The sequence below is a fragment of the uncultured Kluyvera sp. genome, assembly GCF_902485085.1.
GTDB classification, from domain to species: Bacteria; Pseudomonadota; Gammaproteobacteria; order Enterobacterales; family Enterobacteriaceae; genus Kluyvera; species Kluyvera ascorbata.
This window is the reverse complement of record NZ_CABTJS010000091.1, coordinates 1-57,671: the sequence shown is the minus strand read 5'-3', so window position 1 is coordinate 57,671 and position 57,671 is coordinate 1. Positions and strand designations below refer to the sequence as shown.

General features: G+C 52.8%; 54 protein-coding genes, 1 pseudogene and 1 other annotated feature (1 of these 56 running past the window's edge). Of the genes and pseudogenes, 31 read left to right on the top strand and 24 right to left on the bottom strand.

Features of this window, described 5'->3' with window-relative positions:
• The 5 genes from osmY to RDN66_RS10735 form a co-directional block, all read left to right on the top strand.
• Positions 1 to 58: the 3' end of a molecular chaperone OsmY gene (gene osmY / locus RDN66_RS10755; RefSeq protein WP_202216556.1), read on the top strand. The gene continues 539 nt to the left of window position 1, outside the view; only the last 58 of its 597 coding nucleotides appear in the window; its start codon lies beyond the left edge, outside the window; its stop codon occupies positions 56 to 58.
• 128 nt (positions 59 to 186) lie between these two features.
• Positions 187 to 348, top strand: coding sequence for a DUF1328 domain-containing protein (locus tag RDN66_RS10750; protein WP_064547200.1), 162 nt, complete (start codon positions 187 to 189; stop codon positions 346 to 348).
• Between the two features lie 121 nt (positions 349 to 469).
• Complete coding sequence (locus tag RDN66_RS10745; protein ID WP_035894556.1) at positions 470 to 1,528, top strand: patatin family protein; 1,059 nt, start codon at positions 470 to 472, stop codon at positions 1,526 to 1,528.
• The gene (locus RDN66_RS10740) at positions 1,525 to 2,304 is read left to right on the top strand and encodes a metal-dependent hydrolase (protein ID WP_202216555.1); all 780 of its coding nucleotides are present in this window, start codon (positions 1,525 to 1,527) and stop codon (positions 2,302 to 2,304) included. Before RDN66_RS10745 ends, RDN66_RS10740 begins: the two co-directional genes overlap by 4 nt.
• A gap of 147 nt (positions 2,305 to 2,451) precedes the next feature.
• On the top strand, positions 2,452 to 3,729 hold the full coding sequence (locus RDN66_RS10735) for a NupC/NupG family nucleoside CNT transporter (protein WP_202216554.1): 1,278 nt from the start codon (positions 2,452 to 2,454) through the stop codon (positions 3,727 to 3,729).
• Here RDN66_RS10735 and RDN66_RS10730 read toward each other — a convergent pair.
• Both RDN66_RS10730 and RDN66_RS10725 read right to left on the bottom strand, forming a co-directional pair.
• Positions 3,724 to 4,587 (bottom strand): YjjW family glycine radical enzyme activase, encoded by an 864-nt coding sequence (locus RDN66_RS10730; protein WP_202216553.1) that lies wholly within the window; start codon positions 4,585 to 4,587, stop codon positions 3,724 to 3,726. The genes RDN66_RS10735 and RDN66_RS10730 overlap by 6 nt on opposite strands.
• Positions 4,559 to 6,109 carry a YjjI family glycine radical enzyme gene (locus RDN66_RS10725; RefSeq protein WP_308537842.1) on the bottom strand — a complete coding sequence of 517 codons (1,551 nt, stop codon included), beginning with the start codon at positions 6,107 to 6,109 and terminating at the stop codon, positions 4,559 to 4,561. Before RDN66_RS10725 ends, RDN66_RS10730 begins: the two co-directional genes overlap by 29 nt.
• 258 nt (positions 6,110 to 6,367) lie before the next feature.
• Here RDN66_RS10725 and deoC point away from each other — a divergent pair, with 258 nt between their 5' ends.
• The 4 genes from deoC (at position 6,368) to deoD (ending at position 10,660) form a co-directional block, all read left to right on the top strand.
• Positions 6,368 to 7,147, top strand: coding sequence for a deoxyribose-phosphate aldolase (gene deoC, locus RDN66_RS10720; RefSeq protein ID WP_035894562.1), 780 nt, complete (start codon positions 6,368 to 6,370; stop codon positions 7,145 to 7,147).
• A gap of 137 nt (positions 7,148 to 7,284) precedes the next feature.
• Positions 7,285 to 8,607 (top strand): thymidine phosphorylase, encoded by a 1,323-nt coding sequence (gene deoA, locus RDN66_RS10715; RefSeq protein ID WP_202216550.1) that lies wholly within the window; start codon positions 7,285 to 7,287, stop codon positions 8,605 to 8,607.
• Between the two features lie 52 nt (positions 8,608 to 8,659).
• The gene (gene deoB / locus RDN66_RS10710; protein ID WP_035894564.1) at positions 8,660 to 9,883 is read left to right on the top strand and encodes a phosphopentomutase; all 1,224 of its coding nucleotides are present in this window, start codon (positions 8,660 to 8,662) and stop codon (positions 9,881 to 9,883) included.
• Positions 9,884 to 9,940: 57 nt separating this feature from the next.
• Positions 9,941 to 10,660, top strand: a complete 720-nt coding sequence (gene deoD / locus RDN66_RS10705) for a purine-nucleoside phosphorylase (protein ID WP_202216549.1) — start codon at positions 9,941 to 9,943, stop codon at positions 10,658 to 10,660.
• A gap of 40 nt (positions 10,661 to 10,700) precedes the next feature.
• Here deoD and RDN66_RS10700 read toward each other — a convergent pair whose 3' ends face one another.
• From RDN66_RS10700 to RDN66_RS10670, 7 genes are all read right to left on the bottom strand, one after another.
• The gene (locus RDN66_RS10700) at positions 10,701 to 11,270 is read right to left on the bottom strand and encodes a hypothetical protein (RefSeq protein WP_202216548.1); all 570 of its coding nucleotides are present in this window, start codon (positions 11,268 to 11,270) and stop codon (positions 10,701 to 10,703) included.
• Positions 11,267 to 13,693, bottom strand: a complete 2,427-nt coding sequence (locus RDN66_RS10695) for a fimbrial biogenesis usher protein (RefSeq protein WP_202216547.1) — start codon at positions 13,691 to 13,693, stop codon at positions 11,267 to 11,269. The genes RDN66_RS10700 and RDN66_RS10695 overlap by 4 nt, the downstream gene beginning before the upstream one ends.
• 23 nt (positions 13,694 to 13,716) lie before the next feature.
• The gene (locus tag RDN66_RS10690; RefSeq protein WP_202216546.1) at positions 13,717 to 14,424 is read right to left on the bottom strand and encodes a fimbria/pilus chaperone family protein; all 708 of its coding nucleotides are present in this window, start codon (positions 14,422 to 14,424) and stop codon (positions 13,717 to 13,719) included.
• A 76-nt stretch (positions 14,425 to 14,500) separates the two neighbouring features.
• Positions 14,501 to 15,181 (bottom strand): DUF1120 domain-containing protein, encoded by a 681-nt coding sequence (locus RDN66_RS10685; protein WP_202216545.1) that lies wholly within the window; start codon positions 15,179 to 15,181, stop codon positions 14,501 to 14,503.
• A 69-nt stretch (positions 15,182 to 15,250) separates the two neighbouring features.
• Positions 15,251 to 15,946: a DUF1120 domain-containing protein gene (locus RDN66_RS10680; RefSeq protein ID WP_202216544.1), complete on the bottom strand. Its 696-nt coding sequence runs from the start codon at positions 15,944 to 15,946 to the stop codon at positions 15,251 to 15,253.
• A gap of 328 nt (positions 15,947 to 16,274) precedes the next feature.
• A complete protein-coding gene (gene lplA / locus RDN66_RS10675; RefSeq protein WP_308537841.1) occupies positions 16,275 to 17,291 on the bottom strand; it encodes a lipoate--protein ligase LplA in 1,017 nt (338 codons plus the stop codon).
• 18 nt (positions 17,292 to 17,309) lie between these two features.
• A complete protein-coding gene (locus RDN66_RS10670; RefSeq protein WP_035894567.1) occupies positions 17,310 to 17,942 on the bottom strand; it encodes a YtjB family periplasmic protein in 633 nt (210 codons plus the stop codon).
• Between the two features lie 106 nt (positions 17,943 to 18,048).
• Here RDN66_RS10670 and serB point away from each other — a divergent pair, with 106 nt between their 5' ends.
• From serB to RDN66_RS10635, 7 genes are all read left to right on the top strand, one after another.
• Complete coding sequence (gene serB, locus RDN66_RS10665) at positions 18,049 to 19,020, top strand: phosphoserine phosphatase (protein ID WP_035894569.1); 972 nt, start codon at positions 18,049 to 18,051, stop codon at positions 19,018 to 19,020.
• A 10-nt stretch (positions 19,021 to 19,030) separates the two neighbouring features.
• Positions 19,031 to 20,413: a DNA repair protein RadA gene (gene radA / locus RDN66_RS10660; protein ID WP_035894570.1), complete on the top strand. Its 1,383-nt coding sequence runs from the start codon at positions 19,031 to 19,033 to the stop codon at positions 20,411 to 20,413.
• 119 nt (positions 20,414 to 20,532) lie between these two features.
• A complete protein-coding gene (gene nadR / locus RDN66_RS10655) occupies positions 20,533 to 21,759 on the top strand; it encodes a multifunctional transcriptional regulator/nicotinamide-nucleotide adenylyltransferase/ribosylnicotinamide kinase NadR (protein ID WP_202216542.1) in 1,227 nt (408 codons plus the stop codon).
• Between the two features lie 481 nt (positions 21,760 to 22,240).
• Positions 22,241 to 23,017, top strand: a complete 777-nt coding sequence (locus RDN66_RS10650) for an ABC transporter permease (protein WP_202218168.1) — start codon at positions 22,241 to 22,243, stop codon at positions 23,015 to 23,017.
• Complete coding sequence (locus RDN66_RS10645) at positions 23,014 to 23,679, top strand: ABC transporter ATP-binding protein (RefSeq protein WP_202216541.1); 666 nt, start codon at positions 23,014 to 23,016, stop codon at positions 23,677 to 23,679. Before RDN66_RS10650 ends, RDN66_RS10645 begins: the two co-directional genes overlap by 4 nt.
• Positions 23,680 to 23,682: 3 nt before the next feature.
• Positions 23,683 to 24,702 carry a galactosyltransferase-related protein gene (locus RDN66_RS10640; protein WP_202216540.1) on the top strand — a complete coding sequence of 340 codons (1,020 nt, stop codon included), beginning with the start codon at positions 23,683 to 23,685 and terminating at the stop codon, positions 24,700 to 24,702.
• Positions 24,695 to 26,209: a stealth conserved region 3 domain-containing protein gene (locus RDN66_RS10635; protein ID WP_202216539.1), complete on the top strand. Its 1,515-nt coding sequence runs from the start codon at positions 24,695 to 24,697 to the stop codon at positions 26,207 to 26,209. Before RDN66_RS10640 ends, RDN66_RS10635 begins: the two co-directional genes overlap by 8 nt.
• Here the strand turns inward: RDN66_RS10635 and RDN66_RS10630 are convergent.
• The 5 genes from RDN66_RS10630 to ettA all read right to left on the bottom strand — a co-directional run bounded on the left by RDN66_RS10630 (position 26,206) and on the right by ettA (position 34,484).
• Positions 26,206 to 27,471 (bottom strand): capsule biosynthesis protein, encoded by a 1,266-nt coding sequence (locus RDN66_RS10630; protein ID WP_202216538.1) that lies wholly within the window; start codon positions 27,469 to 27,471, stop codon positions 26,206 to 26,208. The genes RDN66_RS10635 and RDN66_RS10630 overlap by 4 nt on opposite strands.
• A 15-nt stretch (positions 27,472 to 27,486) precedes the next feature.
• Positions 27,487 to 29,508 (bottom strand): capsular polysaccharide biosynthesis protein, encoded by a 2,022-nt coding sequence (locus tag RDN66_RS10625; RefSeq protein WP_202216537.1) that lies wholly within the window; start codon positions 29,506 to 29,508, stop codon positions 27,487 to 27,489.
• Positions 29,509 to 29,575: 67 nt separating this feature from the next.
• The gene (locus RDN66_RS10620) at positions 29,576 to 31,249 is read right to left on the bottom strand and encodes a polysaccharide biosynthesis/export family protein (RefSeq protein ID WP_202216536.1); all 1,674 of its coding nucleotides are present in this window, start codon (positions 31,247 to 31,249) and stop codon (positions 29,576 to 29,578) included.
• A gap of 24 nt (positions 31,250 to 31,273) precedes the next feature.
• Positions 31,274 to 32,329, bottom strand: coding sequence for a capsule biosynthesis protein (locus tag RDN66_RS10615; protein WP_202218167.1), 1,056 nt, complete (start codon positions 32,327 to 32,329; stop codon positions 31,274 to 31,276).
• Positions 32,330 to 32,816: 487 nt separating this feature from the next.
• Positions 32,817 to 34,484 (bottom strand): energy-dependent translational throttle protein EttA, encoded by a 1,668-nt coding sequence (ettA, locus tag RDN66_RS10610; protein ID WP_035894572.1) that lies wholly within the window; start codon positions 34,482 to 34,484, stop codon positions 32,817 to 32,819.
• A 220-nt stretch (positions 34,485 to 34,704) separates the two neighbouring features.
• Between ettA and sltY the strand changes: the two genes are divergently transcribed.
• Positions 34,705 to 36,642: a murein transglycosylase gene (gene sltY, locus RDN66_RS10605; protein WP_308537840.1), complete on the top strand. Its 1,938-nt coding sequence runs from the start codon at positions 34,705 to 34,707 to the stop codon at positions 36,640 to 36,642.
• A gap of 63 nt (positions 36,643 to 36,705) precedes the next feature.
• On the top strand, positions 36,706 to 37,029 hold the full coding sequence (trpR, locus tag RDN66_RS10600) for a trp operon repressor (RefSeq protein WP_308537839.1): 324 nt from the start codon (positions 36,706 to 36,708) through the stop codon (positions 37,027 to 37,029).
• A 25-nt stretch (positions 37,030 to 37,054) separates the two neighbouring features.
• Here the strand turns inward: trpR and yjjX are convergent, their stop codons facing one another.
• On the bottom strand, positions 37,055 to 37,573 hold the full coding sequence (gene yjjX, locus RDN66_RS10595; protein ID WP_035894575.1) for an inosine/xanthosine triphosphatase: 519 nt from the start codon (positions 37,571 to 37,573) through the stop codon (positions 37,055 to 37,057).
• A gap of 53 nt (positions 37,574 to 37,626) precedes the next feature.
• Here yjjX and gpmB point away from each other — a divergent pair, with 53 nt between their 5' ends.
• Positions 37,627 to 38,274, top strand: a complete 648-nt coding sequence (gene gpmB, locus RDN66_RS10590; RefSeq protein ID WP_035894576.1) for a 2,3-diphosphoglycerate-dependent phosphoglycerate mutase GpmB — start codon at positions 37,627 to 37,629, stop codon at positions 38,272 to 38,274.
• Here the strand turns inward: gpmB and robA are convergent.
• Entirely contained in the window at positions 38,271 to 39,140 is an 870-nt protein-coding gene (robA, locus tag RDN66_RS10585) for an MDR efflux pump AcrAB transcriptional activator RobA (protein ID WP_035894577.1), read from the bottom strand. The two genes, gpmB and robA, sit on opposite strands and share 4 nt — an antisense overlap.
• Positions 39,141 to 39,351: 211 nt before the next feature.
• On the opposite strand from robA, the gene creA reads away from it, so the two are divergent.
• Entirely contained in the window at positions 39,352 to 39,843 is a 492-nt protein-coding gene (gene creA / locus RDN66_RS10580) for a protein CreA (protein WP_035894578.1), read from the top strand.
• A gap of 39 nt (positions 39,844 to 39,882) precedes the next feature.
• Here creA and arcA read toward each other — a convergent pair whose 3' ends face one another.
• Positions 39,883 to 40,599 (bottom strand): two-component system response regulator ArcA, encoded by a 717-nt coding sequence (gene arcA, locus RDN66_RS10575; protein ID WP_015966004.1) that lies wholly within the window; start codon positions 40,597 to 40,599, stop codon positions 39,883 to 39,885.
• 96 nt (positions 40,600 to 40,695) lie between these two features.
• On the opposite strand from arcA, the pseudogene yjjY reads away from it, so the two are divergent.
• The 7 genes and pseudogenes from yjjY to RDN66_RS10545 all read left to right on the top strand — a co-directional run bounded on the left by yjjY (position 40,696) and on the right by RDN66_RS10545 (position 47,514).
• Positions 40,696 to 40,837, top strand: a pseudogene (gene yjjY / locus RDN66_RS10570) (protein YjjY).
• 400 nt (positions 40,838 to 41,237) lie between these two features.
• Positions 41,238 to 41,924: a tRNA/rRNA methyltransferase gene (locus tag RDN66_RS10565; RefSeq protein WP_202216533.1), complete on the top strand. Its 687-nt coding sequence runs from the start codon at positions 41,238 to 41,240 to the stop codon at positions 41,922 to 41,924.
• 142 nt (positions 41,925 to 42,066) lie between these two features.
• The gene (gene thrL / locus RDN66_RS24290; RefSeq protein ID WP_072011395.1) at positions 42,067 to 42,198 is read left to right on the top strand and encodes a thr operon leader peptide; all 132 of its coding nucleotides are present in this window, start codon (positions 42,067 to 42,069) and stop codon (positions 42,196 to 42,198) included.
• Positions 42,137 to 42,254, top strand: a sequence feature (Thr leader region). (Overlaps the previous gene by 62 nt.)
• Positions 42,255 to 42,278: 24 nt before the next feature.
• Positions 42,279 to 44,741 carry a bifunctional aspartate kinase/homoserine dehydrogenase I gene (gene thrA / locus RDN66_RS10560; RefSeq protein ID WP_308537838.1) on the top strand — a complete coding sequence of 821 codons (2,463 nt, stop codon included), beginning with the start codon at positions 42,279 to 42,281 and terminating at the stop codon, positions 44,739 to 44,741.
• A gap of 1 nt (position 44,742) precedes the next feature.
• On the top strand, positions 44,743 to 45,672 hold the full coding sequence (gene thrB, locus RDN66_RS10555) for a homoserine kinase (protein WP_035896205.1): 930 nt from the start codon (positions 44,743 to 44,745) through the stop codon (positions 45,670 to 45,672).
• A gap of 3 nt (positions 45,673 to 45,675) precedes the next feature.
• On the top strand, positions 45,676 to 46,962 hold the full coding sequence (gene thrC, locus RDN66_RS10550) for a threonine synthase (RefSeq protein WP_202216531.1): 1,287 nt from the start codon (positions 45,676 to 45,678) through the stop codon (positions 46,960 to 46,962).
• Between the two features lie 195 nt (positions 46,963 to 47,157).
• Positions 47,158 to 47,514, top strand: coding sequence for a DUF2502 domain-containing protein (locus RDN66_RS10545; protein WP_035896208.1), 357 nt, complete (start codon positions 47,158 to 47,160; stop codon positions 47,512 to 47,514).
• Positions 47,515 to 47,601: 87 nt separating this feature from the next.
• Here the strand turns inward: RDN66_RS10545 and yaaA are convergent, their stop codons facing one another.
• Together yaaA and RDN66_RS10535 are read right to left on the bottom strand one after the other, a co-directional pair.
• On the bottom strand, positions 47,602 to 48,375 hold the full coding sequence (gene yaaA, locus RDN66_RS10540; protein WP_202216530.1) for a peroxide stress protein YaaA: 774 nt from the start codon (positions 48,373 to 48,375) through the stop codon (positions 47,602 to 47,604).
• A gap of 66 nt (positions 48,376 to 48,441) precedes the next feature.
• Entirely contained in the window at positions 48,442 to 49,872 is a 1,431-nt protein-coding gene (locus RDN66_RS10535; RefSeq protein WP_202216529.1) for a sodium:alanine symporter family protein, read from the bottom strand.
• 252 nt (positions 49,873 to 50,124) lie between these two features.
• Between RDN66_RS10535 and tal the strand changes: the two genes are divergently transcribed.
• Entirely contained in the window at positions 50,125 to 51,078 is a 954-nt protein-coding gene (gene tal / locus RDN66_RS10530; RefSeq protein ID WP_035896212.1) for a transaldolase, read from the top strand.
• 58 nt (positions 51,079 to 51,136) lie between these two features.
• Here tal and RDN66_RS10525 read toward each other — a convergent pair whose 3' ends face one another.
• Positions 51,137 to 51,529, bottom strand: coding sequence for an Rpn family recombination-promoting nuclease/putative transposase (locus RDN66_RS10525; protein ID WP_202218166.1), 393 nt, complete (start codon positions 51,527 to 51,529; stop codon positions 51,137 to 51,139).
• Between the two features lie 78 nt (positions 51,530 to 51,607).
• Here RDN66_RS10525 and mog point away from each other — a divergent pair, with 78 nt between their 5' ends.
• Positions 51,608 to 52,195, top strand: a complete 588-nt coding sequence (gene mog, locus RDN66_RS10520) for a molybdopterin adenylyltransferase (RefSeq protein ID WP_035896213.1) — start codon at positions 51,608 to 51,610, stop codon at positions 52,193 to 52,195.
• 125 nt (positions 52,196 to 52,320) lie between these two features.
• On the top strand, positions 52,321 to 53,616 hold the full coding sequence (locus RDN66_RS10515; RefSeq protein WP_123651512.1) for an MFS transporter: 1,296 nt from the start codon (positions 52,321 to 52,323) through the stop codon (positions 53,614 to 53,616).
• Positions 53,617 to 53,660: 44 nt separating this feature from the next.
• On the opposite strand, the gene RDN66_RS10510 is transcribed toward RDN66_RS10515, so the two are convergent.
• The 4 genes from RDN66_RS10510 to RDN66_RS10495 all read right to left on the bottom strand — a co-directional run bounded on the left by RDN66_RS10510 (position 53,661) and on the right by RDN66_RS10495 (position 57,084).
• Positions 53,661 to 55,097, bottom strand: coding sequence for a hypothetical protein (locus RDN66_RS10510; RefSeq protein WP_202216528.1), 1,437 nt, complete (start codon positions 55,095 to 55,097; stop codon positions 53,661 to 53,663).
• Positions 55,098 to 55,228: 131 nt separating this feature from the next.
• Positions 55,229 to 55,795, bottom strand: a complete 567-nt coding sequence (satP, locus tag RDN66_RS10505) for an acetate uptake transporter (RefSeq protein ID WP_202216527.1) — start codon at positions 55,793 to 55,795, stop codon at positions 55,229 to 55,231.
• 132 nt (positions 55,796 to 55,927) lie between these two features.
• Positions 55,928 to 56,653, bottom strand: a complete 726-nt coding sequence (msyB, locus tag RDN66_RS10500) for an acidic protein MsyB (protein ID WP_035896218.1) — start codon at positions 56,651 to 56,653, stop codon at positions 55,928 to 55,930.
• Positions 56,654 to 56,679: 26 nt separating this feature from the next.
• Entirely contained in the window at positions 56,680 to 57,084 is a 405-nt protein-coding gene (locus RDN66_RS10495) for a DUF2541 family protein (RefSeq protein ID WP_035896219.1), read from the bottom strand.
• Between the two features lie 369 nt (positions 57,085 to 57,453).
• On the opposite strand from RDN66_RS10495, the gene RDN66_RS10490 reads away from it, so the two are divergent.
• On the top strand, positions 57,454 to 57,671 hold a 218-nt coding region (locus tag RDN66_RS10490; RefSeq protein WP_227516617.1), incomplete at its 3' end, for an Hsp70 family protein.

The window sequence follows — 57,671 nt, the reverse complement described above, 5'->3', positions numbered from 1 at the left end:
CATTGCCAAAGCCGTTGAAGGCGTGAAAAGCGTCAAAAATGATCTGAAAACGCAGTAATAAGTGGTGATTTTGTCTGCTGACATTTGGCAGCAGACAAAATGTGCACCACACTAAAAATAGTGCATATGAGTGGCACGAGCCCTCATAGCAAGCGGTCGACATTAACTATGGTAAAGGAGAAGCTTATGTTTCGTTGGGGCATTATATTTCTGGTTATCGCGTTAATTGCCGCCGCATTAGGATTTGGTGGACTGGCAGGTACGGCTGCGTGGGCAGCAAAAATCGTGTTCGTTGTGGGGATTATCATCTTCCTGGTGAGTCTGTTTACCGGGCGTAAACGCCCCTAGAACGTTACGCGTCAACTAGCATGACATCAAAGCCAGTCCAGCGGACTGGCTTTATTAGTTTTAGCCGACCTGAAATTAGGCTACTTTGTAAGTCTGGTGAATAAAAAACAGGTAGGCAGAGGTGGGGCAGCGTATACCCGTCACGCTTGGCAATATTGCACCATTATCGCTGAGTCGTTTCAAACCCGGCCGTACGGCACTGGTTTGTGAAGGGGGAGGACAGCGGGGAATTTTCACCGCTGGAGTGCTTGATGAGTTTATGCGGGCACAGTTCAATCCCTTCGATCTCTATTATGGCACCTCTGCGGGCGCACAAAATCTTTCCGCCTATCTGTGTAACCAACCGGGGTACGGGCGCAAAGTCATCATGCGCTACACCACTCGGCGGGAGTTTTTCGACCCGGTACGTTTTGTCCGCGGCGGCAACCTTATCGATCTTGACTGGCTGGTCGGGTCGACCGCTGGGCAGATGCCGCTCGCCATGGAAACCGCCGAACGCCTGTTTGAGTCGGGAAAATCCTTTTATATCTGCGCCTGTCGAAGCGATGACTATACCCCCAGCTACTTTTCGCCCACCAGGCAGAACTGGCTCGATATTATTCGGGCGTCCAGCGCGATTCCTGGTTTCTATCGCCCCGGCGTTGCGCTGGATGGCGTCAGCTACCTTGATGGCGGCGTGAGCGATGCAATTCCGGTGCGCGAGGCGGCAAAACAGGGGGCCAAAACGCTGGTTGTGATTCGTACTGTTCCATCGCAAATGTATTACACACCGCAGTGGTTTAAACGTATGGAGCGCTGGCTGGGTGAAAGTAGCCTACAGCCGCTGGTGAACCTGGTGCAGCACCATGAAACGACCTACAGTGAAACCCAACAGTTTATTGAGAACCCGCCGGGTAAGCTGCGTATTATTGAAATCTACCCGCCGAAACCGTTGCTGAGTATGGCGCTAGGCAGCCGCATCCCGGCACTGCGTCAGGACTACAAAACAGGGCGTTTATGCGGACGTTACTTTCTGGCGACCATTGGTAAACTGTTAGCGGAGAAACCACCGCTAGTGCGCCACCTCAAACAAGGCCGTGCTATTCCTCCGGTTCCCGTGGTGGAGGATATGCCCGACGTTGCGATGAACGACGTGCCGCCAGTAAACGATACACTCTTTGATGATAAGGATCTGGCGTGAACGGCCGTTTTATTGATACCCATTGCCACTTCGATTTCCCTCCCTTTACCGGTGACGAAGAGGCGAGTATTCAGCGTGCGGCTGCCGTTGGCGTGAACAAGATAATTATTCCCGCTACCGAAGCCGACAACTTCCCTCGCGTGCTGGCGCTGGCCGAACGGTTTCCTCCGCTGTATGCCGCCGTTGGGCTGCATCCGATTGTGGTAGAACGGCACAGCGATGAGAGTCTGGCGCAGCTGGAAGCCGCTATCGCCCTGAAGCCAGCAAAATTGGTGGCGGTGGGGGAAATTGGTCTCGATCTCTACCGGGAGAACCCACAGTTTGAACGTCAGCAGTCCCTGCTGGACGAGCAGCTGCGCTTGGCGAAGCGTTACGATTTGCCGGTTATCCTGCATTCGCGGCGCACCCATGACAAGCTGGCGCTGCACCTGAAGCGACATAATCTGCCGCGAACCGGCGTGGTACACGGCTTTGCCGGTAGTTTCCAGCAGGCGGAACGCTTCGTCCAGTTAGGCTATAAAATCGGTGTGGGGGGAACTATCTCCTATCCTCGCGCCAGTAAAACCCGCGATGTGATGGCGCAACTGCCGCTGTCCTCGCTGGTTCTTGAAACCGATGCGCCGGATATGCCGCTCAATGGCTATCAGGGGCAGCCCAACCGCCCGGAGCGGGTTGCTGAGGTATTTACTCATCTCTGCTCGCTACGACATGAATCTCCTGAGGAAATTGTCACAGCGCTGCTGGAAAATACCCATGCACTCTTTGGATTGTCATGAAGTGACGTAGATCTCATTAATCATCATTCAGTCGTTACTGTTGCGTAAAACCTGTGACATTTAGCAAAAAAGATAATTACGGAACGTTATAATCGCCGCGATTGGTTTGCCGTAATTATTATATTTTTCAATACACAGGGAATCTGTATGCAAATCCTCATGGGACTCATCGGCATGGTGGTGTTGCTCGCCATTGCCTTACTTCTCTCCAGTAATCGTAAAGCGATTAACCTCCGAACCGTACTGGGTGCCTGGTTGTTACAGGTGGGCATCGGTGCATTAATCCTCTATGTTCCTGCCGGGCGCAAAGTCCTGCTGGCGATGTCCGAAGGCGTGGCCAACGTGATTGCCTACGGTAACGAAGGTATCGGCTTCCTGTTTGGCGGGCTGGTCTCTGACAAGATGTTTGAAGTCTTCGGCGGTGGCGGCTTCGTATTTGCGCTGCGGGTGCTGCCGGTTATCGTCTTCTTCTCCTCGCTGATTGCGGTGCTGTACTACATCGGCATCATGCAGTTTGTGATTCGTATTCTGGGCGGAGCGCTGCGTAAGGTGCTGAAAACCTCACGTACCGAATCACTTTCTGCCACGGCAAATATCTTTGTCGGCCAGACCGAAGCGCCGCTGGTGGTGCGTCCGTATATCGCTACCATGACCCGTTCTGAACTGTTTGCGGTAATGTGTGGCGGCCTGGCTTCGGTGGCGGGTTCTGTACTGGCGGGCTACGCGCAGATGGGCGTGCCGCTGGAGTACCTGATTGCGGCCTCGTTTATGGCGGCGCCGGGCGGCCTGCTGTTTGCCAAAATCATCATTCCGGAAACGGAAACTCCGCATGACTCACCAACGCTTGAGAAAGATGCGAAAAACCCGGATGCGCCTGCGAACGTGCTGGATGCCGCGGCATCAGGTGCAGCATCCGGTATGCAGCTAGCGCTGAACGTGGGGGCCATGCTGCTGGCGTTTATTGCGCTGATTGCGCTGCTGAACGGTATGCTTTCTGGTATCGGCGGCTGGTTTGATTATCCGGAACTGTCGCTGCAGTTGATTCTCGGCTGGATCTTCTCACCGCTGGCATGGGTGATAGGCGTGCCGTGGAGCGAAGCGACGGTGGCGGGTTCCTTTATCGGCCAGAAGCTGGTTATCAACGAATTCGTGGCCTATATGAACTTCGGTGAATACCTGAAGGCGGACGCTGAAGTGGCAGCGGCTGGTCTGCAGGTTATCTCCAGCCACACCAAAGCGATTATCTCCTTCGCCTTGTGCGGCTTTGCGAACCTCTCCTCAATTGCGATTCTGATTGGTGGCCTGGGCAGCATGGCGCCAAATCGTCGACAAGAAATCGCGCAGCTCGGCCTGAAAGCGGTTGCCGCCGGGACGCTCTCCAACCTGATGAGCGCCACCATCGCGGGCCTGTTCCTCGCCCTATAAGTACAGCGCCGGAGGGATAAGCCTCGTTATTCCTCTGGCCTGTAGCGCCTGGCTGACGGCCTCAACGTCCGTTGGCCCGGCGCTACCCCACAATTTTGCCTCACCGTAAACGCCGTGCGCGTGAAAGGCGTTCAGGCGAATGGGCACATCTCCGAGTTCGGTAATAAAGGCACTCAGCGACTCCGCCTCCTCCAGATAATCACTGTGCTCAGGGATGACCAGCAGCCGTAGCTCCGACAGCATGCCGTGCTGAGCCAGCCACTGAATGCTCTGCTTAATTCGCGCGTTGCCGCGCCCGGTCAGCGCCTGGTGGCGGTCGCTATCCCAGGATTTTAAATCGACCATCACCCCGTCGCACACGGGCTGTAGCTTCTCCCAACCGCTTATCGGTAGCTCACCGTTGCTGTCGACCAGACAGGTCAGGTGCGAAAGGGCAGGCGTGGATTTCAGCGCCTGGAAGAGGGCGATGACGAACGGTAACTGCGTGGTCGCTTCGCCACCGCTGACGGTTATTCCCTCAATAAACGGTGCGACCTGCGTGACCTGCTGAAGCACCTGCTCAACGTTCATGGTCTGCGCCATTGGCGTGGCCTGCTGCGGGCAGATATGCAGACAGGTATCGCACTGCTGGCACGCGTCCGCGCGCCAGATGACTTTCCCGCCATTCACGCTTAATGCCTGGTGCGGGCACTGCGCCACGCACTCACCGCAGTCGTTGCAGCGCCCTATCGTCCACGGGTTATGGCAGTTCTTGCAGCGCAGATTGCACCCTTGCAGGAACAGGGCCAGGCGGCTGCCGGGCCCATCGACGCAGGAGAACGGGATGATTTTACTGACTAAAGCGCATCTGCTGTTCATGACTCACGACACGAGGTTGACGTTCCAGGATACGCGTGTTGCGGGCCGCTTCTTCGCCCAGCCACGTGGTGTTGGTGCGGGAGCCTTCATCACGGTATTTTTGCAGGTCGGACAGGCGCACCATGTAGCCGGTGACGCGCACCAGATCGTTGCCGCTGACGTTGGCGCTGAATTCTCGCATTCCCACTTTGAACGCGCCGAGGCAGAGTTGCATTACCGCCTGCGGGTTACGTTTCACGGTTTCATCCAGGGTCAGAATATCGCTGATCCCCGCGGTGTAGTGGGCGTGATGCGGCGCGACGGCCAATAAATGACTAATCGGATCTGGCTCATCGCCATAAGGCAGACGAGCGCCCGGCGTGGTGCCAATATCTGAGCTGATACCTGACTGAGCGTGCAGCAGTGCGCGCTGCTGCCAGCCGTACTGTACTGGCGTACGGGCGACGAAGTTGGCAAGCTCGGCGCTAATGCGGTAGGCCAACTGATTGGCCTGCTCATCCTTGCCGTAGCGTCCGGCAATCCCCTCGCGTTCGCACAGCAGGTTAACCGCCTCGGCGAGCGAGTAGATACCAAACATGGGTACAAAACGATCCGGGTCGATCAACCCTTCGCTCACCAGGAAGCTATTCTCAAAGAAGTGCGACTGTTCGTAGAGGAAGCGACAGCGGGCATCGATGATATCGATTTGCAGCTGGCAGTAGCGCGGCAGCACGTTCGTGAAGAAGTCATCGACTGATTCACTGCGCTGTGCCACCTGCTGGAGGTTCAGGCGTACCAGCGTGCTGCCGCCGCCGGCAAGCGGCAGCGAGTTGTAACAGCTTACGATGCCATATTGACTGTTTGTGAATATTTTATCATTTACCGGTCCGTTGGCGATGTGTGGCTTACTGCACTCACAGATATTTTGTGCTACCTGTAACAGTAAATCATCCGGCGTAATTTCCGGGCCGTAGATAAAGGTCAGATTTGGCGCAACCTGCTTTAGCTCTGCATCCGCGCGTAAAATTGCGCGCGTGATAGGCGTATCGTGTGGGCCGATGTTCACGTGGGTGAAGGCATCTGGCAGCGTGCGGTCGAGATAGCGCCAGAAACGTTTTATTCGAATATCAATTTCATCTTGTGTTAGAATTCTAACATAAGGCGATAGCAGCGCATCAAGATGACCGAGGTAAACCGGCATCGCCGTCACCGAAGGGACGTGATGGTAGAGAATGGTCAGCAGTGAAAGGGCATCGTCCAGATCTTCGGCGCCCTCAAGCTCCAGCCATTCGGAACCGTTAGCCAGAAAACGCGCGTAGTCCGGTAGCACGTAACGCGGTTTATACGGCGCATGCCCTTCATACATATCGCAAATAACGCCGTCGGCCATCGCCGCCCGCGCTTCCTCAGAGAGCTCTGGGTACGGCAGGGCGTTTTCGGCCTCCAGGGCCAGAAAATGACGTTTCTGTTCCGGGGTTAACACGGAGCTTGTCACAATTTGCTGGCAGTGTTGCAGCAGCGATGAATCATTCGATGTTGGCATGTTCGGTTCCTCAGACGAGTGATAGGCGGAGTGTATGAAAAACGATGAGGCCGTCTTTTGATCCCAGCGGTTGAAGTGGCGTTTTAGCTTCCATTTCTGGTGTAAAAATTTGATGCGTGTCTCGTTATTGTTATGCAATTTTGTACGAAGTTTTCACTAAGTGTGATGGAAGTCGAAGTGTGAACGCGGGGCGGTGTTACAATAGTCACAGACCCGCAAGGTAACGATTTACACGGCAATACGCCGTCGGAGAGAAAAATGACTGATTTAAAGGCAAGCAGCCTGCGTGCGCTGCAGTTGATGGACTTAACTACCCTGAATGAAGACGATACTGACGCGAAAGTGATCGCGCTGTGTCATCAGGCGAAAACGCCGGTGGGCAACACCGCCGCTGTCTGCATCTATCCGCGTTTCATTCCGATTGCGCGTAAAACGCTGAAAGAGCAGGGAACCCCGGATATCCGCATCGCCACCGTCACCAACTTCCCGCACGGTAACGACGACATTGAGATTGCGCTGGCGGAAACCCGCGCAGCCATCGCTTACGGCGCTGACGAAGTTGACGTGGTCTTCCCATACCGCGCGCTGATCGCCGGTAACGAGCAGGTTGGTTTTGATCTGGTGAAAGCCTGTAAAGACGCTTGTGCCGCGGCAAACGTGCTGCTGAAAGTGATCATCGAAACCGGTGAACTGAAAGAAGAAGCCCTGATTCGTAAGGCCTCTGAAATCTCCATCAAAGCCGGCGCTGATTTCATCAAAACCTCTACCGGTAAAGTGCCGGTGAACGCGACCCCAGAAAGCGCGCGCATCATGATGGAAGTTATCCGTGATATGGGCGTACAGAAAACCGTGGGCTTCAAGCCAGCGGGCGGCGTTCGTACTGCAGAAGACGCACAACTGTTCCTGTCTATCGCTGACGAACTGTTCGGTGCGGACTGGGCTGACTCCCGTCACTACCGCTTCGGCGCTTCCTCTCTGCTGGCTAGCCTGCTGAAGGCGCTGGGCCACGGCGACGGTAAGAGCGCTAGCAGCTATTAATGCATTATCGTAGCCCGGACGAGGCGCATGCGCGCCGACTCCGGGATCTCCCCGGCGGCGCTACGCTTGGCCGGGCTACAGGAACGTAGCGCGGGCGCAAGCTCGCTGCATTTAACCTGATTAATCAGGAGGGTACCTTGTTTCTCGCTCAAGAAATTATTCGCAAAAAACGTGATGGCCACGCGCTGAGTGATGAAGAAATTCGTTTCTTTATCAACGGGATTCGTGACAACACCATCTCTGAAGGGCAGATTGCCGCGCTGGCGATGACCATTTTCTTCCATGATATGAGCATGCCGGAGCGTGTCTCGCTGACCATGGCGATGCGAGATTCAGGCACCGTCCTGGACTGGAAGAGCCTCAACCTCAACGGCCCGATTGTCGACAAGCACTCTACCGGCGGCGTAGGTGACGTCACTTCGCTGATGCTTGGCCCAATGGTCGCAGCCTGCGGTGGCTATATTCCGATGATCTCCGGTCGCGGTCTCGGCCATACCGGCGGTACGCTCGACAAGCTCGAAGCCATTCCGGGCTTCGACATCTTCCCGGACGACAACCGTTTCCGTGAAATTATTAAAGACGTGGGTGTGGCGATTATTGGGCAGACCAGCTCGCTCGCACCGGCGGACAAACGTTTTTACGCCACCCGCGACATTACCGCGACGGTGGACTCCATCCCGCTTATCACCGCCTCCATTCTCGCCAAAAAGCTGGCAGAAGGTCTCGATGCGCTGGTGATGGACGTGAAAGTCGGCAGCGGCGCGTTTATGCCAACCTACGAACTCTCTGCTGCACTGGCGGAAGCGATCGTGGGCGTATCCAACGGTGCAGGTGTGAAAACGACGGCGCTGCTCACCGACATGAACCAGGTGCTGGCCTCCAGCGCAGGTAACGCTGTAGAAGTACGCGAAGCCGTGCAGTTCCTGACAGGCGAATACCGTAATCCGCGTCTGTTCGACGTTACCATGGCGCTGTGCGTTGAGATGCTGATCTCCGGCAGGCTCGCCAAAGACGACGCCGAAGCGCGCGCCAAACTGCAGGCCGTGCTCGACAACGGCAAAGCCGCGGAGATCTTTGGTCGCATGGTGGCAGCACAGAAAGGTCCAACCGATTTCGTTGAAAACTACGCGAAATATCTGCCAACAGCGATGCTGAGCAAAGCCGTCTATGCTGATACCGAAGGTTTTGTCAGCGCGATGGACACCCGCGCGCTGGGCATGGCGGTGGTTTCTATGGGCGGCGGTCGTCGCCAGGCTTCTGACAACATTGATTACAGCGTTGGCTTCACCGACATGGCTCGTCTGGGCGACAGCGTTGACGGACAACGTCCGCTGGCGGTGATCCACGCGAAAGATGAAACAAGCTGGCAGGACGCGGCGAAGGCTGTGAAAGCGGCAATTAAACTGGACGATAAAGCGCCTGAAATTACGCCAACTGTCTATCGTCGCATCACCGAATAGTTATATACTGATCTGATCGCTTTTTTGCAGCGCAAGATGTATGGAGAACAAGATGAAACGTGCATTTATTATGGTGCTGGACTCCTTTGGGATTGGTGCAACGGAAGATGCTGACCGCTTTGGCGATGTTGGCGCAGATACCATGGGTCACATTGCAGAAGCCTGTGCCAAAGGCGAAGCTGACAATGGCCGTAAGGGCCCGCTGAATTTGCCTAACCTGACCCGTCTGGGTCTGGTGAAAGCGCATGAAGGTTCCACCGGCAAAATTGCTGCCGGTATGGACGGTAACGCGGAAGTGGTGGGCGCATACGCCTGGGCGCATGAGCTCTCTTCCGGTAAAGATACGCCGTCGGGTCACTGGGAAATCGCGGGTGTGCCTGTACTGTTCGACTGGGGCTACTTCAGCGACCACGAAAACAGCTTCCCGCAGGAACTGCTGGATAAACTGGTTAAGCGTGCCAACCTGCCGGGCTACCTCGGCAACTGCCACTCTTCCGGTACTGTGATCCTCGATCAACTGGGCGAAGAGCATATGAAAACCGGTAAGCCGATTTTCTATACCTCTGCCGACTCAGTGTTCCAGATTGCCTGCCACGAAGAGACCTATGGTCTGGATAAACTCTACGAGCTGTGCGAAATCGCGCGCGAAGAGCTGACCGAAGGCGGCTATAACATTGGCCGCGTTATCGCGCGTCCGTTTGTCGGCGACAAAGCGGGTAATTTCCAGCGTACCGGTAACCGTCACGACCTGGCCGTTGAGCCACCGGCCGCGACCGTTCTGCAGAAACTGGTTGATGAAAAACACGGTCACGTGGTTTCCGTCGGTAAGATTGCGGACATCTACGCCAACTGCGGTATCACTAAAAAAGTGAAAGCGACCGGTCTGGATGCACTGTTCGACGCCACCATCAAAGAGATGAAGGAAGCGGGTGATGAGACTATCGTCTTCACCAACTTCGTTGACTTCGACTCTTCATGGGGTCACCGTCGCGATATCGCTGGCTACGCGGCTGGTCTGGAACTGTTCGACCGCCGTCTGCCGGAGCTGATGGAGCTGGTGGGTGAAGATGACATTCTGATCCTCACCGCTGACCACGGCTGCGACCCAAGCTGGACCGGTACTGACCACACCCGTGAGCACATTCCGGTGCTGATCTACGGCCCGAAAGTCAAACCGGGTTCGCTGGGTCACCGTGAAACCTTCGCGGATATCGGCCAGACGCTGGCGACCTACTTCGGTACGTCCCCAATGGAATATGGCAAAAATATGCTGTGATTATTTGGGCGGGAGGATTCCCGCCCTTCGTCTATTTGAAAAATAAAGGAAATTACGATGGCTACCCCACATATTAACGCTGAAATGGGCGATTTCGCTGATGTTGTGCTGATGCCGGGCGACCCGCTGCGTGCGAAGCACATTGCTGAGACTTTCCTCGAAGATGTCCGTGAAGTGAACAACGTTCGCGGCATGTTAGGTTTCACCGGGACTTACAAAGGCCGTAAGATCTCCGTTATGGGTCACGGTATGGGCATCCCATCCTGCTCCATCTACACCAAAGAGCTGATCACCGACTTCGGCGTGAAGAAAATCATTCGCGTGGGCTCCTGCGGCGCGGTTCGTGCTGATGTGAAACTGCGTGACGTGGTTATCGGCATGGGTGCGTGCACCGACTCTAAAGTGAACCGTCTGCGCTTCAAAGACCACGACTTTGCGGCTATCGCTGACTTCGGCATGGTGCGTGACGCGGTTGATGCGGCCAAAGCGCTGGGCGTTGACGCTCGTGTGGGTAACATCTTCTCCGCTGACCTGTTCTACACCCCAGATCCAACCATGTTCGACGTGATGGAAAAATACGGCATCCTGGGCGTGGAAATGGAAGCGGCGGGCATCTACGGCGTAGCCGCAGAATTCGGTGCGAAAGCGCTGACCATCTGCACCGTGTCCGACCATATCCGTACTCACGAGCAGACTACTGCCGCTGAACGTCAGACGACCTTCAACGACATGATTAAAATCGCACTGGAATCTGTTCTGCTGGGCGATAAAGAGTAAGTGTTTTAAAAGGGGCAATATCAGCCCCTTTTTCTTTTTCCTACTGCGTTAACAATTCCCACATCAGATTGCTTTCCATCGTGGTGATGTCCGTCGCGCGCGAAAATTGCCTATCATTCATTACCGGCGTGAGCTTCAGGGTAAAACTCAATTGTTTACCGTTCACGGGTAACTGATTATCCACCGCGACGATGCCCTCGTTGTTGTGCAATAACAGGCTTTCCTGGCCTTGCCCGTCCGGGGTAAAGCGGGTGCGGTCATTCGTTTTGGCGATGTTGTACTTTTTACCGTCCACAATCATCTGGCTGGCACGAACGGCCAGCGCGCTGCTGTCGCCAAAATAGAAGCGGCCTTTTTCTCCGGCTTGCCCCTGCACAAACAGGGCCATCGTCTGGCCTTCCGGGCAATAGACGCTGACGTTTACCTCTCTTGACGGCATCTGATGCCAGCTGTTTTTCGACCCCACAATATCGTCCTGCCTGAAGGCGCCGAAATCGACGTTGTTGTTGGCGAAATTGAGCTGACACTCATCTGCCGCTTGCGCCAGGGGAACGCTAAGGGGAGATAACGCGGCGGCGGCAATCAGCAGATATTTTGCGTGCAAGGTCATTGGCAGACTCCTTTTGCCGTTTCGTAAAATGCCTCTTTATCCTGGCTGTCGCTCAGGGTGTAGTGAATGCGGCACAGGCGACGCATATTGTCATCCACGCCGTACAGCGCCGGGCTGTCTGCCATGTCGGTGACAAACACGCGTCCACTGTCAACGGCGCTGACCAGATAGTTATTTTTCTCGTCAACGATGCTGGTGCCTTTTGCCAGCCAGCTACCGTCGGCGTTTTTGACTTCCAGCATCACGCGACGGGTGTTAAGCACTTTAAAATCCAGTTCTTTAAACGCGGCATGGGCGGCGGCAACATTTTTAATCCCGTTGGCCAGGTCCATGCTTTTCGGTAAGGTATTGGCGTTGATTTCGATACGGGAACGCCCCCATTCCGTCATGCCAGGTACCACCGCCTGACCCCAGCGATCGGTCCAGACTCGACCCTGCGGCGTGGAAATCTCAATGCCGCTTTGCGGCTCGCTCAGGCGGGCAATCGCAAAGGTGTCTTTCACTTCGTATGGTGAGAAGGTGACGCCATGCTCGTGGAAGGCAACGCCCCCGCTCAGGGTGCCGTTATAGTTGCGCTGGTTATTGCTACCGCTGCCCGCGCCGAGGCTGAGCTGGGTATAATGCAAATTGGTATTGATATTACCGTTGAAGGTATTTTCCTGGCTTTCGTTGTCGCGATCCGCCGAGATGTAATAATTGGTGTTTTCGCCTATCGAACCGTTGTTCTGTAAACCATAGGTCGTCTTCTCGCCCTGGTTACGCATGTACGCGCCCACGCGCTGCGATCCAAACGGGATGCTGACGTTGACGTAGAACATGTCGTCGTCATTGCTATTCTGGTAATTGCTGCCATCGTCACTCTGCTGGTTAAGCGCGTGCTGCCAGTTGGCCGAGATATTAAAGTATTTGAATGAACGCCCCCAGGAGACCATCAGGCTGCGGCTGTCATCATTATTGTCGTTGGCTTCATAGGCATAATAGCCCAGCGAAAAAGCCCCCAGAATGTCATTATTCCAGGAGAGGTTTGCGCTGTAGCTATTTTGATAGCCGTCAAAATCGTCATTCAGGGATTCGATGAGTTCGCGATAGCCTGGGCTGTATTTGGCCGCGCTGAGATCAACGTTAAAATCACCGGGCAGCGCGATGCTGGCGCGAATTTCACCTTTGCCGCCATCATTGGCGTCGCCAAAGGATTCTTTACTGCCCAGGAGCGAGCCGGACAGCATAAAACGGCCTGGCGGTAACCACTGCACCATGGCGCCGCTGGCCTGATAGTCCTGTGTCAGCACGCCGGAGGCGGTGGCCAGCCAGTCGCGATTTAACCGCCAACCGTTGGAGAGGTTATATACCCACGGCAGGTCGTAGTCGGTTTCGATATCGCGCACGCGGCCTACCGACATCGCCAGCCCTACCGGGCGGGTGGTCTGGAAGTTGAATGAAGAGGCCGGTACCAGAAAGCGGCTGACAGAACCGTCGGTCTCTACCACGCTCACGTCGAGGTTAGCATTGGCGCGCATCACCGGAACGTTTTCGAGGCTAAACGGCCCGGCGTTGACCACCGTGGTGTAGATCAATTGCCCCGACTGGCGTACTTCGACGCGTGCCTGGTGCCCACGGGCGATCCCGCTGACGGTCACACCGGGGGTATCCGGCGCGAGGCCGTTTTCCGGGACAAACTGCACGCCGTTAATCGGCGCGCCGGCAAACAGCGGCGAGCTGACGTTAATCTGCCCGACCTGGGCGCGAACCTTATATGATTCATACACATGCTCGGCATAAGTGTAGAGGCTGTCGGTACTATAGCTGCCGTTGTCGTCCGTTATCATATAACGGCTGCGTAAGGTCCATTCGGCGATATTGAGCCCGGCTTCGAGGTTGGCTTGTGTATATCTGCGTGCCTGTGCGCCGTCGACCTCATTACGGCTGGTAAAGAGATTGTAATTGAATAACCCTGCCGTCCCGCCTTTGACAAAGTTGTGTGGTTTCATAAAGCCGCTGTCCAGCGCCTCGCCGGGAACAAACAGCACCAGCGATTCGTTGCCCGGTACCGGGTTAATCACGGCTGAAGGGTAGTCGCTGAGCAGATCGTGGCAGGGTTCATCCTTGCCGATGCGCAGCGGCAACAGACCCGCGGCACTGAGGAAATCCTCGTCTACGCAGAGCTGTCCATTGCTATCAAACAACACGGCCATTGGCCCTTTATCAACACCGTTAATGGTGACGGAAACGGTATGTCTGCCGGGCAGATAACGCGGGGCTTCAGCAAAGTAATCCGCCAGGTTTTTACTGATACCTCGGGAGGCCAGAATCTCGGTATCAAACGTCACTTCCCTGGCCTGCACAAGAACGCCTGGGAGAACCGAAGCCATTAACGAGCAATAGAGTGCAGCCCGGATGCAGGAGGGGAGATTTAGAACAGTCACTCTCATCGCTCTCATCAATTTAATTATTGTGCCAGAGGAGCGGTAAAGCTCGGGACTTCAATGCCGTAGCGGCTGGCGGGATAAAACAGCACTGACTTGTCCCCGGAAACGGCGGATTTCACCTCGACGTTCATGGTTTCACCCGGCAGGATGTAGGTTTTCTTTAAGATGCCTGTTGTGCCGGAAGGCTGGAAAGTCACCTTCTGTCCCAGACGAACCACGTAGGCAGAAGGGTTTTTCACCTGCAGGTTTTTTCCGCTGCCGGACCAGGTCAGCAGTTTCCACGCATCGGTGACCACCGGCAGGTTTTTAGGGCGGATGAGCACCGGAATATCCTGGCGAAGGTTAAAGTTTACTTTCACATTCTTGCTGGTGTTTTTCGGTGGAATGCCTTCAAAGGTGACGCGTTTATAATGCTCGACCGTCAGCGGCTGTGGGCTTTCCATAATAAAACGCAATTGCTGTTGCTGACCCGGCTCAACGCGAACGACGGGCTGCGTTACGTTTAGTTTTACCCCGGTATCATCTGGCAGATCGACAATCGCGGTATACAGCAGCGCAGGAGCGTTATCGGTATTTTTTACGTTCATCACCCCGCTATGGGTGGATTCTTCAATAACCAGCAGAGTACTTTCCGGCACCATGCCGGCAGCGTAGGCCTGGTTAAACAGTACCGGGAATAATAGCGGTGCGGTCAGGGCGAATTTGTAGAGTGAAGATTTAGGTGTCATCGAGATTAATCCTTTAACCTGATAAAAACTCTCCCCGTAGGGGAGAGTCGGGGTGATTAAATATCGCTGGAAATAATCAGAGATATTTGATGGTGATGGTCGCCTGGCCGTCGAGTTTTGTATCGTCGGTAATATTCAGGGTTGTTGTGTCCTGAACGGCCAAAACGGTCTTAAGCGGGAATACTGCGGTGGTGTAAGCCAGTGGTGCAGTCGTGCCGGAGCTCGCTACGGTCATCATCTCCATTTCGCCGTTTTTGATGATCCCGGTGGTAGATTTAACCCATGTTGGATTACTGGTCGTGCCTGAAATGGCGTCCACTTTTGTACCGTCAGCGGTGACGTTAGCGATATCGGCATAAATCGTGAAAGAGCCAATCTTCACGCCACCTGTGGTTTCACCCACTCCGTAAGTCATAGTGGTATCGCTTACGGCATTTTTGGCCGCATCAGCCTCGCTGATATTCAGTGCTGCATTGCTGTTAGCACGATCGTCGGTAATCGCCCACGCGGCTTTGGTGGGTTCCGGGCAGGTGATGGTCAGTGAGGCGTCTTTCTCACCTAACGCATTCAGGCTAGTAGCAGAAAGGTTACCTAAACTGATACGACCATAATCTACTGTGCCTCCACCGCTCACAGCAGGATTACAGGCGGCTACAGTGAGCTTCCCGGAGACTTTCAGTTGGGCTGTCATCGCTGCATTAGCGCCGGTTGCGGCCATTGCCATTGCGATGGCGGAAGCAGCTAAAATCTTTTTCATCGTTGTTCCTTAACGTTCTAATTTTGCATCAACGTCAATGACGTGAGAGTCATATCGGTAATATCGCTATTACAGATAGAACATAGTAATAGTGGCATCACCGTCGATAGGCGTATCTTCAGTGATGGCGAGGATGTCAGTGCTATCTACAGCCAGTGAAATACGTAGCGGGAAGGTGGCGGTAGTAAAGGCCTCTGGGGTGAAGCTATCGTCGCTAATGGTATAAGCACTGGTTCCGTTCGAATATAAAAGATCCAAGTTAGTGCTGTTAAATTTTGACCAGTCGTAATTTGGTGCTTCGGAAGTTAAAGCGTATGCTATTTTCTTGATGTTTCCATCGGCAACGGAGTTGGCACCATCCAATGAAACTGAGTATGCGCCTATTTTATTGCCGCCCGCAGTCTTCCCTACGCCAAACAAAGTTTCAGCGCGCCAGGAACTTTCTGTAGATATGAAACCGCCTTTTACCGTCACGGCGGCTCTGCTGTCTGTTCGATTGTCATTGATGTACCACGCCATTTTCGTTGGCGCCGTACAGGTAATGGTAAAACTCGTATCTAAGCTACCTAGCTGATTGGTATCCGTTGCAGACAGTTCAGCAATTCGCTTGGTGCCAAAATCAACGGTACCACCACCTGAAATTGACCCTACACAAGGTTCATTGGTCAGCGTACCCTCTAGTTTTAGCATGGCAGTGCTATCCGCAGCGTGCGCCGTAGCAGAAAGCGTCATTGCAACGGCGGTTGCAACTAATAACTTTTTCATTAAATCCATCCTTAATATTATTTATCCCGAAAGATAATTTTCCTGGAGAATAATAGTGCCTGTCGATTTAGTTTGTATATATACATATTTAAGTAAAGCTTAAGTATGTATATAGCTATGTTGAATATTATCGAGGAAATAAATATTGATGGGGTTTATTAAATGAAAACTTGTTTATTTTATCTCGATATATACATACGTTGCCAGCGTAGCAAATGGTTTTGTTTATTTGTGAACGCTATTTTATTATTTGCCGATATTATGTTAGCTATGTTGGAAACGCTAACGTTGATGGCGTTAACGTTTCCTGGCTCGGATAAAAGAAGGCTTAACGCACTGCTCCTGCAATCCAATCTGAAATATTTTGTAACTCTTTTTCCTGCTCCGGGAAATCAACTTTTAGTGCTTCACACTCCTGATGCAGCTTATCGGCACGATACAAACATCCTTGCAGACGCTCGGCGAGCGCTTCTAATGGCGCGGGATTGAGGCTGTCGGTAAATACCTGCGTGCGGGTAATCACACCTTTTTCCACGTCGAAGTGTAGCTCTACGCCGCCCCAGGTAAAACGTTCGTCCAGCAGATGAGAGAAGGCCGAAGCCTGACCAAAATTCCACTCCCAGCTGCTTTGACGCGCAAACGTCTCGGCAAAGTTCGGCAGGTCTGGCGTTTTATCCGGAGAGATAATTTCGGCGTCTACGCGCTCGCCGTAGTGACGGAAAAAAGCTTCAGTGACGGCTTCGCAAATCTGCTCGTGGGTAATGTCTGGGAGCAGCTCAACCAGATTCGCCACGCGCCTGCGCACCGACGTAATGCCTTTAGCCTGAAGCTTTTTCTTGTCAGGGTTCAGGTAGTTAGCCAGACGGCTAAGATCGGCGTTAAGCAGTAACGTGCCGTGGTGGAAGCCGCGGTCTTTGGTTTCCCGGTAGGCAGAGCCGGAGACTTTACGATCGCCTTCTTCGGTTTTCACGATCAGGTCGTTACGACCGGAAGCTTCCGCCGTAATGCCCAGCGAATTCAGCGCCTCGAGCACAATGGAAGTCGAGATGGTTTTATCGTACTCCGGCTTACCGGCCATAAAGGTGAAACAGGTATTACCGAGGTCATGGAATACCGCGCCGCCGCCGCTGCTGCGGCGCGCCAGGCGGACGTTGTCTTCTTCCATGCGGCGAGTGTTGCACTCTTTCCACGGGTTTTGCGCCCGGCCAATCACCACCGTGTCTGCGTTACGCCACAGAAATAGCACCCGCTGCGTGGCGGGCATCTGGCGAAAAATACACTCCTCCACGGCGAGGTTAAACCACGGGTCGTGAGAGTCTGAAAGCAGCAGGCGTAGCGTTGACATAGCGATTTCCTTTTCTGATTAATCTTTATCTTCGTCCTGCACCGGCTTGTTCGCGGTGAGCAGGAACGGCGACTGCTGCCAGCGGGTGCGCTTTCCGCGCAGCAGCGTGCGGGCAAGTACCACGCCGATAGCGAGCGACAGCAGCAGCATCAGGCGGAGAATGTTGGTGGTGTTATCCACCTGACGGGATTCAGTGGCAATGGTGTGAGTATCCAGCGTCAGGCGCAGATAGCCCAGAGGGCCATTTTTCCCCTGAATAGGTTCGACGATTTGCTGGTTGAAGTAGCTGCCCGCTTTTTTACCGTCCAGCGCCAGGCGGTCACGCAGATCGACCTGTTCGCCGGTGCGGACAATCAAATCACCCTGTTCATCATACACGCCAGCGTCCAGGATTCGGCTTTTGGTCGTGAGTTGATTAAGCAACTGGCCTATCTTTTTTTCATCCGGCGTTTCGCTTTTCATCAGCGGCGCAAGGTTGAGCGACACTTGAAACGCCAGCGTTCTGGCCAGTTCTTCAAGCTGCGGATTTCGTTGTTTCTGGCTTTGTTGACTGAACCAGGAGGCGCCCTGCATCAATGCCACCAACAGAGCGAGACAGATCAGGACAATCGCGGTGCGATGCAGTCGAAATTTCAGTTTTGCGCGAACCATATTCCACCTTTGAAAATTTACAGCTTAATGTTGCCAGAAGCGCTGGTTACAAGGTAGCCTCATGCGTTATTTTCCTGGGCTTAATATAGAGAAGATTGGAGCTGTAATGCCAAACAGTTTGACCTGGTGCGACTTGCCTGAAGATGTCTCCCTGTGGCCTGGATTGCCGCTTTCCCTGAGCGGTGATGAGGTTATGCCGCTGGATTACCACGCCGGTCGCAGCGGTTGGCTGCTCTATGGCCGCGGGTTGGATAAAGCGAGCCTCACCACCTATCAGCGCAAGCTGGGGGCGGCGATGGTGATTGTCGCGGCCTGGTGCGTTGAAGACTATCAGGTTATTCGCCTGGCGGGGTCGTTAACGCCGCGCGCAACGCGCCTGGCACACGATGCCGGGCTGGACGTTGCCCCGCTGGGCAAAATCCCGCATCTGCGTACGCCGGGTCTGCTGGTGATGGATATGGACTCCACGGCGATTCAGATTGAGTGCATTGATGAAATCGCCAAGCTGGCGGGTACCGGTGAGCTGGTGTCGGAAGTGACCGAGCGCGCGATGCGCGGTGAGTTGGATTTCAGCGCCAGCCTGCGCCAACGCGTTGCCACGCTCAAAGATGCCGATGCTGATATTCTGCGTCAGGTGCGTGAAACCCTGCCGCTGATGCCGGGGCTGACTCAACTGGTACTGAAGCTTGAAACGCTGGGCTGGAAGGTGGCGATTGCCTCCGGCGGCTTTACTTTCTTTGCCGATCACCTGCGCGATAAACTACGTTTAACCGCGGCGGTGGCCAATGAGCTGGGTATTCGCGACGGTAAGCTGACGGGCGAAGTGGTGGGCGATATTGTCGACGCGCAGTATAAGGCGAAAACCTTGCTGCAACTGGCTGAGAAACATGAAATTCCCCATGCTCAGACGGTGGCGATTGGCGATGGTGCCAACGACCTGCCGATGATCAAAAAAGCCGGGCTGGGGATTGCGTATCATGCCAAACCAAAAGTGAACGAACAGACGGAAGTCACTATTCGTCATGCCGATTTGATGGGGGTGTTCTGCATTCTCTCCGGCAGCATGAATCAGAAATAAAGAGGTTAACGTGGCGAAAGCTCCTAAACGCGCATTTGTTTGCAATGAGTGCGGTGCGGATTATCCGCGCTGGCAGGGGCAATGTAGCGCCTGCCATGCCTGGAATACCATCACCGAGGTGCGTGTTGCGGCTTCCCCTACGGTCGCACGTAACGAGCGCCTGAGCGGCTACGCGGGTAATGCCGGCGTCGCAAAGGTGCAAAAACTGTCGGATATCAGTCTGGAAGAGCTGCCGCGCTTTTCCACCGGCTTTAAAGAGTTTGACCGCGTGCTGGGCGGCGGTGTGGTGCCGGGTAGCGCTATTTTGATTGGTGGTAATCCCGGGGCCGGTAAATCGACCCTGCTGTTGCAAACGCTGTGCAAGCTCGCCGAGCAGATGAAAACCCTGTACGTCACCGGCGAAGAGTCGTTGCAGCAGGTCGCGATGCGCGCGCACCGTCTTGGGCTGCCAACCGCGAACCTGAATATGCTTTCCGAAACCAGCATCGAGCAGATTTGCCAGATTGCGGAAGAAGAGCAGCCGAAGCTGATGGTTATCGATTCCATCCAGGTAATGCACATGGCAGATATTCAGTCCTCGCCGGGCAGCGTGGCGCAGGTGCGCGAAACCGCGGCCTATCTCACGCGCTTTGCGAAAACGCGCGGTGTGGCGATTGTTATGGTCGGCCACGTGACGAAAGATGGCTCGCTGGCGGGGCCAAAAGTGCTTGAACACTGTATCGACTGCTCGGTATTGCTCGACGGCGATGCGGACTCGCGCTTCCGTACGCTGCGCAGCCATAAGAACCGTTTTGGTGCGGTGAACGAACTGGGCGTATTTGCCATGACCGAACAAGGTCTGCGCGAGGTGAGTAACCCTTCCGCCATCTTCCTGAGCCGCGGTGATGAAGTGACCTCTGGCAGTTCGGTGATGGTGGTATGGGAAGGTACACGCCCGCTGCTGGTCGAGATTCAGGCGCTGGTGGATCACTCCATGATGGGCAACCCTCGCCGCGTGGCTGTGGGTCTTGAACAGAACCGACTGGCGATTCTGCTGGCGGTATTGCACCGTCACGGCGGGCTACAGATGGCAGACCAGGATGTGTTTGTTAACGTGGTGGGCGGTGTGAAGGTGACCGAAACCAGCGCAGACTTGGCCCTGCTGATGGCGATGGTTTCCAGCCTACGGGACAGACCGTTACCGCAGGATCTGGTGGTCTTCGGCGAAGTCGGGCTGGCCGGTGAAATTCGTCCCGTCCCTAGCGGACAGGAGCGCATTTCAGAAGCCGCTAAGCATGGTTTCCGCCGCGCGATTGTTCCTGCGGCTAACGTACCGAAGAAGATTCCGGAAGGCATGAAGGTCTTTGGCGTGAAAAAACTCGCCGACGCGCTGGATGTTTTTGACGAACTTTAATGTTTGACCACCGGCGACGTACTGTGTCGCCGGTCTTTTTCCCCGGAGAGTACCGTGAGTACATCCGGGTTTTTTGTATAATGGGTAGATGGTTTACCCCAATTCAGCAGGAGGCTCTTGTGTCGTCGTTCGACTATCTCAAAACCGCAATCCGTCAGAAAGGCTGTACGTTACAGCAGGTCGCTGACGCCAGCGGCATGACCAAGGGCTATTTAAGCCAGCTTCTCAACGCCAAAATTAAAAGCCCGAGCGCGCAAAAGCTTGAAGCGCTGCACCGCTTTCTTGGACTGGAGTTCCCGCGTCAGCAGAAAAATATTGGCGTGGTATTCGGTAAGTTTTACCCACTGCATACGGGGCATATCTACCTGATCCAGCGCGCCTGTAGCCAGGTTGATGAGCTGCATATCATCATGGGTTATGACGACACGCGCGACCGCGCGCTGTTTGAAGATAGCGCCATGTCGCAGCAGCCGACGGTGCCAGACCGCCTGCGCTGGCTGCTGCAAACCTTCAAGTACCAGAAGAACATCCGTATTCACGCCTTTAATGAAGAGGGCATGGAGCCGTATCCGCACGGCTGGGATGTGTGGAGCGCGGGCATAAAAACGTTTATGGAAGAGAAGGGTATCGCGCCCAACTGGATTTACTCCTCAGAAGAAGCCGATGCGCCACAGTACCTTGAGCATCTCGGTATTGAAACGGTGTTGATTGACCCAAAACGTACTTTCATGAACATCAGCGGGTCGCAGATTCGTGAGAACCCATTCCGCTACTGGGATTACATTCCAACCGAGGTGAAGCCGTTCTTTGTGCGTACGGTGGCGATTCTTGGCGGCGAGTCCAGCGGGAAATCAACGCTGGTGAACAAGCTGGCGAATATCTTTAATACCACCAGTGCCTGGGAATATGGGCGAGACTACGTTTTCTCGCACCTGGGCGGCGACGAGATGGCGTTACAGTATTCCGACTACGACAAAATCGCGCTGGGACATGCTCAGTACATCGATTTTGCGGTGAAGTACGCTAACAAAGTGGCGTTTATCGATACCGATTTTGTCAGCACTCAGGCGTTCTGTAAGAAGTATGAGGGGCGTGAACACCCGTTTGTACAGGCGCTGATTGACGAGTACCGCTTCGACCTGGTTATCCTGCTGGAAAATAATACTCCGTGGGTGGCCGATGGGTTGCGCAGCCTGGGGAGTTCAGTCGACCGCAAGGAGTTCCAGACTTTGCTGGTCTCTCTGCTTGAAAAGAACAACATCGAATTTGTACATGTCGAAGAATCAGACTACGACTCCCGGTTCCTGCGCTGCGTGGAGCTGGTGAAAGAGCTGATGGGGGATTAACCTTCTGGCACGGCACTTGCGTGGTGCCGTGCTGTTTCATCATTATGAAAAATATTTTTATTGGTTGCCATTGATTCGTTTATATTATAAGAAATTTTGCTTTTATTTTTCGGCCATTATTATAAGTATGATATTTATAATATCGTATTTTACATGTGCTGCTTTCTTAAATAACGCTTTGATTATAAATAAAAATATATCATTTAATATATTCTAAAAAATCATTTAAGTTTAATTAAATGAGATAGTGCTAGTTATTGTCGTCATTAAAAGCTAAATTCCATTCTCCAATTTATATCATTGGAATGCATCAAGGGAATGGTGTGGCGGTTTCTTATTTATTGTTTTTATAATTTTTGTAATTAATGCTTCAATCTCTATTATTCACCTCCTGAAGATGTCCATCCCCTGTGATTTTTTGTTAGTCGCTATGGTCGTATAAGGCCAGGGCGGTAGCATGCCTGAATGGAAGAAACATCTTATGGCCAGAAACGGTATCGATGTCCAGCGTGCGGCAGTTTGCGCGCTTTTTTTACGTGAAATTAAAACACGTTTCGGCAAGTATCGGCTGGGCTACTGCTGGGCTATTCTCGAACCTGCCGCGCATATGCTGGTGATGTTAGCCGTATTTGGTTTTGTCATGCACCGCACGATGCCGGATATTTCATTTCCCGTTTTTTTGATAAACGGCATTATCCCTTATTTCCTTTTCAGCCATATCGCTACCCGCTCTATTAGTGCAATCGACGCAAATCAGGGGCTATTTAATTATCGTCCAGTTAAGCCTATCGACACCATTCTGGCAAGGGCGCTGCTTGAAAGCCTGATTTATGGCTGTGTCTATATTGTCCTGATGTGCGTGGTCGGTATAGCCGGTGAGGTGTTTAGCGTCACGCAGCTTGTCACCTTAGTAGTGACGTGGTTGCTGCTGATTCTCTTTTCCTGCGGGGTAGGGATGGTGTTCATGGTGGTGGGGAAGACGTTTCCTGAGATGGAGAAGTTTCTGCCTATCCTGATAAAGCCACTCTATTTCGTCTCCTGCATTATGTTCCCGCTGCACGCCGTACCGCGTGACTATTGGCCCTATCTCCTCTGGAACCCCATTGTACATATCGTTGAACTGAGCCGTGAATGCGTGGTGGCGGGCTATGTGAGCCAGGGGGTGAGCCTGCCTTATCTGGCTTTCTGCACTCTGCTAATGCTATTTGTAGGGCTTGTTCTTTATCGCCTGCGCGAAGAGGCGATGTTGACATCATGATCCGCATTGAGAATCTCACCAAATCCTATCGTACGCCCCAGGGGCGGCACTACGTCTTCAAAAACCTCAATATTAAGCTGCCCAGCGGAAAAAGCGTGGCACTTATTGGTCGCAACGGCGCTGGGAAATCGACGCTGTTGCGCATGATTGGCGGAATCGACCGACCAGACAGCGGCAGGATCGTCACCAATAACACCATTTCGTGGCCTGTAGGCCTTTCCGGCGGTTTCCAGGGCAGCCTTACCGGGCGCGAGAACGTGAAGTTTGTCGCCCGGCTGTACGCACAAAAAGGTGAACTACAAGAGAAGGTCGCTTTTGTCGAAGAGTTTGCCGAACTGGGGAAATACTTTGATATGCCGATTAAAACCTACTCATCGGGGATGCGCTCACGGCTGGGGTTTGGTTTAAGCATGGCGTTTAAATTTGATTATTATCTGGTTGATGAAGTGACAGCGGTGGGTGATGCCCGGTTCAAGCAGAAATGTGCGGATATGTTTAAAGCTCGGCATAAAGAATCGAGTTTTTTAATGGTGTCGCATAGTTTAAGTAGTTTGAAGGAGTATTGCGATCTTGCGTTGTATTTTGATAAGGATGGACATGCTCATTTGTTTAACGATGTCAATATAGGCATACAACGTTATAATAATGAAGAGTTAATCTAATATATGCATGAGAAAAAAAATGGAGTCCTGACTTGCATTGTACCCATTGATTTGAGAAGAAGACCAAAAGATATCATCTCCAGGGCTGCTAATCTTTCTATGGCAGCTATGAAGGATAACGTAAGTATTTCCTTTGGCCTTAATTATTCGAATGATAGATACGAGCGTTTATTTATTGAAAAAATGAGTGCTTTCTCAAATGTTTCTATTGAATTAGTAAAGCAAAAAAAAGAAGTTAACTTGTCTTCACTTAGAAATGCGGCATTCTCTAATGTTGGTACGGATGATCTGGTTTTACTAGATGTCGATATTTATCCTGACTTTAGCATTTTTATAAAAGATATTAAAAATAACTATTATGAAAAAGATAAGTTTATAATATACCCTTGCTTGTATTTGAGTAAGTCCGGAAGCAAAGCTTTAAAAAATAATAACCTTAGAAGGATCGATTTACTGGAGAAGTATTTTTTATTTCATCGTATGCATTTCTTACATTTAGCGAGCCCCTCATCAATCACTTTGATGAAAAAGCATATATATAAAGAAATTGGTGGATTTAACGAGAGTTATATAGGACATGGGTATGAAGATTTCGATTTTCTAATTCGTCTTTGTAAGTTTTATTCAATCTTACCTGAAGATACAGATTCGTTTATCGATAAACCATCAAGATCACCGCTGTTCGCTATTGGGTTCCGACGATTCCTGGGACGGTTATGCTTTCCTAAACTGTTAAGTAAAGAGATACTTCTTCACATTTACCATGATAAATACCAGTGTGAAAGTGATAATTATTATGAATTTAAAAAGAATAATTTTTGTTCTTTTAAAAATGAACATCATGTTTTTTTTAAAAATGAAATCAGTGACGCTAATGATACATTGATTTCTGAGTTTATCAATTATGTATCGATGAACAAAGGTTCTATTCATGATTATTCAATTTATTTTGAGAATAAGCCTGGCCATATTGATAGGTTAGATACGTTTAAACGAAGGTTGAGGTTTTTATTAAATGGATAAATTTAATTTCCGTAATATAAAAAAAATTAATAAACTTATAAAAGATCCTGATTTATTTTTTTATGATTTATTTAAAAAGAGATTAGGAAATAGAGTCAATCCTTATAATGAAAAGTTAGAAGTAGCATATGGTGTTGAGCATAGTATAAATTATGATGAAATTATAAAAAATGGAGTGGTGAATTATGTAAAAGATAAGCTCAATGCAGGGTGTTGTGTCAGAAATAAACATGATTACGATAGTATTATTATATGGAGTGGACACTTAAATTTACTTTTAAGTATAGTTGGCGTATTAAAAAAAATGTCATCTATGTCTATGAAAATATATACATTAACTGGTGGCTATCATGTGGAAGTTGACGCGAACACTGATTTTAATATCAGTAAAATAACTCTGGCCCTTTCAAAACGTTCTGACTTTGTGATTGAGTTATCAAATCAGATCAACGAGGGTTATGTTTTTAATGTTTATCTTTACGATGTGGATTCTGATGGTTTAGCAACTGCACGGTCAAGACATGTGTTGGCGAAAAAATTTCATGTGAGTGAAATACATATGATCTACAATAGAGACGTACGGGATCATGTCAGCGTTGATGCTGTATATACATGGGTAAATCAGACTGACCCTGAATGGCAAAAAAAATGGCTGAGCACATTCCCTGAAAGAGAATTTGATCCCGATCGGTTTACGGATAATGACGAGCTGAAATATTCTCTCAGATCGATAAATAAATATGCGAAATGGATAAATAAGATATACGTAGTCTCGAATTGCTCCAAACCATTCTGGTTGAAAGATAACCCTAAAATTGAATGGGTTCTTCATGAGGAAATATATCCAAGTGAAGAGATGCTTCCGACATTTAATTCACATTCAATTGAGTGTTGCTTACATAATATTAATAATTTAAGTGAGCATTTTATTTATTTCAATGATGATGTTGTTTTAGGACAGCCGTGTCTTAAATCAGATTTTTTTGACGATGCTGGCAGATCTATTTCCTATTATGAACCTTATGGTATGGTTTATGACAGCTCCATGAGAGAAAATATACCTGATTATATGAAAGCATCTATCAATTCATGTCGCCTGCTTAAAAATATTGCTCCGAATTATAGTGCAAGAAACTTAACAAGGCATGTGCCTCATGCGTTGAAGAAATCAGTATTACAGCGCATAGAAGAATTTTTTAATTTTGACATCAATAGAACAAGATATTCAAAATTAAGAAGCGATACTGATATTAATTTAACTTCTTTTTTATATCATCATTATTCCTATATAACTAAGGAGTCTGTTTCTGGCGAAACTAAAAACATCATTGTAAGACCATCAAATATTAAAATGATTCTGGATAAGCAAGCATTTTCTCATAAGCTTATGTGTTTCAATGATGGGGCAGGTAGCGCGGTAGATAAAAAGTATAAGGCTGCCACAAAAGATTATCTTAATAGACGGTTTAGTGAGTCTGCTCCATGGGAAAAAGAAATTCATGATTAATTCTTATATGTCCTATAATTATCGAAAGAGATTTTTTTACTCGCTATTTTTTCCGTTGAGAGCATATTTTTCTTGATATACATATTATCTTTCCCATAAAACACCGCATTAATCTGCGTCGTCTCCAATAAATATCCACGAAACTTACCCAGCAACTTCATATCCGGCCTAAACCCCGCCGTCCAGAACTGGTGCAGATGCCCCTGATACGTCAACCCTTTCATGTCGTACAGGGCATCGCCCATCACCTTCAGCGATTTATTGTGTATCAGCGCTGACAGCCCCGCCGTACTATTGATTGTCACCACTGCTTTTGCATGTTTCAGCATTTCTGGCATGGGTAAATCGTGTACGTACAACACGCGGTTTTCTACTCCGTATTTCTTACTGAGCCATTTGATTAAAGGCGTATACAAGCGGTGGCCGCGATCCATCGGGTGATGCTTAAACACGAGAAACTTTGTCACTGGTGCTTTCGTCGCGAAAGAATAAATCACGTCATTAATATACTCGCGAACGTCGTTATAAGGGCTGTGCTGACGGATTTGGCTATCGTTGTAAACTTGTAAGATGGCCAGGTAATAACGATTATCCAGCTGGTTTTGCAGGCGCGAGAGCACATGCCGCTCTCTAAAGGCATACCAATGTTTACGCCTCCATGCTCGGATCCAGCAGCGCATCTCATACCACGGAGAGAATGACTTGTGGTGCCGGTAGTGTGGGTACTGTTTCTGGTGAAACCAGCCAATGAGATAATACCAGGTCGCATGCCGGTAGCGCTGGCACGTTGAGGGCTGCAGGGATTGAATAACGCGCGGCGGCATTTCCGGCAACTGGCGATAAAAGTCGGATTCCCGCGGAAGCGAAGAGTAGGCGTTAACGCCGCCGATCTCTAGCGTAATGAAGTGAGGACGTAGATAACCTTCTTCGAACGCCAGGAAGCGTAGCCCCTTTGCGTTGGACCACCGGCGTGCTGCCTGGTGTAAAGGACGGCAGTCGCCAAAGCAGACGAGTGTATCAAAGGGATAGGTTTGCCAGACTCCTTTGAGCCAGTGTGCAAACTGCGCTGGCGTTTGGGTATAGTGCAGCACGGTGCGCTGGCGGCAGTAAAAATGGTCTCCGCCGTTAAAAACCACGTTGACGGCTTCACGGCCTTTACTCTCTAGCCAATTGGCCAGTTCGGAAAAGAAGGGGCCCATCGGGCCTTGTAAAAGCAAATAGCGCTTACCTGCCAGCAGGTTGTTCATTGCGGTGCTTTCCATGCACCCTCCTGATTATTATATAAATTTTACGCGGTAAAAATTGATGGCTTTGCGGCACAGGCGTACCAACCGGTTGGCTTTTCTCTTTGCCGCCATTGCGGGACGGGTTTGTGTCGTTAGCCATGCCGCAGCCGCTTCGACCGTGATGACGCGCTGGTCACGTGGGTGGATATAGGTTGGGTAGGCAATAAGGGCCTGGTAGATCAGATCTTGCAGCGTCAACGACCGTTGGCGGCGGGTATTGGGATGCTCATCCACGGTAAGCCCCCATCCGGAGTAGAACGGCTGGCCATAGCAGTACACCTGCTTACCGTGCAGTAGCGCTTCAAATCCAGAAAGTGAGGTCATAGTGTGGAGTTCATCCGCTTGCTGAATACACTCGATAATATCGACATCAAGGGCCACGCAATCGGCCAGGCGTGACATCTCCGCTTCGGCAATATGGCCGGGACGGTTGCCGGTGAGCACGTCGGGGTGCGGTTTATAAATAATAAATGCGTCCGGATATCGTTCACGGACGGTATGCAGGAGCGCCAGATTGGTATTGATGCTGAGCGTGCCCGTCGCAATAGATGCATCGTTTTCCACCTGCCCAGGAACCAGCAGCACGCGTTTCCCTCCGGTTGGTGGGCACTGCCAGCCTTCACCGAGGTTGTACTTGCTGAGCTTATTTTCCACCAGATGCCGATGCAGATGTGATGCTCGTAGCTTCTGTTCGATGGTCAGGAGAGAGTGGTTAAGCAGATGCTCCAGATCGCTGGGACGGGTTGCATCGTAGTAGATGCCTGTCTTGTCGAGCACCAGTGAAAGCGGGGCTTGCAGGTCTGAACCAAGACCTGATGAACGCAGAAAACCATCCTCCATCCGCCAGATGGGAAGGTTGCGAGCTTCCGCATCTTCCTTCCAGCGCTCCTCCCCCTGAATTCCCCAGACGATGCAGGCCGTTGCCTCTTTGCAGCGACGGGAGAAACTCACTCGATTATCTGAAGTTCGCAAAAAGGGCTTCACGATACTGCTTTTCCAGAGCGTCATACCCGGTGCCCATAAATGTCCCCGCCGGGCAAGACGGTGGGTTCGATTCAGGTGCAGGTAGTCCAGCACGTCGAAAAGGGTGGCCCGCTCGCCAGTGTAGGGATCGATATAGCGGGAGTATCGAAGCCAGGCGGCGCTGACCAGTGCTGTCAGCGGCGCGGAGCCACGCCGTGCTGCGAGCGCTGGTGCATCGGGATGGCGATCGTCCGTTATCCCCCATCCTGCGTACCAGGGAAGCCCGAAGCAGACGACCTTTTTGCCAGCCATCAGCGCTTCAATGCCGTATTGCGATGTGACGGTATAGACCCTAGTGGCGTGTCGCAGCAAAGACTGCGGACTGACGTCTTCGACGATTAGCTGAATTCGCGGGTCGATTGGCTGCACGTTGAAATAACCGCGCTTTTTACCGCTGAGAACATCGGGATGGGTTTTGATCCAGATTTCTGCCCGTGGGTGCTCGCGGCAGGCGCTGGCAAGCATCGCGGAAAATTGTTGCTCGTTTGCCCCACCAAGCGTTACAGAGATGTCCCCAAAGGTCTGGTCAATAACCAGTACGACCTCTTTGCCCGATACGTGTGCAGAAAAGGGCGGGGCGTGGTTATATTTCGAGAGATCGTGGTTAACTATCATCGTGATAGCACGCTGCGCCTCGTTTTCCTGGTAGGGATCGACGGCGGCGGCTTGGATCAGCTTTTCCAGCCGACTGGGCGTGCGGGCATCGTAATAAATACTTAAATCATCCATTACCATTGCTAGTGGTGGCGCGCCATTCACGCCTAGTCCTAGCGAGCGGGTGAAGCCATCTTCCAGTCGTAGAATAGGAATGCCGGCTTGCCGAGCCAGCTTGATAGGGCGCTGTGCTGAAGGGCGTTCTCCCCACACTGCGATGGCGCGAAGGCGGGTTGACGCGAGGTTGTGATGGGGCGTCAGCTTGATGCCGGGTTCACCGAGAAACGCCTCAAGGTGCGGCGTTTTCCAGATGCCTGATGAATAAATGCCAATCATCCTGATTACATTCTCTAGTGCAATGATGGGATAGCAGCGGCGGGATAACCCACCGCTGCTATAGGGGTTACAGATCCAAAATCACTTTTGCCGCAACGGCTAACTGATAAAGGATGGTGGAAATACCGCGTGTAACTTCGATGTTTTTCGATTCATATTTCGGCAAGACCATAATTTCGTCGCCTGCCGCGATGGTATTAACATCGTCGGCGTTCAACGCTTCGCCATCCTGGCGGATGACGATGATTTTCGACTGTCCGGATTTTTGTGTTAGACCGCCGCATTTTTTAATGTAATCATCAACATCAAGCTTTTCTTGCCAGCTGACCGCGTTGGGGAACAGTACGGAACCGTGTACCATCACCAGCGACGTTTTCTCTGGGATGGTGATGATGTCGCCATCTTCCAGCAGCACTGAATCGAGATTACTTTCATTGAGTACCACCTGGCCTTTGGGGACCACGTTGCGGGCTTTGGCAACAAAGCGGCTGACCAACTGTGCTTCCTGAACACGCAGGCGAGCCTCTTCCTGAGTTGCGGATTGTGAAGAGAGAGACGCTTCCTCCAGTTTTTGCAAGGAGAGGTCGAGCATCTCTTTTTGCCGCAGAGCAACGGACTGGCGATAAAGCTGAATGCTGTCCATCCGGGACATGTTGTTGGTTCTGATTTGTGAGAGCACCTGTTTCATCGTACTGCCGTAAGGCAGGACCAGTGCGTGTTCGCCGGAATGCGCGCCTTCAATGCGCACCTGGATAGTGCCTGCGTAGCGGTCGGAGCTGATGATCAGCTTATCGCCATCCTGTAGGCTTCTCCCGGCGGCACTCCCCAGTGGATAGTACTCTGTCCGCTTGATCGTGCCCTGCTGGCGCACGATGGTGAAATGGGTGGAGCCAGGCTTAGGACGTGCCCAGTTCAGGGCCTCCAGAACGGGAATTGAGCCTTCAGAAAACTCGAATTCGTAGCCGTTATAAACGTCGCCCTCAACGCTAAAGCTCTGTTTTCTGGCACCGACCACGATGGTGTCACCATCGGCAAACTGCGAGAGCGCGAGCGTACCGTTGAGCAGGAAATCGTACAGATTGACGTGAGTACGCGTTGATTTTCCGCGTTTTATCGCAATGTCGACGTAGCTGCCGCGTTCGCTGTCTACGCCGCCGGCTTTGCTCAGATAGGAGAGCAGCGAGTCAGATGCCACGCCGCCGTACAGTCCAGGATTTTTGACGTAGCCCGTGACAAAGACCTTCACCGGTTGTGCTTGCAATAGGGAGGCATACACGTTGACGTTAGATTGGTACACCTCTTTTACCTTGGCAGTGACCAGGCCGTTGAGCTGGCTGTTGGCGACGCCGGTCACTTTCAGCGGTCCAATATTCGGCACAAAAATATTGCCTTTAGGATCGACCGTCAGCGCGCCATCGAAGGTAAACGCGCCCCAGAGGCGAACCTGTACGGTATCACCGAGCCCAATCACGTAGTTCGGATTAAAGCCGATGCTGGCCCCGCTATCCGCTGAAGCTCCGGTAAAGAGCTGGGCGCCGAACATCCGGCTATCGGCAGGTAACTGCGGCGACGGCGGTGTGTTATCAAAACCGCTGGTGTCAGCAGCGTTACCATTTTGCGGCATCAGCACGGAGGGGGGCGGGGCCGCGCCGGTTAATTCAGGGTCTGCCGTTACGCCAACGGCAAAAGTCGCGTTTGATTGCAGCAATAGAAATAAGAAAATGAGTGTGGCTCGTTTCATAGAGGATCCGGTTCAGTGTTAGCGTCAGTCTCGGTGATCTTCGATAATGGTCAGCAGCAATCGGGTTACCCCATACAGCAGGCAGCAGACCAGCAGCCAGCTCATTAGCAGGTAAGGGACGTTGGGAAATGCTGATTCTTGCGCCTGTTGCGGGGTGCTGATGGTGGCGAGCGTTTTTAATTTTCTGGCGCTTTCGACTCGCGTTTTTTCAAAGGCTTTGAGCGCGAGCGCGTACAGATCGCCTTCAAAAACGGCCTGCGACTTTATCTCTTCAAAATCGGCCGCCATGCTGTTGAGCTTTTTGCCTTCAGGCGCCGTTATCTTGCTTTGTTCTTGATCGATTTGAGATTGCAGAGAGCTGATGGCGTTTCTGGCGCTGACAACCTGTGGCGCATCGCTGCGCAGGTAGGTCAGTAAGTTGCGTAGGTCCGCCTCCATTTCAATTTTTTTCGCCCACAGCGAATTCACAAGCGTCGTCGCCGCTTCCGCTGAAGCCAGCGGATCCAGAATATTGTGGCTGTTCTGATAGGTAATTAATGCCTGCTTGCTGGTGTTTAATCGGACTCTGGCCTGCTGTAACTGTTCTTCGGCAAACTTCATCTGTTCACGGGATATCTGGTGAGATAGCTCATTGATAAAGCGCTCAGACTCTTTTAGCACTGCGCGGTTAAATTGAAGGGCGAATTCAGGCGTGAACCCTTGCGTCTGGATAGTCAGCAGACCATTTTTTTCATCATAGCTCGCCGAAATACGCTGGCGATAATAGTCCAGCAATTGTTCGTTCGTGGCATGTATCGATAAATGATAAAAAAAATCTAAGCCACTCTCTCCAAACGCCTGATGGAAATTCAGTTGTTTATTGAGAGTATGCATCATATCCGGGGAGTTTATATATTCTTTCAGATACAGCGAGTCTTCGGCCGATGAGGAGGTGGAACCTCCTAATAACAGGCCGACGTTCAGGCTGGCGGTATCAATATCAGCAGGGCGTTTGACGGCGACTTTTGATTCACTGACAAACCGTGGTTGGCTGAAAATAAGCAGATAAACAAGCAGCAATAGCATGGGAGTAGCGATCATAACCAGCCATAGATAACGTTGTACTTCAACGTTTTTTAGCTTTTTTACCGTCTTTCGTAAGCCTGCTGCCGTTGCGAGTAATACCGCCGATATGTGCGGAGAGATCATTTTCATAGCTTCGCTGATTTAAACCTTTTAAGAAATATAAAATAGTTATTATGAATAATAGGTTTGCTATCACGCGAAGCGATAAGCATAGAAAAAATAAGACATGTCAATTCCTTATGAATGTCATTAATTTATTATCTAAATAGTGCCGTTGCTGCAGATTTACTTCATGAATAAACCAAGGGTATAAATCATCTCTTAGCGCGAAGGGGTATTTTTAACACAGCTATTCAACTATCTCAATCCTGGGGGGTAAGAAATGCCGTGAGTGAAAATAATCATATTTGAATGTGTTATTAAATGGAGGGGGAATATAGATAGGGGGATTTAATGGGGAAATGAAAAAGGCGAATAACCGGAGTTATTCGCCTGATGAGGATTACTTCGAAATACGCTTGTACTTGATACGCTTCGGTTCCAGCGCATCTGCGCCCAGCGTGCGTTTCTTATACTCTTCGTATTCGGTAAAGTTACCTTCGAAGAATTCCACTTTACCTTCATCCTGGTAGTCCAGAATGTGGGTGGCGATACGGTCAAGGAACCAACGGTCGTGCGAGATAACCATCGCGCAGCCCGGGAACTCCAGCAGGGCGTTTTCCAGCGCGCGCAGGGTTTCGATATCCAGGTCGTTTGTTGGTTCATCAAGCAGCAGCATGTTGCCGCCAACCTGCAGCAGCTTCGCCAGGTGCAGACGACCGCGCTCACCGCCGGACAGCTCGCCTACGCGTTTGCCCTGGTCGACGCCTTTGAAGTTAAAGCGGCCCACGTACGCACGGCTTGGCATCTCGGTGTTGCCAACCTTCATGATATCCAGCCCGCCGGAAACTTCTTCCCATACGGTTTTGCTGTTATCCATCGCATCACGGAACTGGTCAACGGAGGCCAGCTTCACGGTTTCGCCCAGCGTGATGGTGCCGCTGTCAGGCTGTTCCTGACCGGACATCATACGGAACAGGGTGGATTTACCCGCGCCGTTCGGGCCGATGATACCAACGATAGCGCCTTTCGGTACGGAGAAGCTCAGATCGTCAATCAGTACGCGATCGCCGTAGGATTTACGCAGATTGCTCACTTCAACGACTTTATCGCCCAGACGTGCGCCAGGTGGGATAAACAGTTCGTTGGTTTCGTTACGCTTCTGGTATTCGGTATTGTTCAGCTCTTCAAAGCGTGCCAGACGGGCTTTACCCTTAGACTGACGGCCTTTCGCGCCCTGACGAACCCACTCCAGCTCTTTCTCAATGGACTTACGGCGAGCCGCTTCCTGAGAAGCTTCCTGAGCCAGACGCTGATCTTTCTGCTCCAGCCAGGAGGAGTAGTTACCTTCCCACGGAATACCTTCACCGCGGTCGAGTTCGAGGATCCAACCGGCAACGTTATCGAGGAAGTAACGGTCGTGGGTAATCGCCACAACGGTGCCTTCGAAGTCGTGCAGGAAGCGTTCCAGCCAGGCGACGGATTCCGCATCCAGGTGGTTAGTAGGTTCGTCGAGCAGCAGCATGTCTGGCTTTTCAAGCAGCAGACGGCACAGCGCGACGCGGCGGCGTTCACCACCGGAGAGTTTTTCGATTTTAGCGTCCCAGTCCGGCAGACGCAGCGCATCAGCGGCGCGCTCAAGCTGCACGTTCAGGTTATGACCGTCGTGCGCCTGGATAATTTCTTCGAACTTACCCTGCTGGGCAGCCAGCTTGTCGAAGTCGGCGTCTGGTTCAGCGTACTTGGCGTACACTTCGTCCAGGCCTTTCAGCGCGTTAACCACTTCGGCAACGGCTTCTTCAACGGATTCACGTACGGTATGTTCAGGGTTCAGCTTTGGTTCCTGCGGCAGGTAACCAATTTTGAGGCCCGGCTGCGGGCGAGCTTCACCTTCGATATCGGTATCGATACCGGCCATAATTTTCAGCAGGGTAGATTTACCCGCGCCGTTCAGGCCCAGAACACCGATTTTTGCGCCAGGGAAGAAGCTCAGCGAGATGTTTTTAAGAATATGACGTTTCGGCGGAACCACTTTGCCGACACGATGCATGGTATAAACGAATTGAGCCACGTGGACTTCGCCTCTTTTATAGTGATGAATAGAGTTTTTCAAAGGCGAAGTGTAGCTGTTTTCCCCGTCCAATCCCAGCAGGCAAATTCTGCTGTGTCGATGTCCCAATAAAACGTAAAAAAGTGTGCATTGCGTGGAACATTTCTTATTCAATGGTTAGCATCAATTGATTACGCGGCATGATGCTGTACTGACGTAACGTGACAACGAGGAAGAGCTTGTGCAAAAAGCCCAACAATTGACGTGGCGTCTGCTGGCCGCCGGTTTCTGTCTGCTGACTATCAGCAGCGTTGCCCGCGCCGATTCGCTGGATGAACAGCGCAATCGCTACGCGCAAATCAAGCAGGCCTGGGATAACGGCCAGATGGATGTCGTCGACCAACTGATGCCGACTCTACGTGATTACCCGCTGTACCCCTATCTGGAGTATCGCCAGCTGTCGGGCGATTTGATGAATATGCCGGCGCTGTCGGTGACCAACTTAGTGCAGGCGAACCCTACGCTTCCGCCTGCGCGCACTTTAAGAAACCGCTTCGTGAACGAGCTGGCCCGCCGGGAAGACTGGCGCGGGCTGCTGGCCTTCAGTCCGGAGAAGCCGGGAACGGTGGAAGCGCAGTGTAACTACTACTACGCCAGGTATTCTGTGGGGGATACTCAGGGCGCCTGGGACGGTGCGAAAACGCTGTGGCTGACGGGGCAGAACCGTCCGAACGCCTGCGATAAGCTGTTTGGTGCCTGGCGGGCTTCTGGCACTCAGGACCCGCTGGCCTATCTTGAACGTATTCGTCTGGCGATGCAGGCAGGTAATACCGGGCTGGTGAAGGCGCTTGCCTCGCAGATGCCGCCGGAATACCAGACCATCGCCTCGGCCATTACCGATCTCGCGAACAACCCTAACAACGTACTGACCTTCGCTCGCTCAACCGGTGCGACGGAATTTACTCGCCAGCTGGCAGCGGTCGCTTTCAGCAGCGTGGCGCGTCAGGACGTCGAAAATGCGCGTCTGATGATCCCGACGCTGGTACAGGCGCAGCAGCTTAACGAGGAACAAACGCAGGCGCTGCGCGATATCGTCGCCTGGCGCTTGATGGGCAATGACGTGACCGATGAGCTGGCGCGCTGGCGTGATGACGCCATCATGCGCTCGCAATCAACGTCGCTGGTTGAACGCCGCGTACGCATGGCGTTAGGCACGGGCGATCGCAGCGGGCTTAACACCTGGCTGGCGCGTTTACCGATGGAAGCCAAAGAGAAAGACGAGTGGCGCTACTGGCAGGCCGATCTGCTGATGGAGAGGGGCCGTGATGATGAAGCTCGTACCATTCTGCTCTCTTTAATGCAGCAACGCGGTTTTTATCCGATGGTCGCCGCGCAGCGTCTTGGTGAGCCGTATGCGTTGCGTATCGATAAAGCCCCAGGGGCTATCTCCTCCACGCTAACCGGCGGCGCGGAAATGGCGCGCGTGCGCGAGCTGATGTACTGGAACCAGGACAACACTGCACGCAGCGAATGGGCGAACCTGGTGAGCAGTCGCAGCCAGACCGAGCAGGCTCAACTGGCGCGCTACGCCTTTGACCAGCATTGGTGGGATCTCAGCGTGCAGGCGACCATTGCCGGTAAGCTGTGGGATAACCTGCAGGAGCGTTTCCCGTTAGCCTATAACGACCTGTTTGTGCGCTACACGTCGGGTAAAGATGTCCCTCAAAGCTATGCGATGGCGATTGCTCGCCAGGAGAGCGCGTGGAATCCGAAGGTGAAATCGCCGGTCGGGGCAAGCGGTCTGATGCAGATTATGCCGGGCACCGCGACCCACACGGTGAAGATGTTTAATCTGTCGGGCTACAGCAACCCTGCACAGCTGCTGGACCCGGAAACCAATATTAATATTGGTACCAGCTACCTGCAGTACGTTTATCAGCAGTTCGAGAACAACCGTATCTTTGCTTCGGCAGCCTATAACGCCGGGCCTGGACGCGTACGCACCTGGCTTGGCAACAGCGCGGGGCGTATTGATGCGGTGGCGTTTATCGAAAGCATCCCGTTCTCCGAAACCCGTGGCTACGTGAAGAATGTGCTGGCCTATGACGCTTATTATCGTCACTTTATGGGGCAGAAAGAGGATGTGCTTAGCAGCAATGAGTGGCAACGACGTTACTGATGCGTAAGACCTGTGTTATGCTTGTACTCGTTTAAGAGTACATGCATAACATGGTGGCCCGAGATGACCCAACAATCCCCTTATTCAGCCACGGTGGCTGAGCAGCGCAACCAGGAGTGGCTTCGCTTTGTGGAGCTTCTGCGTCTGGCGTATACCGATGAACTCGCGCTGCCGCTACTCAATCTGATAATAACCCCAGACGAACGTGAAGCGCTGGGAACTCGCGTGCGTATTATTGAAGAGCTGCTGCGCGGAGAGATGAGCCAGCGCGAGTTGAAAAACGAGCTCGGTGCGGGGATCGCGACGATCACGCGTGGATCCAACAGCCTGAAATCAGCGCCGGTAGAGCTGCGTCAGTGGCTGGAACAAACCCTGCCAAAAACCTAAGCCGCATCCGGTAATAGCGCGGCAATTACCGACGATACAGGTCGTTATGGAAGGGGCTGAGCGCCAGCACCACCGCCTGATGATACACGCTGCTGCGGGTGAGCACGCCCGCGGTGAACACGCCAATCGCGCCTTCTTTGTTGCCAATCTTATCAATGCCGGTGTACTTCGACATGACCGGTCCTAACGCTTCTCCAGCGCGTACCTGCTCAAGGATAGCCTCCGGCAGCGGCAGGGTGGCGGAGCGGGCTTCCCCACGCTGTTCACCACTCTCAATCACCACCCAGCTGAAGGTCGCGCCTTCGTCGATTCCCGCCTCAATGGCGACCCAAAAATCTGCGTTAGGATGGGCTTCACGTGCGTTAGCCACGCGGTTGCGTGCGCCTGCGCGCGTCTCAGGGCTACCGAACGGCTGCTCGGGGACACCGGTATCGACGGAAACCGGTGTGATTTGGCAGGATCCTTCACCAAAAATCTGGTCAAATGCGGCAAGAATAGCCTGAATTTTGGCAGGATTGGTGGTAGCAGCGACAACTTGATGCATAATCTACACAACTCAGCTAATAAAATGTCATCGCAGTATAACGGATAAAAAACATGTTACAGGTATATCTTGTTCGCCATGGCGAAACGCAGTGGAACGCCGAAAGGCGTATTCAAGGCCAGTCCGATAGCCCTCTGACGGCTAAAGGAGAGCAGCAGGCCGTCCAGGTCGGTGAGCGTGTACGCACCTACGGTATCACTCATGTCATTGCCAGCGATCTGGGCCGTACGCGTCGTACCGCCGAGATCATTGCGGATGCCTGCGGCTGCGGCGTGACGTTCGATGCGCGTCTGCGCGAGCTTGATATGGGCGTACTGGAGCAGCGTCATCTCGACTCGCTCAGCGCGGAAGAAGAAGCGTGGCGTCGGCTGGTGGTCAACGGTACGCCGGACGGACGTATTCCTGAAGGTGAGTCAATGCAGGAGCTGAGCGAGCGCATGCGTGCTGGGCTAAATGCCTGCCTCGACTTGCCGGCAGGTAGTCGACCGCTGCTGGTGAGCCATGGTATTGCGCTGGGTTGCCTGGTCAGCACTATCCTGGGTCTGCCTGCCCATGCGGAACGCCGCTTACGTCTGCGTAACTGCTCTATCTCACGAGTGGACTATCAGGAAAGTTTGTGGCTGGCGCCGGGCTGGATAGTTGAAACGGCAGGGGACATCTCACATCTGGACGCCCCTGCGTTGGATGAGTTACAGCGTTAGCGACGGATCGGAATCAGGTACTCGCAGCGTAGCATAATCGGCGGTTCCTGGTTCCGGGCTTCATCCTGCGGGAAGAAGCGCTCAATATCCTGGCCTTTGCGACGCGTCAGATTCAGCATCGGCATACAGGTGCCGTACAGGGTCAGAATAAACTCCTGCAGACCCGTTCCCAGCCCTTCATAGGTGAACATCACGTATTCGCCGCCTTCAAGGGTCACCGGATGCGCGTTGTGGATATGGCCATTCGCCAACTCTGGCGTCAACGCCGTGGTGTAGAACACCTCTTGTTCATCATCTTTTTCCAGGCTTGGGCGCGGCTCATGCATGCCGTATAAAATCGGCGGCAGAGACGGGGAGTTGCCGAGGAAATCGGTCCAGAACTGTATGCGCATTTGCTGGCGGAAATCGGAAATCTCTTCCAGCTTGCAGGTATAGCTCTGGGTGACACCCATCAGATGCGTGGTCGGCAACGTCACAAACTCGTACTTCGGCATCGTAAACTCACCCAGGCGCAGCGGCGGACGCATGCCGAACGAACTCCAGTCTGGAGAACGGCGATACAGCGCTGGCGTCAACGAGAACTGCTTTTTGAACGCACGGGTGAAGGTTTGCTGTGAATCGAAGCGATACTGCAAAGCGATATCAAGGATAGGGCGCGCAGTCAGGCGCAGCGCAACGGCTGATTTAGAGAGGCGGCGAGCGCGAATATATGCACCAATGGCATGGCCGGTAACGTCTTTGAACATACGTTGCAGGTGCCATTTGGAATAACCCGCTTTTGCTGCCACATTATCAAGCGATAAAGGCTGATCTAAATGTCCTTCCAGCCAAACGAGGAGGTCGCGAATAATCCCAGCTTGATCCATAAAATGCCCTCATCCTTAATTTCTTAGGTGCCTGTTACCAAAGTAGCGGATAATAGCATCTTTTGCTGTTTTAGCATTGAGTGTTTTTTTTGTGCATAAGTGCGTTTTTACATTAGAAATAGCGCTTATTTTTGTAATGCTGTGATCTTAAAACACTTTCCTGGTGGATGTTGAATAATTCATCAACGCAATTAACGAAAATGGTAACAATATGAAATACAAGAAATTAATGGCTGGCCTGTTGCTGGGCGTCTCCAGCCTGGGCGCTCACGCTGAGCAGATTGGTTCTGTTGATACGGTTTTCAAAATGTTTGGCCCCGATCATAAAATCGTGGTGGAAGCTTTTGACGATCCGGATGTCAAAAACGTGACCTGCTATGTCAGCCGTGCCAAGACTGGTGGCATCAAAGGCGGGTTAGGTCTGGCGGAAGATACTTCCGATGCCGCCATCTCCTGCCAGCAGGTTGGGCCGGTGGAGCTGAGCGATAAAATTAAGAACGGCAAAGCGGAAGGTGAGGTGGTCTTTAAGAAGCGCACGTCGCTGGTGTTTAAATCACTGCAGGTCGTTCGTTTTTACGATGCAAAACGTAACACGCTGGCCTACCTTGCCTATTCCGACAAGGTGGTTGATGGGTCGCCGAAAAATGCGATTAGTGCCGTACCTATCATGCCGTGGGCTGAAGTGCCGGCGGCGGCAAAATAAGGGTAAAAAAAACGGCGCTGAATGCGCCGTTTTGTTGTCTTATTCCTGCAGCTCGCCGCAGAAGCGGTAACCTTCGCCGTGGATAGTGGCGATGATTTCCGGGGTATCCGGCGTAGACTCGAAATGCTTACGGATGCGACGAATGGTGACGTCAACCGTACGGTCGTGTGGCTTAAGCTCACGGCCGGTCATTTTCTTCAGCAGTTCAGCACGAGACTGAATTTTGCCTGGATTTTCGCAGAAGTGCAGCATCGCGCGGAATTCGCTACGCGGCAGCTTGTACTGCTCACCGTTCGGGCTCACCAGAGAGCGACTGTTGATGTCCAGTTCCCAACCGTTGAACTTGTAGCTTTCAACGCTACGACGTTCTTCGCTGACGGTACCCAGGTTCATGGTACGGGACAGCAGGTTACGCGCACGGATGGTCAGTTCGCGTGGGTTGAACGGTTTGGTGATGTAATCATCTGCACCAATTTCCAGACCGAGGATCTTGTCGACTTCATTGTCGCGACCGGTCAGGAACATCAGGGCGACGTTCGCTTGTTCACGCAGTTCGCGCGCCAGCAGAAGGCCGTTTTTACCTGGCAGGTTGATATCCATGATCACCAGGTTGATATCATTTTCAGACAGGATCTGATGCATTTCCGCGCCATCGGTCGCTTCGAACACATCGTAGCCTTCTGCTTCGAAAATACTTTTTAACGTGTTGCGTGTTACCAACTCGTCTTCAACGATAAGAATGTGCGGGGTCTGCATGTTTGCTACCTAAATTGCCAACTAAATCGAAACAGGAAGTACCAATAGTCCCTGACCTGCCTGATGCATGTCGAAAATTAACATGATCGGCGTAACATGACTAAAGTACGTAATTGCGTTCTTGATGCACTTTCCATCAACGTCAACAACATCATTAGCTTGGTCGTGGGTACTCTTCCCTCTGGACCCGACAGTGTCAAAAACGGTTGTCATCCTAACCATTTTAACAGCAACATAACAGGTAAAGAGGCACCAGACCGCCAATAAACCTACGCTTCGTTGACATATATCAAGTTCAATTGTAGCACGTTAACAGTTTGGTGAAATCATCGCTCCGGAATGATAACGGCTATCACATTTTTTCCACAACTCAAGTAGTTGCACAGGTTAACTGATAAATTTGGTGAATCCAATTGTTATTGTTTTACGATAATCTAAATAGTTCGTATAAACATAGAGATATGCTGCTTCTGTTAACATTCTAAATTGATAATTTCACCCTGAATAGTTTAGCTTCTTTTATGTGTTGTGAAACATCATTTCAGTGATTTTTGTTGCAATTTTGTAAATTCGCGCTGCGCAATATGTTGAAGTACATCACATTATTGCCCGATAACAGGAAATTAAGAGAACTTTAAATGCGCTTATCTATTGTGCTGGTTTCTCCAGCAAGAGCCGAAAACATCGGCGCTGCCGCCCGAGCAATGAAGACGATGGGATTCCATGATTTACGTATCGTGGACAGCGTGGCACATCTTGAGCCCGCAACCCGATGGGTGGCTCACGGTTCGACTGATATCATTGATGGCATCACGTGTTACCCGACGCTGGCAGAAGCGCTGCACGACGTGGACTTCACCGTCGCCACCACCGCCCGCAGCCGCGCACGCTTTCACTACTACGCGACGCCGCAGGAACTGCTGCCGATGCTTGAAGAAAAAGCACAGTGGATGGGGCACGCCGCGCTGGTGTTTGGCCGCGAAGATTCCGGGCTGACCAACGAAGAACTGGCGCTGGCTGATGTGCTGACCGGCGTACCGATGGTGGCAGATTACCCTTCGTTAAATCTGGGGCAGGCGGTGATGGTTTATTGTTATCAGCTCTCCTCGCTGTTACAAACCGCGAACCCGACGACAACGGAAGGTGACGAGAATCAGCTGATTGCGTTAAGGGCCCGTGTCACCGCTTTGCTTGCACGCCTGGATGTCGCCGGAGATGTAAAAATGGCTGACTGGCTGCAACAGCGTATTGGCTTACTAACGCATCGCGATACGGCAATGTTGCATCGTTTGCTGCATGATATTGAAAAAAATATGCCAGAGTAAAATTCTGTCATCGTGTTTACGTATGGTGTTATACCCCAACATTTTGCTTAACTTATGGCTGTTGTGGTGGTTTATCGGTAGTTGTCTGGGCTGATGTGAAGTGGTTGCGGAACGTGACGAAGTTAAAAATTCATTGACTTAGATGGACAGATACTTTAACCAATATAGGTATACAGACAGAGAAATAACAGAGCACACAACATCCATGATTCGCATCAGCAGCATTATGACCATTACCACCACCACTATTACCACAGGTAACGGTGCGGGCTGACGCGTACAGGAAACACAAAAAAAAGCCCGCACCTAAACAGTGCGGGCTTTTTTTTCGACTAGTGATCAAGGGGTAAAACCATGCGAGTCTTGAAGTTCGGCGGTACATCAGTGGCAAATGCGGAGCGATTCCTGCGCGTTGCCGATATCCTGGAAAGCAACGCCAGGCAGGGGCAGGTAGCAACCGTGCTCTCTGCCCCGGCAAAAATCACCAACCACCTCGTGGCGATGATTGAAAAAACCATTGGTGGCCAGGATGCGCTGACCAATATCGCCGATGCCGAACGAATCTTTGCTGAACTGCTTCAGGGACTCGCTAATGCCCAGCCCGGTTTTCCACTCGCCGACCTGAAAGCTGCCGTTGAGCTGGAGTTCTCCCAGATTAAGCACATCCTGCACGGCATCAGCCTGCTGGGTCAGTGCCCGGATAGCGTCAACGCGGGGCTTATCTGCCGCGGTGAAAAGCTGTCGATTGCTATCATGGCTGGCCTGCTGAGTGCCCGCGGCCATAAGGTGACCGTGATTAATCCGGTCGAAAAACTGCTGGCCGTTGGCCACTACCTTGAATCTACTGTCGATATTACTGAATCTACCCGTCGTATCGTGGCAAGCCAGATCCCATCCGATCACATGGTGCTGATGGCAGGCTTTACCGCCGGCAACGAGAAGGGCGAACTGGTGGTGCTGGGGCGTAACGGCTCCGACTACTCCGCTGCCGTGCTGGCCGCCTGTTTGCGCGCCGACTGTTGTGAAATCTGGACCGACGTCGACGGTGTCTACACCTGTGACCCGCGCCAGGTACCGGACGCGCGTTTACTGAAGAGCATGTCGTATCAGGAAGCGATGGAGCTTTCCTACTTCGGTGCCAAAGTTCTTCACCCTCGCACCATTGCCCCTATCGCCCAGTTCCAGATCCCTTGCCTGATTAAAAATACCGGTAATCCTCAAGCACCCGGTACGCTTATCGGCGCCAGCAGCGACGATGATTCATTGCCAGTGAAGGGGATCTCTAACCTCAATAACATGGCGATGTTTAACGTCTCTGGTCCTGGCATGAAGGGCATGGTTGGCATGGCGGCGCGCGTGTTTGCGACCATGTCTCGCGCCGGGATCTCGGTGGTACTGATTACCCAATCTTCTTCCGAATACAGCATCAGCTTCTGCGTGCCGCAGAGCGACTGCGCGCGGGCGAAGAAGGCGATGGAAGATGAGTTCTATCTGGAGCTGAAAGAAGAGCTGCTGGAACCGCTGGCCATCATGGAGCGTTTGGCGATCATCTCCGTCGTCGGCGACGGTATGCGTACGCTGCGCGGCATCTCGGCAAAATTCTTTGCCGCACTGGCTCGCGCCAATATCAATATCGTAGCGATTGCTCAGGGCTCGTCCGAGCGTTCTATCTCGGTTGTGGTGAATAACGACGACGCGACCACCGGCGTGCGAGTCACTCATCAGATGCTGTTTAACACCGACCAGGTGATTGAAGTGTTCCTGGTGGGCGTGGGTGGAGTGGGTGGCGCGCTGCTGGAGCAGATCAAACGCCAGCAGGCGTGGCTGAAGAAAAAACATATCGACCTGCGCGTGTGCGGCGTGGCGAACTCCCGTGCGCTGCTCACCAGCGTGCATGGCCTGAATCTTGAAAACTGGGAAGCCGAACTGGCGGAAGCCAAAGAGCCGTTCAACCTTGGCCGTCTGATTCGCCTGGTGAAAGAGTATCACCTGCTGAACCCGGTTATTGTCGACTGTACCTCAAGCCAGGCGGTGGCGGATCAATACGCTGACTTCCTGCGCGAAGGGTTCCACGTGGTGACGCCGAATAAAAAGGCCAACACCTCGTCGATGGATTACTATCATCAGCTGCGTCATGCTGCCGGGCTTTCACGCCGTAAATTCCTCTACGACACCAACGTCGGTGCAGGCCTGCCGGTCATTGAAAACCTGCAAAACCTGCTGAACGCGGGTGACGAACTGCAGCACTTCTCCGGGATCCTTTCTGGTTCACTGTCGTTTATTTTCGGCAAGCTGGATGAAGGCATGAGCATGTCCGAAGCCACGGCGCTGGCGCGCGGAATGGGCTATACCGAACCGGACCCACGTGACGATCTGTCCGGGATGGACGTGGCGCGCAAGCTGCTCATTCTGGCGCGTGAAACTGGGCGTCATCTGGAACTCAGTGATATTGTGGTTGAATCCGTACTGCCAGAGAGCTTTGATGCTTCGGGCGATGCCGAAAGCTTTATGGCACGTCTGCCGCAGCTGGACGATGAATATTCCGCTCGCGTGGCGAAAGCGCGTGATGAAGGCAAAGTGCTGCGCTATGTTGGCAACATCGAAGAAGACGGCGTTTGCCGGGTGAAAGTGGCCGCCGTAGACGGCAACGACCCGCTGTATAAAATCAAAAATGGCGAGAACGCGCTGGCGTTCTACAGCCGCTACTATCAACCGCTTCCGCTGGTGCTGCGCGGCTATGGCGCAGGCAACGATGTGACGGCAGCAGGGGTATTTGCTGACCTTCTGCGTACGCTGTCATGGAAGTTAGGAGTTTAACATGGTTAAGGTTTATGCCCCGGCTTCCAGTGCCAATATGAGCGTCGGGTTTGATGTACTGGGTGCCGCTGTGACGCCGATTGACGGCAGTCTGCTGGGCGATAACGTATCGGTTGAGGCGGCAGACCGCTTCAGCCTGCAAAATCTGGGGCGCTTTGCGGATAAACTGCCGAGCGACCCGCATGAAAACATCGTCTACCAATGCTGGGAACGCTACTGCCAGGAAATTGGCAAGAGCGTGCCGGTGGCGATGACGCTGGAAAAAAATATGCCGATCGGCTCGGGTCTGGGTTCCAGCGCCTGTTCCGTGGTCGCCGCGCTGGTGGCGATGAACGAATTCTGCGGTAAGCCGCTGGATGAAACCCGCATGCTGGCGCTGATGGGCGAGCTGGAAGGGCGTATCTCCGGCAGCGTGCACTACGATAACGTTGCACCGTGCTATCTGGGCGGTATGCAACTGATGATTGAAGAGAACGACATCATCAGCCAGCAGGTACCGTGCTTCGATGATTGGCTTTGGGTGTTGGCCTATCCGGGTATTAAAGTCTCGACGGCGGAAGCGCGGGCCATTTTGCCTGCTCAGTATCGTCGTCAGGACTGTATTGCGCATGGCCGCCATCTGGCAGGCTTTATTCACGCCTGCTACTCCCGTCAGCCTCAACTGGCGGCGAAACTGATGAAAGACGTGATTGCTGAGCCGTACCGTACCAAACTGCTGCCGGGCTTTAACGAAGCGCGTCAGGCGGTTGCCGGTATTGGCGCTATTTCCTGCGGTATCTCCGGTTCCGGGCCAACGCTGTTTGCCCTGTGCGATAAAACCGAGACGGCGCAGCGCGTGGCGGACTGGCTTGGCCAGCATTATCTGCAAAATCAAGAAGGCTTCGTTCATATTTGCCGGCTGGACACAGCGGGCGCACGAGTAGTGGGATAACCGATGAAACTCTATAACTTAAAAGATCACAATGAGCAGGTCAGCTTTGCGCAGGCTGTGACTCAAGGGCTTGGCAAACACCAGGGGCTGTTTTTCCCGCATGATCTGCCGGAATTCAACCTGACCGACATTGATGACCTGCTGACCCAGGACTTCGTCACCCGTAGCGCGAAGATCCTCTCCGCGTTCATCGGCGATGAAATCCCACAGGCCGAGCTGGCTGCGCGTATCGGGAAAGCGTTCACCTTCCCGGCACCGGTAAACCAGGTACAGGAAGACGTAGGTTGTCTGGAGCTGTTCCACGGTCCGACTCTGGCGTTTAAAGACTTCGGCGGCCGCTTTATGGCGCAGATGTTGACCCTTATCGCGGGCGAAAAGCCGGTGACCATCCTGACAGCCACCTCAGGTGATACCGGCGCAGCCGTGGCACACGCTTTCTACGGCTTGCCGAATGTTAAAGTGGTTATCCTGTATCCGCGCGGCAAAATCAGCCCATTGCAGGAAAAACTGTTCTGTACCCTGGGTGGCAACATTGAAACCGTCGCCATTGACGGTGACTTCGATGCCTGTCAGGCGCTGGTTAAACAGGCCTTCGATGACGAAGAACTGAAGGTTGCGCTGGGTCTGAACTCCGCCAATTCCATCAACATCAGTCGTCTGCTGGCGCAGATTTGTTACTACTTCGAAGCGGTAGCGCAGCTGCCGCAGGAAGCGCGCAACCAGCTGGTGATTTCCGTTCCAAGCGGCAACTTTGGCGACCTGACTGCAGGTCTGCTGGCGAAGTCGCTGGGCCTGCCGGTGAAGCGCTTTATTGCGGCGACCAATGCCAACGACACCGTGCCACGCTTCCTGCAGGACGGCAAATGGGCGCCGAAGGCCACTCAGGCCACGCTGTCGAACGCCATGGACGTGAGCCAACCGAACAACTGGCCGCGCGTAGAAGAGCTCTTCCGTCGCAAAATCTGGCGTCTGAACGAGCTGGGCTATGCGGCGGTGGATGATGAAACCACCAAAGCGACCATGCGCGAATTGCAGGGGCTGGGCTATACCTCTGAGCCGCATGCGGCCATTGCCTATCGCGCACTGCGTGACCAGCTACAGCCTGGCGAGTACGGCCTGTTCCTTGGCACCGCGCATCCGGCGAAGTTTAAAGAGAGCGTTGAAGAGATTCTGGGTGAAACGCTGCCGCTGCCAAAAGCGCTGGCGGACCGCGCCGACCTGCCGCTGTTATCGCATAATCTGCCGGCTGACTATGCAGAATTGCGTAAGCTGATGATGAGCAAGGCGTAATGTCTCCGTTTCCCCTTTCTAAGCGAAGGGGGAAATAGGGAGAAATTATGCAGAGATGTGGTAGGGAAAAAGGAGAAATTCCCAATAAATGCGGGCGTTCAGAATATAGGATTGCGGAGAATAACAAGCTGGTATTTACCAAAGTAATCTTTATTCATCAGCCATATTGGCGAATGATGAATAAAGGAGTTACCTATGTTAAAACCTGCGATGTTAGCACTGGCAATGCTATTGGCAGCTCCGGTTATGACACAGGCCGCAGAGATTACGCTGCTGCCTGCTGTGACGCTGCAAATTGGCGACCAGGATAATCACGGCAACTATTGGGATGGCGGACACTGGCGTGACCATAGCTGGTGGAAGGATCACTATGAATGGCGCGACAACCGCTGGCATGCTCACACGCCACCGCCGCCGCACTATGATAACCGCGGCCACGACGATCATCACGGCGATCGCCATGACGGTTGGGATCACAACGATCGTGGGCATGGCGACGATCGCGGTCACGGGGACGATCATCGCCCGCCACCGCAGAATAACCATCACTAACCTGTAGGCCGGATAAGGCAACGCCGCCATCCGGCAATCGCTGCCGATCCGCCTGATGGCGCTTCGCTTATCAGGCCTACGGGTTTATTACTGCTCGTGGCGTTTGAAGACCAGTTCTTCGGCGCTCGAGTTTTCCGCATCGAAGAAATACCCTTCGCTATTGAACCCGGTCAGCTGCTCCGGCTTGCTCAGACGGTTTTCAATGATGTATCGGCTCATCAGCCCGCGCGCTTTTTTGGCGTAGAAGCTGATGACCTTGAATTTGCCATTCTTCTCGTCGAGGAATACTGGCTTAATAATGCGGCCTGCAAGCGCCTTCGGTTTCACCGAGCGGAAGTATTCATCCGAGGCCAGATTAATCACCACGTCGTCGCCCTGTGCTTCCAGCGCCGCGTTCAGCGTGTTGGTGATTTCATCCCCCCAGAACTGGTAGAGATCTTTGCCGCGTGGGTTTTCGAGGCGAATGCCCATTTCCAGACGATAAGGCTGCATCAGATCCAGCGGGCGCAGTACGCCGTACAGGCCTGAGAGCATCCGCAGGTGTTGCTGCGCAAAATCGAAGTCCGCTTCGCTGAAGGTTTCCGCTTGCAGCCCGGTATAGACATCGCCCTTAAACGCCAGAATGGCCTGACGCGCGTTATCGGGCGTGAAGTCCGGATGCCAATCGTGGAAGCGCGTCGCGTTGAGGTCAGCGAGTTTGTCGCTAATGCCCATCAGCGCCTTTATCTGCGGTGCGGAGAGCTTACGCGCTTCGCGGATAAGCTGCTGGGAGTGCTCCAGCAGCGCGGGCTGGGTAAAGCGTTTGGTGGTCAGCTCGCTTTGGTAATCGAGCGTTTTGGCCGGGGAAATCAGAATCAGCATATCCAGTCCTTGCAGAAAATTTCACTCAACTTTAACAAAAAAACGGCGCAAAGCGATCGATTGCTGTCATTGGCGCGGGGGGTGATCCCAGCTATCTGGTGCCAGCTGCTGAGCGATTTCCGGGTAATAATCGGGGTCAAATACCGGCGTGACGCCGAGCTTACGCTGGCGTAGATAGTCCAGCGCGATAATGCGCACCACCGGTGAGAGCAACAGAATCGCCGTCAGATTGGTGATGGCCATTAGAGCCATAATCACGTCTGCCATTTGCCAGACCACTGGTAGCTTCAGCAGGCTGCCCAACACCACCATCGATAGCGTCGCGATGCGCAGTAGCCAGATTGCCCATGGTTTATCCCAGCGTAAAAAGATTAGGTTGTTCTCGGCGTAAATGTAGTTTGCCACGATGGAGGTAAAAGCGAACAACATTATCACAACGGCGACAAAGCTGGCACCCCAGTCCCCAACCAGCACACTCATGGCGTGCTGGATGAGCTGTATGCCGCCATAGCTGGTGGTTTTGGTGCCATGGCCGGCCAGCAGGACCACCATGGCGCTGGCGCTACAGATAACGATGGTATCAATCAGCACGCCAATCATCTGCACAATCCCTTGTGCCGCCGGATGAGGTGGAAATGATGCGGCGGCTGCGGCGGCATTCGGCGTTGAGCCCATACCGGCTTCGTTAGAGAACATGCTGCGCTGAAAGCCGCTGGTGATGGCCTGGCTCACGGTGTAGCCAGCCGCGCCAGCCGCCGCTTCCTGCCAGCCAAAAGCGCTGCGGATAATCAGATTGATAATGGAAGGTAGTTCGACAATGTGCCAGAGGGTAATCAGCAGGCACGTCAGCACCCACAGCATTGCCATAAAGGGCACCAGCCACTGGCTTAAACGTGCGGCCCCTTTCAGCCCGCGCGTAATCACCAGCAACGCGAGGAGCGCCATGACCACACCGGTCACGCCGCCGGACACGTTGAAGGCATACTGCAACGCGTGCGCCGTGGAGTTAGCCTGGACGGTATTAAAGATTAATCCGTAGGCCGCCAGTAGAAAGAGCGAGAAGAGCACGCCCATCCAGCGCATTCCCAGCCCTCGAGACATATACCACGCTGGACCGCCGCGGAACTGACCTTTGGCATCGCGCTCTTTGTAGAGCTGGGCAAGCGAGCACTCCGCAAAGCTGCTGGCCATACCGATAATAGCCGCAATCCACATCCAGAACACTGCGCCGGGGCCGCCGACGGTTATCGCCAACGCGACGCCTGCCAGGTTGCCGCTGCCGACACGAGCCGCGAGACTGATACAGAGTACCTGGAAAGAGGTGAGTCCACCTGCGCGCGGTGTCAGGCTTCTTTTCAGACTTTTGCTAAACTGACGGATGTAGCGAAACTGGATGTAGCCGGTTCTCCAGGTGAACCATATGCCGCACCCGAGGAGTAGGTAAATCATTACCGAACCCCACAGTATCTCGCTAATAAAAGACAGGAAATCAGGCATTAAACGTCCTCTTGTCTATGCCGAAATTGGTGGCTGTTTACGGGAAGAACACGTTCCTTCGCACGATTCGATTCAGCCAATGTAAGCGTTACCAATTTTTGGGCGAAGAATCTCAACCCGTAAAGTTTGATGCTTCAGTTTATCATACTCTGCGGTCTGGTGATGTCGGCGGTTGCGCTGAGGTCGGGGCGTGATATTATCGAGGCAGACCGGTTACATCCCCCTAACAGCTGTTTAAAGAGAAACACTATCATGACGGATAAATTGACATCTCTGCGTCAGTACACAACCGTAGTGGCTGACACCGGAGACATCGCAGCAATGAAGCTGTATCAGCCTCAGGATGCGACAACCAACCCTTCCCTGATTCTGGGCGCCGCACAGATCCCTGAATACCGCAAACTGATTGACGATGCGGTTGAGTGGGCGCGTAGCCAGAGCAGCGACCGTGCTCAGCAGGTTGTAGATGCAACGGACAAACTGGCCGTAAATATCGGTCTGGAAATTCTGAAACTGGTCCCGGGCCGTATCTCTACTGAAGTTGATGCGCGTCTTTCTTACGACACCGATGCGTCCATCGCGAAAGCGAAACGTCTGATCAAGATGTATAACGATGCTGGTATCAGCAACGATCGTATCCTGATCAAACTGGCTTCTACCTGGCAGGGTATCCGCGCGGCGGAGCAGCTGGAAAAAGAAGGCATCAACTGTAACCTGACGCTGCTGTTCTCCTTCGCTCAGGCTCGTGCTTGTGCTGAAGCTGGCGTGTTCCTGATCTCCCCGTTCGTGGGACGTATTCTGGATTGGTACAAAGCCAATACCGATAAGAAAGAGTACGCACCAGCGGAAGATCCAGGCGTGGTTTCCGTTAGCGAAATCTACCAGTACTACAAACAGCACGGTTACGAGACTGTCGTTATGGGCGCAAGCTTCCGTAACATCGGCGAGATCCTGGAACTGGCTGGCTGTGACCGCCTGACCATCGCTCCTGCGCTGCTCAAAGAACTGGCAGAAAGCGAAGGTGCTCTGGAGCGTAAACTCTCCTACACCGGCGAAGTGAAAGCGCGCCCAAGCCGCATCACTGAGTCCGAGTTCCTGTGGCAGCACAACCAGGATCCGATGGCGGTAGATAAACTGGCGGAAGGTATCCGTAAGTTTGCAATCGATCAGGAAAAACTGGAAAAAATGATCGGCGACCTGCTGTAATTCAGCCTGTCAGCCTGACAACAGCCCGCTTCTCTAAAGAGAGCGGGCTGTTTTTTTATTAATGTTGAAGGGCGGTGAGTTCTTCTGCGCTTACGCCGGTCATGTCGATAATATCGGCCGCTGGAATCCCTTTTTCGAGCATTGCCCGCGCAATTTTACGCGACGTTTCGCGCTCTCCGGTCTGGATACCTTGCTGTAGACCCTGTTGTATTCCCTGTTGTATCCCTTCGATGCGTCCTTCCTGCTTTAGCTGCTCTGCTAATGTCATGAGTTCGTCTCCATACTGTGGTGCGTGCTGCGCCATTTCGTACAGCAATGTGCGGGCATCCTGTGCTTCTCCCGCCTGAAGCATGTAGTTTACCAGCGCAATGACCTGTTGTCCGCTGATGTGGTTTCGGGTTAATAACCCGGCAAGTTTGTCGAGAAATAGTGTGAGGTCGCGCTGACGGATAACCCGTTTGGGGTCTTAGTATTGCCACCCATTCGCGTGTATTATTCTGCTTAACGCTACGGTTTTAACGGAATAATCATGAACACTTTACGCATTGGCTTAGTTTCTATCTCTGACCGCGCTTCCAGCGGCGTTTATCAGGACAAAGGCATTCCAGCACTGGAAGAGTGGCTGGCGTCCGCGCTGACGACCCCTTTTAAAGTGGAAACTCGCCTGATCCCTGATGAGCAAACCATCATTGAGCAAACCCTGTGTGAGCTGGTGGATGAGATGAGCTGCCATCTGGTGCTGACCACCGGCGGTACTGGCCCGGCGCGGCGCGATGTTACCCCTGACGCGACGCTGGCGATTGCCGACCGCGTGATGCCGGGCTTTGGTGAGCAGATGCGCCAGGTGAGCCTGCACTTTGTTCCAACCGCGATTCTTTCCCGTCAGGTAGGCGTGATTCGCAAGCAGGCGCTGATCCTCAACCTGCCGGGCCAGCCAAAAGCGATTCAGGAGACGCTGGAAGGGGTGAAAGACGCTGACGGTAAGGTGCTGGTGAACGGTATCTTTGCAAGTGTACCGTATTGTGTACAGTTGCTGGAAGGGCCTTATATTGAGACGAACAGCGATGTCGTAGCAGCATTTCGCCCTAAGAGCGCACGACGCGAGACTTTATCCTGAATGTGATGCTTTTCTGACATAACCTATCATTCCTCTGGAGTGCGATAGGGTTTACGGTATAGTCATTTTTGCTTTACACAAATCGTAAACTTATATCAACAGCTTCACTTTGCGAATGGTTTGTTATGTCACATTACACGCGACCTCTGAATCGACAAGATTATAAAACGCTGACGCTGGCGGCCTTAGGTGGCGCGCTGGAGTTTTATGATTTCATCATTTTCGTCTTCTTCGCCGCCGTCGTTGGAGAGCTTTTCTTCCCAGCCGACATTCCTGAGTGGCTGCGCCAGGTGCAGACTTTTGGCATCTTTGCCGCAGGCTACCTGGCTCGCCCGCTGGGTGGCATCATCATGGCGCATTTCGGCGATCTGGTCGGGCGCAAAAAGATGTTTACCCTTAGCATTTTGCTGATGGCGGTGCCGACGCTGGCGATTGGCCTGCTGCCAACCTTTGCCACCGCAGGGCTGGCCGCACCGCTGCTGCTGCTGTTGATGCGTATTTTGCAGGGCGCGGCAATCGGTGGGGAAGTGCCGGGGGCGTGGGTATTTGTCGCAGAACATGTGCCCGCACGTCGCATCGGTATTGCCTGTGGCACGCTGACGGCCGGGCTGACGGTCGGGATCCTGCTGGGCTCGGTGGTGGCAACGCTGATTAACACCCAGCTCTCCGCGCAGGCCATTCATGACGGCGGCTGGCGTATTCCATTCCTGCTGGGCGGTATTTTCGGCCTGGTGGCGATGTACCTGCGCCGCTGGTTGCAGGAAACGCCTATCTTCCTTGAGATGCAGCAGCGTAAAGCGCTGGCGCAAGAGCTGCCGATTAAATCCGTTGTCCTCAAGCACAAGCAGGCGGTGGTGGTCTCGATGCTGCTGACCTGGCTGCTGTCGGCGGGCATCGTGGTGGTTATTCTGATGTCGCCGGTCTGGCTGCAAAAGCAGTATGGTTTTGCCCCCGCGCTGACCTTACAGGCCAATAGCGTGGCGACGATTATGCTCTGCGTTGGCTGCCTGCTGGCAGGGTTGATTGTTGACCGCGTCGGAGCCAGCAAAACCTTTATCGTTGGCAGCATTCTGCTCGCCTGCTCAAGCTGGTTCTTCTATCATCTTGCGGGAACGCATCCTGAACAGCTATTCCTGCTCTACGGGCTGGTTGGGCTTTGCGTGGGCGTGGTCGGCGCGGTACCGTACGTGATGGTGCGCGCCTTCCCGGCGGAAGTGCGTTTTACCGGGATTTCCTTCTCCTACAACGTCTCCTACGCCATCTTCGGTGGCCTGACGCCGATTGCCGTCACCATGCTGATGGGCGTATCGCCGATGGCTCCGGCCTGGTACGTACTGGCGTTGTCGTTGATGGGCCTTGGGCTTGGCATCTGGCTGCGTAAAGAGATTCCTGCTGCAAGCCGCAGCCCGGCCGAGGCGTAAACCAACGCCGGGGTCTCGCGACGCTAACCCCGGCGTCGCGTGCGCTAGCGAATAATCGTCACGTCTTTAAACGTAAACCGTTTTTTCTGCCCCGCCTCCTGATAGCCGATACGAATAAAGACACGCAAATCTTCCAGCCAGGCGTAATCGCTGCTCATGGCTCTGCCATCGCCTCGATCATCGGTGCAGATAAGCTCAATATAACGTCCCTTGAAAGCCTCGTTCAGCGTTGAGGCATCGCGCCACGGGCCCTCTACGCGACAATCCTGGCTTTTGGATTTGCTGTTCTCCGGGTTGGCGTCATCTCGCAGCACGGCATGCCAGCGGTACGGCTGGCCAACCTTCGGCATCGCGCTAAAGTTGGTTTCCAGCTTCTGGGCGATAAGCGGGCTGTTTTTCATCGAATCCCACTGCTTCAGGTCGACGATATTGAATAACCGGTGGTACTGGCTGTAGAAGGTCACCCCTTTGAGCACCAGCGTATCGAGCATTAAAGTGCTGCCGTCTGGCAGCCTGTCGATGCGAGTCTTACCGTTGATATCGGCATCGCCCGGCCATACTGGCGTAAAGGTGAGGCGGGAAAACGCCGGTGCATTACTGCCGTTATTCAATATCCCCTTCACGGTCTTGCTCACCGTTTCCGGCAGCGGGTAGCGGGCTAAGACGCTCGGATCGTTGTGCTCGAAATCGGGAATTGCCCGCGGGGCATCGGCCTCGGTTTTCTGCCGGGCAACCAATGCGCCGCTGCCGGTAAACTGGTTGAGATCCTGTAAGGCGCACAGTTTTGTCATCGGCGCGATAAGCGAAGAGGGGAGCGACGAGAAGGGCGCCTCTGCCGGGATGGCGTTGTCGGTAACGACGGCGGAATTCAGCGAGAATGTGCGCTCAACGCGTGCCTGTTGGTTATCGCAATTAACCTGCATCTGGCTGATTTTAAAGTCATAGGGGGCATCGTATTGCTTTTCGCGATGGATCTGCGCGTAATCCGTGCCGACGCGCAGGTTAAGCATATTGCCCTGACGATGACTGTTACTGAGATCGATAAGCATCTGATCGCCGTTCTTATCCGCCGCGGCGAGCCCTACCCAGCGAGGCTTTGCGACGTTCTGCTTGCAGACGTTCAGAGCCGGATCGGTACTCATCAGGCTATCGGCGTCGGGCTCGAAAGGCACGCCGGGAATATAGCGGGCGAACGAGTTACCGCCGTAGGCGCGGAGATGACTTCCGGTCAGGGTGTGCAAATTCATATACAGCAGCGTTTTTGTCTGGGTCTGGCAATCAACGTTCAGCCAAAGATTATTTTGCGATCCCTCTGACATCGTAATGCGATAAACGGTATTGATGCTGTCACCGACGCGTACGGTGTTTGCCTTGTCCCAATCAACGCTTCTGACTTCAGGCGTCGACAGCGCATGGGCGCTAGCAGACAGCAGGACTCCACTGGCCAGAATCAGGGGGGAAACAGAGGCGAGGCGCATCATCAATAATCCTTTTTATCATTAGAAGTTATTGAAAATAGCGCAAATAGTGAGGAAACGATAACCCCAGGATCGGTAGTTTGCAGATAAAAAAAACGCCGGACAGACCGGCGCTTTTCAGGATGACGCGAGGATTAGTGCTTTTCACCAATCGGCAGTACGGTGCGACCGAACTGCTCGTTCAGTACTTCACCCATTGCCAGGTAAATGGCGCTTGCGCCACAGATCAGGCCAACCCAGCCAGCAACGTGGATAATCGCTTCGTTGCCGTTGATGTTGCCAATTGCCAGCAGGGCGAACAGAACCGTCAGGCTCAGGAACACGAACTGCAGCATGCGTGCGGCTTTCAGCGTACCGAAGAACATGAACAGCGTGAACACGCCCCACAGGCCCAGGTAGGCGCCGAGGAACTGCGCGTTAGGCGCGTCGGACAGACCCATCTTCGGCAGCAGCAGAATGGCAACCAGCGTCAGCCAGAAAGAGCCGTAAGAGGTGAATGCGGTCAGACCGAAAGTATTCCCTTTTTTGTATTCCAGCAGGCCCGCGAAAATCTGCGCGATACCACCGTAAAAAATACCCATTGCGAGAATAATACCGTCGAAAGCAAAGAAACCCGCATTATGCAGGTTTAACAGAATGGTGGTCATGCCGAAGCCCATCAGGCCCAGCGGTGCCGGGTTAGCCAACTTAGTGTTGCCCATAATTCCTCAAATCATCATTGAATGGTGAAGTTCTTTCCCCATATACGGGGGCGCGGCATGATAATCATGGGCAAACCGGCTGTCTATGATCTGAACGGGGGAAAATGAAATATTTTCTCCCGCAGAGGTCGATTAACCGGCGCGTTGCAGAGCAGCTTTAGCAATAACTCGACGCAGGCAGGCGATACGCAATACCGCTGGAATCGTGACACGATAAGCGCTTCCGCTGACGGCCTTCACGCCGTTTACCGCAGCACCCACCGGGCCGCCAAGACCTGCGCCGCGCATCAGGCCGTGACCAATCACGCTGACGGCCGCATGTTTGTGCAGGATATGACTCAGCTGTTCACCCAACAGATGTTCAATACCGTGATCCAGACGATGATGGTCGATAAGGTGCGAAAGCAGAGCTTCGAGCTCCATGACCTTTAGCTCAACGGCAGCATGAAAACGTGCTTTCTGCTCATCGTTCATGCGCTTCCAGGCGTTGCGAACAAACTGTTCCAGCAGTAGTTTTTCGATGGCTGGCGTCGGCATGGCTTTGTCGGTTTTAAGGCCCAGGCGTTTGGCCACATCGCGCAGAATTTCGCGGTACAGCTTGCCATGACCGCGAATCTGGTTGGCGATACTGTCGCCGCCAAAGTGCTGGAATTCACCGGCAATCAGCTGCCAGTTGCGACGATGCTGCTCCGGATGCCCGTCCATCGACATATAGAGTTCGTTATGCAGCAGGGTGCTGGACAGGCGACGTTTACCTTTTTCATTGTGCGTCAGCAGCTGTGCAAGATTAGCCAACTGCTCTTCACTGCAGTGCTGAAGAAAAACGAGGTCTTCGTCATTCAGGTATGAAACTTTCATTGAGGTTATCGCTTCGCAGGGGGGGGTTAGTCGTCGCCGATGATTTTTAAAGAGGCCATATCGGAAGAGTTCACGGTATGCCCAGAAAAGGTGATTTTGGCGACGCAGCGTTTATTGTCGTTATCGCTGTTGATATTGATCCAATCGGTCGTGCTTCCTTCTTTCAGGGAGGAAGGCACATTCAGGCTCTGGCTGCTGCTACGTGCGGCTTTGAAGTAGACGGATGCGCCGCTGAGTTCGGCATCACCGCGATCCACGGTCAGCTTGATGCGCTTGACGACACGGCAAACCGGCAGCTTGAGCGTCAGATCGTTGGTTTCATTACGGGGTAAAGCAATGACGCCCAGCGTTTTATGATCGTTCGCGTAGGCGGAAGAGGCCAGCATCAGGCCGAAAGCCAGGCTCGCAGAGACGTTTAATAATGTTTTCATTTTATTCCTTACCGGATTGACCCTTTGACAACATCAAAGGCAAACGCGAATTTTATCCCTCTCCGATATGGCTTTCTGCGCTCAATCATTTCAACTTATGACAATAATTGACTGAATATATTGATGTTTTTATATATTTAATTTGAATGGTTTGAGTGAGAAAGAGGGAAATACGCTCGGGCGAAAACCGCACTGAATGAAAAAATTTTACGGTTGCCCCTTGATGGATGACGTTGCGACCCCATCTTGTAGTCAACCGCAGTGAGTGAGTCTGAAAAAAAACGATTCAGGGCAGTTGAAACCGAAGGTTTCGCCCTTATTACAGATTCACAACCACATGTTGACTGAATTTTTAGTGGAGACGTTTAGATGGGTAAAATTATTGGTATCGACCTGGGTACTACCAACTCTTGTGTAGCGATTATGGATGGCACTACCGCTCGCGTTCTGGAGAACGCCGAAGGCGACCGCACCACGCCTTCTATCATTGCTTATACCCAGGATGGTGAAACTCTGGTTGGTCAGCCGGCTAAACGTCAGGCAGTGACAAACCCGCAAAACACCCTGTTTGCGATTAAACGCCTGAT

Coding starts and splice junctions, on each gene's coding strand:
- mog (WP_035896213.1), top strand. CDS start 51,608: ATGAACACTTTACGCATTGGCTTAGTTTCTATCTCTGACCGCGCTTCC.
- thrC (WP_202216531.1), top strand. CDS start 45,676: ATGAAACTCTATAACTTAAAAGATCACAATGAGCAGGTCAGCTTTGCG.
- RDN66_RS10640 (WP_202216540.1), top strand. CDS start 23,683: ATGCATGAGAAAAAAAATGGAGTCCTGACTTGCATTGTACCCATTGAT.
- RDN66_RS10680 (WP_202216544.1), bottom strand. CDS start 15,946: ATGAAAAAGTTATTAGTTGCAACCGCCGTTGCAATGACGCTTTCTGCT.
- RDN66_RS10645 (WP_202216541.1), top strand. CDS start 23,014: ATGATCCGCATTGAGAATCTCACCAAATCCTATCGTACGCCCCAGGGG.
- satP (WP_202216527.1), bottom strand. CDS start 55,795: ATGGGCAACACTAAGTTGGCTAACCCGGCACCGCTGGGCCTGATGGGC.
- RDN66_RS10545 (WP_035896208.1), top strand. CDS start 47,158: ATGTTAAAACCTGCGATGTTAGCACTGGCAATGCTATTGGCAGCTCCG.
- lplA (WP_308537841.1), bottom strand. CDS start 17,291: ATGTCAACGCTACGCCTGCTGCTTTCAGACTCTCACGACCCGTGGTTT.
- trpR (WP_308537839.1), top strand. CDS start 36,706: ATGACCCAACAATCCCCTTATTCAGCCACGGTGGCTGAGCAGCGCAAC.
- serB (WP_035894569.1), top strand. CDS start 18,049: ATGCCAAACAGTTTGACCTGGTGCGACTTGCCTGAAGATGTCTCCCTG.
- RDN66_RS10685 (WP_202216545.1), bottom strand. CDS start 15,181: ATGAAAAAGATTTTAGCTGCTTCCGCCATCGCAATGGCAATGGCCGCA.
- RDN66_RS10535 (WP_202216529.1), bottom strand. CDS start 49,872: ATGCCTGATTTCCTGTCTTTTATTAGCGAGATACTGTGGGGTTCGGTA.
- thrL (WP_072011395.1), top strand. CDS start 42,067: ATGGACAGATACTTTAACCAATATAGGTATACAGACAGAGAAATAACA.
- robA (WP_035894577.1), bottom strand. CDS start 39,140: ATGGATCAAGCTGGGATTATTCGCGACCTCCTCGTTTGGCTGGAAGGA.
- creA (WP_035894578.1), top strand. CDS start 39,352: ATGAAATACAAGAAATTAATGGCTGGCCTGTTGCTGGGCGTCTCCAGC.
- thrA (WP_308537838.1), top strand. CDS start 42,279: ATGCGAGTCTTGAAGTTCGGCGGTACATCAGTGGCAAATGCGGAGCGA.
- RDN66_RS10725 (WP_308537842.1), bottom strand. CDS start 6,109: ATGCCAACATCGAATGATTCATCGCTGCTGCAACACTGCCAGCAAATT.
- RDN66_RS10515 (WP_123651512.1), top strand. CDS start 52,321: ATGTCACATTACACGCGACCTCTGAATCGACAAGATTATAAAACGCTG.
- RDN66_RS10625 (WP_202216537.1), bottom strand. CDS start 29,508: ATGATTGGCATTTATTCATCAGGCATCTGGAAAACGCCGCACCTTGAG.
- msyB (WP_035896218.1), bottom strand. CDS start 56,653: ATGAAAGTTTCATACCTGAATGACGAAGACCTCGTTTTTCTTCAGCAC.
- tal (WP_035896212.1), top strand. CDS start 50,125: ATGACGGATAAATTGACATCTCTGCGTCAGTACACAACCGTAGTGGCT.
- RDN66_RS10690 (WP_202216546.1), bottom strand. CDS start 14,424: ATGACACCTAAATCTTCACTCTACAAATTCGCCCTGACCGCACCGCTA.
- RDN66_RS10620 (WP_202216536.1), bottom strand. CDS start 31,249: ATGAAACGAGCCACACTCATTTTCTTATTTCTATTGCTGCAATCAAAC.
- RDN66_RS10510 (WP_202216528.1), bottom strand. CDS start 55,097: ATGATGCGCCTCGCCTCTGTTTCCCCCCTGATTCTGGCCAGTGGAGTC.
- RDN66_RS10650 (WP_202218168.1), top strand. CDS start 22,241: ATGGCCAGAAACGGTATCGATGTCCAGCGTGCGGCAGTTTGCGCGCTT.
- RDN66_RS10630 (WP_202216538.1), bottom strand. CDS start 27,471: ATGGAAAGCACCGCAATGAACAACCTGCTGGCAGGTAAGCGCTATTTG.
- yjjX (WP_035894575.1), bottom strand. CDS start 37,573: ATGCATCAAGTTGTCGCTGCTACCACCAATCCTGCCAAAATTCAGGCT.
- RDN66_RS10730 (WP_202216553.1), bottom strand. CDS start 4,587: ATGAACAGCAGATGCGCTTTAGTCAGTAAAATCATCCCGTTCTCCTGC.
- RDN66_RS10735 (WP_202216554.1), top strand. CDS start 2,452: ATGCAAATCCTCATGGGACTCATCGGCATGGTGGTGTTGCTCGCCATT.
- deoB (WP_035894564.1), top strand. CDS start 8,660: ATGAAACGTGCATTTATTATGGTGCTGGACTCCTTTGGGATTGGTGCA.
- RDN66_RS10670 (WP_035894567.1), bottom strand. CDS start 17,942: ATGGTTCGCGCAAAACTGAAATTTCGACTGCATCGCACCGCGATTGTC.
- RDN66_RS10615 (WP_202218167.1), bottom strand. CDS start 32,329: ATGATCGCTACTCCCATGCTATTGCTGCTTGTTTATCTGCTTATTTTC.
- yaaA (WP_202216530.1), bottom strand. CDS start 48,375: ATGCTGATTCTGATTTCCCCGGCCAAAACGCTCGATTACCAAAGCGAG.
- RDN66_RS10700 (WP_202216548.1), bottom strand. CDS start 11,270: ATGACCTTGCACGCAAAATATCTGCTGATTGCCGCCGCCGCGTTATCT.
- deoD (WP_202216549.1), top strand. CDS start 9,941: ATGGCTACCCCACATATTAACGCTGAAATGGGCGATTTCGCTGATGTT.
- RDN66_RS10750 (WP_064547200.1), top strand. CDS start 187: ATGTTTCGTTGGGGCATTATATTTCTGGTTATCGCGTTAATTGCCGCC.
- thrB (WP_035896205.1), top strand. CDS start 44,743: ATGGTTAAGGTTTATGCCCCGGCTTCCAGTGCCAATATGAGCGTCGGG.
- gpmB (WP_035894576.1), top strand. CDS start 37,627: ATGTTACAGGTATATCTTGTTCGCCATGGCGAAACGCAGTGGAACGCC.
- RDN66_RS10565 (WP_202216533.1), top strand. CDS start 41,238: ATGCGCTTATCTATTGTGCTGGTTTCTCCAGCAAGAGCCGAAAACATC.
- arcA (WP_015966004.1), bottom strand. CDS start 40,599: ATGCAGACCCCGCACATTCTTATCGTTGAAGACGAGTTGGTAACACGC.
- RDN66_RS10495 (WP_035896219.1), bottom strand. CDS start 57,084: ATGAAAACATTATTAAACGTCTCTGCGAGCCTGGCTTTCGGCCTGATG.
- RDN66_RS10635 (WP_202216539.1), top strand. CDS start 24,695: ATGGATAAATTTAATTTCCGTAATATAAAAAAAATTAATAAACTTATA.
- deoC (WP_035894562.1), top strand. CDS start 6,368: ATGACTGATTTAAAGGCAAGCAGCCTGCGTGCGCTGCAGTTGATGGAC.